The organism is Exiguobacterium sp. s36 (genome assembly GCF_018618345.1).
GTDB classification, from domain to species: Bacteria; Bacillota; Bacilli; order Exiguobacteriales; family Exiguobacteriaceae; genus Exiguobacterium; species Exiguobacterium chiriqhucha.
Window position 1 is genome coordinate 400,554 of the sequence record NZ_JACSLW010000002.1, and the last position, 56,260, is coordinate 456,813.

The window sequence follows — 56,260 nt, forward strand, 5'->3', positions numbered from 1 at the left end:
GACGACGGAACGGAAATCTGAGGCGATTCGCCAAGCGGCGCAGACGGACGAGTTCATCCCGACGTTCGCCGTTCACGGCTTGCTCGGGACCGACCGCACATTCCTCCGCTTCTCGCAGTATATGGAACAGCGTGGGCTGGCGAAAGATGGTGCCCTCTGTACCGTGACGGTGAAAGGCGCGGCCGATTGCGTCATCAATGACTACAGCTCGAACCGACCGATTGTCCGGATTGAATATGAGGATGCCGAGGCATCGCTCAACAACCAGACGAAGTGGTTGAATGCGGCGATCGAACGCTATAAACAGGAACGAAACCGTTCGTTCGACCGGATGTATTTGATCGGTCACAGCATGGGCGGTGTGGCGGCAGCGAACTATATCTTGAATCAAGACGAATACATCGTCGATAAGTTCGTGACGTATGATAGTCCGTTCGCCGGAACACGACTTGCCAACTTCGGTCTGTCCGCCAGTAATTTCGGGATCAATACCGGCAGTCCTGCCATCCGGGATTTGTCCCCGAGTTCTGACGGGTTGCAGGCGTTCCAAGAAAAACTTGAGACGTGGCCACGCTCCGTCCAAGTGTTCTCCTTCTCGGGACGCGGTGGCGAGTTCAACTTGATTGAGCCAGCGAGTTCGCTCTTGCTCGAAGAATATACGAACAACATCGAGACGGAAACCGTCCCATACGATCACTTCTCGCTCCACCGGAAGACAGACGTCCTCCGCGACACGGGCCGGTTCCTTTACGAGTTCACGAACGAATTCAATCCAGTCGAAACGAAATGATGAAAACCCGCCTTCACATATGAGGGCGGGTTTTGTTCGTCGTCATGTCGATGGTAGCCCGTCCACAACAAAGCCCACCTTCACAGGAAGGCGGGCTTGTGTCAGTAGGTCATCGTCCAAGTGAGTTTCTGGATCCAATAAATCACATACTTTCCGATTGGCAAATCGGTCTGAATCTCATCATAGGCGAGCGTATACGTTCCTTGCTCGTTGTTCCAGAGACGCTTGAAGTACCCGTCGACCTCGCGGATGAACGCTGTCTCCTCGGTCGTGACGACTTCGACATCCGCCTCCAAGTTGTAATCGTTCATGTTGCGGGTCGTATAGTTGCCCGACCCGATGACGACGACTCGACGGTCCCCTTCCACGTACAGCATCTTCGGATGGTACTGCTCTTCGCCGACTTCGTACCACCGAATCTCGATTTGCTCCGGGTTCACCGTGTTCAATTCCGCGGCGACCGGCAAGTTCGGCAATCCTGACTTGTCGCGCCCGAACGCGTTCGTATTCGGGTCAAGAATCAGTTTGACGAAGACGCCGCGCTCGGCGGCCTCATGAATGGCTTGAATGATGTTTCGGTCGGCCAAGTAGAACATGCCGATCCAAATCGTCTCACCTGATTCCGCTTCTTCCATCGCCTTGATGACGGCGTCCTGAATCTTGGATTCCGTGACGTAGCGGATTTGCATCGGGCCTTCCGACGGCTCGTCGCGCAGATTCGCGAGTTTCTCCTCGCTCGGGAAACGTTCGGCATCCCCTTTCGAGAACGTCGCGATCGCTTCCTCCCCTTCGAGGATGTCCGCTAAAATCGGGCCATCGAGCCGCACCCCGACGTTTGAATGATACCCGCTCGCATCATGCGGGTTGGCCGATAAGACGAAGCCGTCATTCTCGGTCACCATCACTTTGCGGTGGTTCGCTTTCACGTTCAACAGCCGTAAATACGACCGGATCGTGATGTCCGGTGCCGATTTGGCCATCGGGTTCGGCAACCAGCCGTTCTGGCTGTCCCCGAACCATTGGAACCCGATCCGATACAGCGTCGAGTATAAGATGTTCGGGTCGCGGAGCGCATCGAGGTTCGTGTAGACGATTTCCGCGCCCGCTTCCTTCAAGACGTCGAGATGATCGGACGCGTGTCCGTTATAGGTCGTATTGATTTCATCCGTGATTAAGACGACGTTCATGTCCGGATAGGCTTCCATCTGTTCGAGCAAAGCCGATGACAGTTTGGCCGTGATGTCCGGATATTGCCGGTCTTCATTCGAATATGGGTTGAATAAGAAAAAGTCCATGACGATATATTCCCGCGCCTCGCGGATTGACCGCTCGACGTCTTGAAAAATCTCTTGCTCGTTCACTTCCGTGTCTTCCCCTTGATACGTCAAATCAAATAAAAAATCGATTTGGTCATCCGAAATCGCGACCGGTTCCGACGCACGCGACACGCCGTCCGGCAACGGTTTGACTTGATGGTATACCATCGTGATGAGGAAGAGTAAGGCGAATGCGGCCAGGCCCCATTTCAACCAACCTTTCTTCCGTTTCTTGCGTTCCATCAGACACCATCTCCTTTATCTTTGTCCTCTAAAAAACGGGCTGTAGTCCCCTACAGCCCGCTCGTTCATACTTCCATGATGATCGGAAGAACCATTGGGTGTCTTCGTGTTTTTTGTGCCAAGTATGGCGTGAGTGTATCCGAGACGAGTTGTTTCAACTCCGACCACTTCATCTGTTTGTTCGACAACCCTTGCTCGACCGTCTTCTTGAGCAAGCGCTCGCCGTCACGAATCAAGCTGCCCGATTCGCGCATATAGACGAAGCCGCGTGAAATGATATCCGGACCTGAGACGAGTTTACGCGTCTTGCCGTCGATGCTGATGACGACGACGACGAGTCCGTCCTCTGAAAGGATGCGGCGATCGCGCAAGACGATATTGCCGATGTCCCCGATGCCGTTTCCGTCGACGTACACGGCGTTGGCCGAGATTTTCCCGGTGATGGCGGCCGAGTCGGCGTCGACGGCGAGCACTTCACCGTTATCCATGATGAAGCTGTTCTCTTTCGGGATGCCGACCGATTCGGCGAGTTCGGCGTGTTTCACCAACATGCGATACTCCCCGTGAATCGGCATGAAGAATTTCGGGTTAAGCAAGCGAATCATGAGCAATTGTTCTTGTTGCGACCCGTGACCCGACGTGTGAATGTTCGTCAATTTTCCATAAACGACGTCCGCTCCGGCTTTATACAATTGGTCGATCGTCTTCCCGACCGAGATGGCGTTACCCGGAATCGGAGACGACGAGAAGATGACCGTGTCGCCAGGAATAATCGATACTTGACGGTGTGTCCCGTTGGCGATGCGGCTGAGCGCAGCCATCGGCTCACCTTGTGAACCGGTACAAAGAATCGCCACTTCATGCGGCTCGTAGTTTCGTAACTGATTGGCTTCGACGATCATGCCTTTCGGGACGTTGATGAAGCCGAGCTCTTGCCCGATCGTCATGACCTTGTCCATCGAACGGCCGAAGATGGCCAAATGGCGACCCGTCTCGGCACAAGCGTCGACGACTTGTTGCAATCGATAAATGTTCGAGGCGAACGTCGCGAAGATGACGCGCCCTTCGGCTTTCCGGAACGTCTCACTGATCGTGCCGCCGACAACTTTTTCACTCATCGTGAAGCCTTCGACTTCTGCGTTCGTCGAATCGGACAAGAGGCAAAGCACGCCTTCTTTCCCGATGTCTGCCATCTTGGCAATGTCAGCCGGTTCGCCGACCGGTGTGAAGTCGAACTTAAAGTCACCGGTATGGACGATATTCCCTTGTGGCGTCTTCACGACGACACCGAGCGAGTTCGGAATCGAGTGAGTCGTGCGGAAGAACGAGATGCTCGTCTTTCTGAACTTGACGATGGCGTCCTCATCAATCTCATGCAGTTCCGCCTCGCGGAGCAACCCGTGCTCTTCGAGTTTCACTTTAATCAAGCCGAGCGCGAGTTTTGTCGCGTAAATCGGAAGCTTCACTTGCTTCAAGAGAAACGGGATGCCGCCGATATGGTCTTCGTGACCGTGGGTGATGAATACCCCTTTGACTTTGTCTTTGTTTTTAATCAAGTACGAGTAATCAGGGATCACGTAGTCGATTCCAAGCAAGTCATCCTCCGGGAACATGACGCCCGCATCGATGACGATGATTTCATCTTGGAATTGAACAACGTACGTGTTCTTCCCGATTTCTCCGAGTCCGCCTAGTGCGAACACAGCTGTTTGGTGGTTCTTTACAAACTTCATTTAATCTCTCCTTACTACAAGTAGTTGATGTTCATCTATGTGAAACATAAGTGATTCTCGCAATATAATTACGTTCCGTAAGATTCTTTCTTCATTATAGCTCATATTGTGACAATATTTCACTATTGACGTAAGATTGAGGGCTGTTTCTCGATTTCGTGTTATGCTTTTTAGTATACAACTGATTTAATCAAGACAGAGAAAGCATGGTGAAGAAAAATGGAAGATAAGAAAGTAGTCTTTTTTGACATCGATGGCACGTTGCTCCATGAAGGGTCGTACATTCCCCCTTCGACGATCTCGGCCATTCAGCAGCTACGCCACAACGGCGTAGAGACGTTCATCGCGACAGGGCGTGGCCCGGCGATGCTGTCCGATATCCCAGAACAGCTCGGTATCGACAGCTTTGTCTGCTACAACGGACAAATCGTCGTCCACCAAGGCGAGGTCGTCTATCGGAACACGTTGCCGACCGACGCGCTCCGTCGCTTGACCGAACATGCCGGCTCAAACGACCATACGCTCGTCTATCTCGGACAACACCGTGGCGGTGCCACGAAAGCGAACGACCATGTCGTCGAACAGTCACTCGGAGAACTTGATATGCCGATTCCGACATATGATCCGAATTTCCATATCGAACAGGCCGTCTATCAGACGCTCCTGTATTGCACGCCTGAAGAAGAACATCACTATTTGGATGCGTACGGCGAGTTTGATTTCATCCGCTGGCATCCGCACGCCATGGACGTCATCAATCGTGGCGCCAGTAAAGCCGACGGTATCCGTCACTTCATCGAGACGAACGGCTATCGGCTCGAGAACACGTACGCGTTCGGCGACGCTTTGAACGATTTGGCGATGCTTCAATACGTCGGAACGGGCATCGCAATGGGCAATGCCCGGGTCGAAGCGAAAGAAGTCGCCGACTTCGTGACGAAATCGATTCTCGAAGATGGAATCGAGTACGGCTTAAAATCAATGAAGCTCATTTAATGAAAAACGAGAGGCGCGCGCCTCTCGTTTTTTTATCTGGACCGAAGTGTGCGTTCGAGTCGATCCAAGTCCGTATCTTTCCCGATGATGATCAAGATGTCCTCTGGCAAAATCATCTCGTCGGCTTGCGGTGAGATGATGACGTCATCATTGCGGCGGACCGCGACGATGTTGACGCCGTATTTGGCGCGAAGGTCCAAATCGATGAGCGACTTGTTCGACAGTTTGTCCGACGCCTTGATTTCAACGATCGAGTGCTCGTTCGAGAGCTCGAGGTAGTCAAGGATGCTTTGGCTCATCAATCCGTTCGCAATCCGGATGCCCATGTCGCGCTCTGGGTGGACGATGTTATCGGCCCCGATGCGACGCAACACTTTCTCGTGATAATCATTCGTCGCCTTGACCGTGATGATTTGAACGCCGAGCTCTTTTAAAATGAGTGTCGTCAAAATCGAGGCTTGAATGTTTTCACCGATGGCCACGATCACGTGTTCAAAGTTGCGAATGCCGAGACTTTTCAATACGTTCTCGTCGGTCGTGTCCGCGATGACCGCATGCGTCGCCAATCCCATAAACTCGTTGACGCGTTCTTCGTCCGCATCGATCGCCAACACGTCATAACCGTTCGCCGACAATTCACGAACGATCGAGCCGCCAAACCGTCCTAATCCGATGACTGCAAATTCACCTGTCATAATTTCATACATCCCTTTCCTACGCTGTTTCTGTTCCCGATTCTTCGTACAGTGTAACCGATTCCCCTCAAAAAAACTATATAAAAAAAGACCGGAATATCCGGTCTTTACGCTTTACCACTCGAACGCTTTCCGCGTACATAGTCATTGTCGAACAAGAACAGGCGTAGCAAGAGATACAGCGCCGGTACGAGCAAGAGCAATCCGAGGATGAAGACGACGACGAGGGCGATGGCCATCGACTCGTTGACGACGCTTCCGTTGATGTCGATGTACGGATAAAGAATGTACGGCAAGTGCGTATATCCGTATCCGAACCAGGCCATAAAGAACTGACCCATGACCATCAAGAACGCGATGCCGTAGTTTCGCTTCATGTAGACGAGTGCAACGGCTACAGCGAAGAAGATGAAACTTGCAGCGAACCACCACCAGTTGCCCGCTAAGATGCTCTCATAATGCCAAGCTGCCTGCGACTTCAACCCGAAGAAGACGAGGCCCGACGCGACAATCGTCGGAACGCTCCAGAACAAGGCCCATTTTCGAACGAGTGGGACCGCCTGAGCGTCACGCGCCTTATCGGCATAGAACAAGAGGAACATGGCACTGATATAGAGCACCGACACGATTGCCAAGGTGACGACGGTCCAAGAGTAGAAGTTGGTGAACAACTTCATGCCGTCAAAGAAGACGCCCGACTCGGTCTCATTGATAAATCCACCTTGGCTGACGGTAAGAACGGTAGACATCGAGGCCGGGATTAACAGCCCAGTCGCCCCATATAAGAACATATAGAACGTGCTCTCTTTTGATCCATAGTTGGCAAACGCGTAGAAACTACCGCGAATCGCCAACAGAATCAACACGACCGAGGCCGGTACGAGAAGCGCCGTCCCGTAATAGTAAGCCGTATCTGGGAAAAACCCGACGATCCCGACGAAGAAGAAGACGAAGAACACGTTCGTCACTTCCCACGTCGGCGATAAATACCGTGCAATCAGACGGTTGATCTTTTGGTCCCGCTTCGTGTACTTACTATAGAAAGCGAAGAAGCCGGCACCGAAATCAATCGATGCGACGATGAGGTAGCCGTACAAAAACGTCCATAGTACGGCAATCCCTAATTCTTGAATCTGCATGTCATACCCTCCGATCACACTTCATCCGCGAACATCGCTTCACCGCGATGCTCCGATTGTTTTAGTTCTTTCCCTACTGGGTTGTCCTTGAACAGACGAGTCAAGACGAGTACCGTGACCACGCCAAGAACTGCATACAGGATCGCAAAGGCGATAAGCATCCATCCTACGTTTGCCGATGTCGTCGCCGCTTCACTCGTGCGCATCAAATCATAGAGCGCCCAAGGCTGGCGACCGAACTCTGCGAAGAACCAACCGAACTCGATGGCCATCATCGCGAGCGGACCGCCTGCGGCGATGGCGATGAGCATCGGTTTACTGAATTGAGGCAGTCGCTTGATATACCGTCCGAGCACGAACAAGAACGAAATCAATGCCAGCAACATCCCAATCCCGACCATCGCATCAAACAGGTAGTGGATGAATAGTGGAGGTTGATCTTCTTTCGCAAATTCATCAAGACCGGTCACCTCGTAGTTCGGCACACCGCCCGCTAGGATTGACAAGGCGTACGGAATCTTCAAGGCGCCACGTACTTCGTAACCGCCGTCTCCGTCTTCCTCGAGCCATCCGCCTAGAATCAGCTCGGCCTCCGAGGAGGTTTCAAAATGCCACTCCGCAGCCGCCAATTTGTCCGGCTGGTACTTCGCCAAGTATTTACCTGAGAAGTCTCCGACGAGTGCAGTCGCAATCGCGAAGATGAGCGCGACGGTCATCGTCAAGCGAAGACCTTTTTTATGATACTCGATTGATAACTTGTCGAGTTGGTTCCGTCGCTGACGGAGCAACTGGACAGCGGCGATAGCAGCTAAAATGAACGCCGATGTCAGAATGGCCGACGTCAAGACGTGCGCCATTTTGGTCGGCATCGCCGGGCTGAACATCGCCTCGATTGGACTCACGTTGGCGAGTCGACCGTCGACAATATCAAATCCGACCGGCTGGTTCATGAAGCTGTTGACGGTCGTAATGAAGAACCCTGAGAACAAGGCACCGACCGCGACTGGAATCCCGACTAGCATATGGTGCCACGGGTTTTTAAATCGATCCCACGTGTACAAATAAATCCCGAGGAAGATCGCTTCAAAGAAGAAGGCGAACGTTTCCATGAACAGTGGAAGTGCGATCGTTTGACCGGCGACCCGCATCAGGTTCGGCCAAAGTAAAGACAGCTGGAGCCCGATTGCCGTACCTGTCACGACACCGACCGCTACTGTGACGACATATCCCCGTGACCACCGACGGGCCATCAAGGTGTATTTCGGATCTTTCTTTTTAATACCTAGAAACTCTGCCAATAAAATGAGTAATGGAACCCCGACGCCGATTGTGGCAAATATCACGTGGAAACCCAACGTGAGTGCCGTTAACGCCCGGCTCATCAGGACAGGATCTTGAAACATCTATTGATTACCTCCTATCTCTCTCTAGCGCTTTAAACCAATGTCTATCGCGCAACATCACAGATGATTTCCCTTGGATACCCTTATCATAATGATTTTATATAGCGCTGTAATGTCTCAATGCTTGAGTTCGCAAAATGTTCACATTTGAGCATGCTTAACAATATCGACGCTTTACAACTCTTACTTTTTTCCCAAATCTTTAACGGTTCACGCACAATTCTACACATTTCATACAAAAAAGCGGACACCGTCGTGTCCGCTTACTTCATTTAATGATGGCCGTTCTAAAGAAATGATCGAACAGCTCGATGGCGACATCGATGGCCCGCTCATCCGGGTTGAGCGTCGATTGGTGAAGTCCCGACCCCATATCGTTCACGCCGAGCCAGACCATAAAGCCTGGAACTTGTTTCAGCATGTATCCGAAATCTTCACCGGTCATGGCCGGTACGCACGTCTTGTATGAGTATCCGACTTCCTCGACCGCTTCTTCGAATTGGAACAAATAACGTTCGTCGTTGACGACCTCGTGGTACCGGTTGCCGAACTCGAGGTCGATGTGGACGTTATACGTCATCTCCACCCCGGCGATGATTTGACGGATACGTCGTTCGAGCACGACCATTTCCTTGTCCGACAAGGCCCGAATCGTACCGTCGAGCTTCGCCGTGTCCGCGATGATGTTCTCTTTCGTCCCAGCCATCACTTTCCCGATCGAGATGACCGCGCTGCCCATCGGGTCGATGTTCCGCGAGACGATTGTTTGCAGCTGCATAATCAACGCGGCCTGGACGATGACGGCATCAATTCCGGCGTGTGGGAAGGCACCATGCCCGCCTTTCCCATGAATCGTCAGATGCAACTCGCGCGCACTCGCGAACAATACACCTGGACGCGACGCGATCGTGCCGACAGGATATTCTGGTGCGACGTGAAGTCCGAACATCGCATCGGGACGGAAATGATAGAACAATTCCGACATGGCCATCGGCTCAGCTCCGCCCGGACCTTCTTCGGCTGGTTGGAAGAAGATGACGAGGTGATGGTCGAGCGGCTCTTCGACGGCTCGCTTAATCAACCCGAGAGCGATTGCCATATGAACGTCATGGCCACAGGCGTGCATCATCCCTTCATGGACCGAGGCAAACTCGAGGCCCGTCTCTTCGGTGATCGGTAAGCCGTCCATGTCGGCCCGGTAACCGATCGTCTTTTCACCGACAAGCCCGTCGATGCGGACGAACAAACCGGTACGCCAATGCGAGATGTGCACGCGCGGCGAGTTCAAGGATCGAATCAGTTCCTCAAGCGTCGCCTGTGTCTTGAACTCTTCATAACCTCGTTCTGGAATCAAATGTAATTGCCGTCTTGCCTCAATTGCCCAACTCATTCCACACTCTCCTTCGTCACTTCATCAACAATCTCCCAAAACGCCTTCACTTGCGCCAACTCGAGCATCGACTCGGTCGATAACATCCACGTATCCCGGACGAGCGGAATCCCATCCGACGATGTGAGCGGAATCTTATTGATTGCCTCGACGTCGCGAATCGTCGACTCAGGTAAAATCGCGAATCCGATTCCGTGTAACGCCATCTGTTTGCACGTCTCGATTTGGTCGACGACGAGCGTCGTGAGCGGCGGGCTCGAGAAGCGCTCTTGCCACCACTCCAAAATTTCTTGATAATACGTCGAGTCGCTCTTGAATTGAATGAACGAACGCTCGTTATTCTTTAATTGTTTCAAATCGGTCATCCGCAAGTCGACCAGATGAAGCGAATCTGAGAACAATTTCATCTTCTCACCGCGCCAATCCGGATTCCCGCGAATGATGCCGATATGGAAATTTTCCTCTAGCATATAGCGCATCATCTCGCTTGACCAGCCCGTGACGAGTTTGACTCGAACCGATGGATACCGCTCGACGAATCGCTTCAAGACGCGCGGTAGCCAATACTGACCCATGATGGATGCGACGGCGATTTTTAATGTACCGTACACCTCACCTTGTTGCGCTGTCAACTCCCCACGCAGCTCCTGCTCCTCGCTATACATCTTCTTCGCGAAGTCGATGATTTTTTCACCGTCCGGCGTGAGCGCGAGGCCCCGTGTCGAACGGACAAAAATTTTCTTGCCCCACTGATGCTCGATTGTGACGAGGCGCTGACTGAGTGCGGGCTGGGAGACGAACAAGCGCTCCGCCGCTTTCCGCATATTCAACTCTTCGGCGAGGACGATTAACACTTCCACTTCTGATACTTGCATGACGTCACCTATTTCTCTATCGTTTCAAAGATTGTATACTGGATACGTTATTGCTTCACTGTATCATATCATGTTTGTCGATTAGTTTTGAATCGTCAGGAGGAAATCAGATGCAACGTCATCATTTTGCCTTTATTGTCGCCACCATCGCGACGCTCGGCAGTCTTTATTTCTCGGAAATCATGCTGTACGTGCCATGCAAGTTATGCTGGTTCCAACGCATATTTATGTATCCGCTCGCCATCTATTACTTGACGGTGCTTCTCTCGAACCGTGCTGTGAACAAATTGTTCGTCGGTCTCATGGCCGGGGCGGGTTGGGCAATCGCCCTCTATCACGTCATTCTCGAACGCATCCCGAACGGCGACGCGTTCTGCAGTAACGACTGTTTGATTCGTTGGGTGAACTACTTCGGATTCATCACGATCCCGCTGCTCAGCTTGATCGCGTTCACACTCATCTTGCTCATCCAATTCGTGCCGACACGCTCGAAGCGCTAATCTGTGATACACAAAAGAACCGGTCTACCGACCGGTTTTTTTGTTTGATTTAAGATCGCTTTGGCCGGCATCCTTCGTTTCTGGGGAGATGCGGATGCCTCCGCAGCGCGAATCGCGCTTTACGGGGTCGTCCTTGCATCGCTCTCCCCTAGGAGTTCGGTTGCCGGCTTTTGGCATCGATTGATTTGTAGCATAGGGAAGTCCCTTCGATCCGGCCCGTGGCGCCCTGACTCATGCAGGAAAGCAATCCGACGAAGACCCCGCAGTGCCGGATTCGGCGCGAGGAGGCTTCGGGATTGCCTGCTGAAAGCATGGGCGCCTAACGGGACGGTTCGAAAGTTACCACATAAAAAAGAACCAGCCGGGGGCTGGTTCTTAAGATCACTGCCACCACTCGTCATAGAGCGAGGCCGGCATATGGTGTTTATGGCGCGACCGTTTGAAGATTGTCTCAATCCGTTCAGCGATGGCTGGATCGACTGATTTCCCTTCGAGATAATCATCGAGTTGATCATACGTCATCCCGAGAGCGACCTCGTCCGGGAGTCCCGGTTTGTCATCTTCCAAATCAGCCGTCGGCACTTTATAAATCAAGCTCTCATGCGCTTCAAGTTCATGGAGCAACGCTTTCCCTTGGCGCTTGTTCAATCCTGTGAGCGGCGTCAAGTCGGCCGCCCCATCCCCGTGCTTCGTGTAAAAACCAGTGACGTATTCGGCCGCATGGTCCGTACCGACGACGAGGGCACCGTACGTGGCTGCGATGTCGTATTGCACTTTCATCCGCTCACGCGCTTTCGTGTTCCCTTTATGGAAGTCGCCAAGTTCGAGTCCCGTCGCTTCATGGAACGAGTTGGCTGAGGCATCGACGGCCGGTTTCACGTTGACCGTGAACGTTTTGTCCGGTCGAATGAAGTCGAGGGCACGTTTGGCGTCGGCCTCGTCATGTTGCTCGCCATATGGCAGACGGACGGCGTAGAATGTAAAGTCCGCACTTGTTTCCTCACGCAATTCTTCCATCGCCAGCTGGCAGAGCTTGCCGGCGAGCGTTGAGTCCTGTCCTCCCGAGATGCCGAGGACGAGCCCTTTCGCGCCTGCTCGTTTGACATAAGCCTTTAAAAAATCGATTCGGCGACGAATCTCTTCGGCTGGGTTGATGGATGGTTTGACGTGTGTCGTCTCAATAATATGTTGCTGCATTCTCAACTTCCTCCCTATCTGATATCGGTTTGCCTAATTGTCTGACAATCTATGAATGCCGTCAACTTGTTTCATTCCCGAAACAAAACGACGGAAACCTAAGTTTCCGTCGTCCGGTTATTGAATGCGGAACGATGCGACGTCGCCGCCGATCGGTGTCATCTCCAAGAATAATGCTTTTCCTGCCGGTGGTTCTTCATCCATTAAGACACCAAATGTGAAGCTGCCACTTGTCACTTCGGCCGCACCTTGGGCATATAGATTATGACCGTCCGACACGCTCCATTCGAACTCTTCGACGTCCGTGTATCCAGAAACATCAATCGCGTTACCGTTCAATTTGATGGCCACATCGCGGAACGAACCGTCCGTTTGCGCGGGTTGGTCGCTCGGCTCTTCAACGGATTCTTCTGTCGTTTCTTCCGTCGTTTCTTCGGCCGGCTCTTCCGGTGTTTCTTCAGTCGGCACCTCGGAAGCTTCAACGGTCAGCGACTGTTGATCGGTGACCGCCATCTCAGGTGCACCTTCGACTTGGGCCAGACCGACGAAGTCCACCGTGTACTCACCCGCTTCGAGCGTGAGTGGGAATACTTCATCGAACACTTTCTTCTCACCTGGTGCCCACGTCTCTTCGATAATCGATTCTGTGAACATATATTCACTGCCATAGTCGAAGATGGTCGTATCCCCGTTCATCACCGTCATCTGAAAGCGTTGCGACGAATTGAACGTCACGTTGACGGGCTCCTCGTTCGGATTCGTCATCGATACCGTCGCCGACAACTGTTTGGACTCGGCATCGTAGCTCACGTCCGTCTCGAGTGTCAATAAGGCAGGCGGTGTCGACGCGTTACCGTCCACATCGCTCGGGTTCGCTTCTTCTTTGCTGCAAGCCGCGACGACCAACATCATCGCCGTAACGATTGCCAATAACCAAGTTTTCTTCACGTATCCCACTCTCCTCCGAAAAATAAAAAAACGTCTATAGCACTAGTGTAAACGTTCGTGCAGACGTTTGTAATGGGTTTACGGATATTATTCACCTTTATTATGAAACTTGGACGTTTTCCACGTATTGCTGCCATCCTGTCATGAACAACGCGTCAGCGACGTCGATATCGGACCGAACTTGTGCAGAGATCGAGAACGTCTCGCTGTGAATCGACTCAAAGATGACCGTGATCATGCCATCGACGACTTCCTTATAGGCTACGAGTTCTGGTGTTTCTGCAAAAAGCATCATGAGTGTGGCTCCTTTTCGGTTATAAGATATGTATAGTGTATCAACGATTATATTGAGAATAACGTCCCATCGTTCGACAGGCCAAAAGACCCGTTTACCCAACTGTCGAATTGCTGGTATCGATTGTTAGTCATTTGGATGAATTATCAAATTATTCGTGCAAAAAGAGAGACGAATCGCAATCCGATTCGTCTCTCTTCCTGTAACTGTAAAAAAATTAAATTCATGATTGTCGAATGATTTGTTACTTCGTTCGGTTTGAAATTTGTTGCCACACTGTCCCGAGTGCCGTTTCCCCGCTCGTGATTCGTTCTTTGGCAAGGCGTGCCTGCAACGACACCTCGAACTCACGATCGTCTTCGGCGATTTTGAGGGCGGGTACGGCCTGTTCATCTCCGCAGTCGAACAAGAAGCGAGCGGCCCGCCACCGGACGAGCTTGCTCTTATCCTTGAGCGCCTCAATCATCGACGGTTGCGACTGCGGCAACGCCCAATCGGACACCGTGTCGCCGGCCGTACGCCGTACAATCGGTGACGAGTCGACGAGCGCCTGTTCGATATACGTGACATACTCTTCCCGATTCTCTTCGAACATGCCAATCATGACGACCGCTTGTCGACGGATGGCCATTACCTTGTCCTCGAGGGCGCGGCGGAAGTACACCATGTTGTCCGGGGTAATCTCGAGCTCGTCCAAGAACGCCAAACGTGCTTTCCAATCGTCTGATTGCAATTGGTTCGCATTGGCTTCATAGTCGGCTTCCCGGCCAAACGCCCGGGCGACGATGCGAGCGACCCGCTCTTCAGGATACGCCGCCTCGAGTTCTTCTTGCGCGACGACACTCACATCCTCGAGCTCACCGTAACGCGGGGCTTGTTCGACCCAGCGTCGGTCTTGGATGACGTTTTTCACTTGGGCCTGCACGTCAAGTGCGGCGTCGACGAACCGTTTTGACAGGCCGACCCGTTTTTCCGAGTCGCCTTTGACGAGTTTCAATTGCATCGGCACATCGAGGACGAACTGGACCGAGACGTGCACCGGTTCGTAGTCCGCCGCCATTTGGCTTGCCTCGACTTCCGGCACGTCTTCCCCGAACGCGCGGCGAATCTCGTTCATGACGTCGTGCCAGTCATGTTTCGGATGGCGTTCGACGGCGAGGAAGTCGGAGACAGCGTAGACCGACTTGACCCCGCGTAAGCCGACGATGTCTTCAATGATCGGCGGCATATCACGGCTCGCCTTGTCATACGTGACACCACGGCCCGTGAACGCCGGTTCGACGATAATCTTCAAGTTATTTGGACTTGGAGTTGGTTCGATTGCTACTAATTTCATTCTCATCACCTCACTCTCAATCGTGACGAAAACGACAAAAAAACGCAAGCGAGTCGCTTGCGTCGTGAACAATCAAAATAGGGCGATGAACTGTTGGAGCGAATACTCTTCTCCTTCGACGATGAACGTATCATCTGCTGACACAGGCTCAAGGAAGAAGCGCTTCTCCCCATCGACCTTGACGTATCCGAAGATATGGCTCGTTTGATAGAACAATTCCACAATCGTCACCCGGCCGAACGTCATCCCGTCATTGATGATCGCCCGGTCCTCCAACTCGCCGCCATTATATAGTTCAATATACGTTTGCATGTTTGTCGTCGCTCCCTTTGTGTTTGTTTTCACAATTCATTTCTATCAAACAATCAGGGCGACTTCAAGTTAATTTTTTGCGTGACGCTTCCAAAAATCAATCCAGTTATAATACTCAGATAACACTCGGTCGATTTGTTGCCGAGACTTTTCATCGTGTAATCCAGTATCATCAATCTTTTCTTTACAATGCGTGATAAAGATTTCATTTCCTGGTAAAACGTTAGCACGATTTGTGGCAAATACTTGACGGAGATGAATTTGACATCGCGCCGTCCCAAGCATACCCGGAGACGCCCCGGCAATCATGACCGGTTTCTCACGGAGCGGCGTGCCTGGTTCGAGCGACAGCCAATCGATTGCGTTCTTCAACACACCCGGGATGCTGTGGTTATATTCCGGGGTGACGACGAGCAGACCGTCCGCCTCACGCACGGCTCGTTTGAAGTCGCGTACGACTTCGGGTTCATCCGGGTCGATCAAGTCGTCGTTATAGAGCGGCATCTCAATCGAAGCGATCTCGACGTCGAACCGATCTTGCCCGAGCTCGATGATGGAATGGAGCAGCGCCGTGTTATATGACGCCTTACGAAGACTTCCTGATACGGCAACGAGTTTGAATTTAGACATCCTGTACCTCCTTGAGCCAATCATTGATGAGTTGCGCTTCTCGTTCTGGCTGTTCCATCATCCCCATATGGCTAGCCGGTACCGTCTGTTTCGTATGACGGTCCGCCCCTAGGAAAGCGCGTTCCGCATCCATGTTCGGATCATTAGATCCATATAGGAAGAGACCGGGCAAGTTCGTCGACCGGACCGTCTCCGTTTCATCGGCACGGTCGCGGATGGCCATCTGCGCGGAAATGATTCCTTCTTTTGACATCTCGTAGCCGATTTGCTTGGCGCGTTCAATCAGCGTAGTGTCGGAATCAGCGGCAAACACACTCGGAATCATCGTGTCGATGAACGGATGTACCCCTTCTTCCATCACTCGTTCGATGGCTTCATTCCGCTTCGCTTTGGCCGGCTCTGGATCAGCCGCCGCTGTCGAATGAATCAATCCGAAACCAGATAGCGCGTCCGGATGACGGCGGACGAGGTTGGTCGTGATGTAGCCCCCGAACGAATGACCGAGCACGATTGGACGCTTAAGATCGCGCAGTCTCATCTCAGAAAGCACCCAATCCGCAAACTGATCCATCGTCTCTGGTCCAGCCTCCGTCCCGGCATGTCCCGGTAATGTCAGCGCGTATACGTCCGCGTCCATCAATGGGATAAGTTCCTCAAAATAGTCAGGTGATCCACACAATCCATGTAACAGCACAACTTGTCTCAACGTCATTCCTCCCTTTCATTCCATTCGTCTTTCAAGAGACGATACATCGTCAAATCCATGAAACGTCCGTGACTATACGCATAGTCATGGAGCAGCCCTTCCTCCGTAAAGCCGAGCTTTTGCACCAACCGGTTCGACCCTTCGTTCCCTGGAGCGACGAGCGCCGAGATCCGATGAAACTTGAACTCGTCAAACCCGTATCGAATGACGGCAGACGCCGCCTCGAACGCAACACCCCGGCGCCAATGGCTCGGCGCGACCTCGAAGCCAATTTCGGCCCGAAAATACTGCGGGGTCCAGTTGTGAAAGCCGATCGTCCCAATCAGTTCGTTCGTGTCGCGGTCACAGATCGCCCAGCGAATCGCTTTTCCTTGCTGAAATTGATCTTTGAAATAAGCGATGACGTTCTTCGCCTCATAGACGGCCAGTAAAGGATCGGACCCGTAATAACGCATCACTTCCTCGGTCGAAAGAATCACATAGAGCGCCCTCGCGTCACGGGGTTCGAGTTCCCTCAAAATGAACCGGCTCGTCACGAGCTCGGGAAAGCTTTTTTTCAACCCCCACATATGGAATCCGCCTTTCTGCTTCTTTTCCTCAATTATAACCATTTTCCCAAAAAAACCATCATTTCAATCCTCTAGAACCGCTCAAACATGGCGCGCCACGAAGGGATTTGCTAAAATCAAACTATAGTGACTTCGAACTGAGGGGATAATTATGTCAAAACAGTTGTTCTATATTAAACAAGACCGAGAACTGCAACGTTTTACACTGCATGGCGTCACTTTAAACGATGTCACCGAGGCGTTATCACTCGCCCGCCCGATGATTATTTGTCGGACGGACATGAAAGGGATGAGACAGTCGTCCCGGACCCGGTTCCGCTATATCGAGGCGCACGAACTGTCGACGTTCTCGACCAAGTATTTAAATAACCAAACGAGTTTCACCGCCATCGACTTTCCTGACTATCATCTGCTTGAATCGCTATCGGATCACGAGATCGCTGAAATCTTGTTCCTCAGTCATATGGAACGTGGCTTAAAAGGGCCTTTCCTGAACTCGATTCAAAACGAGATTGCCTTCTTCAACGAATCGAATGATCGTCATAGCAGCCTGTACATAAAAGACTGGTCGACGATCTCGCACTTCTTGCAGAGCGTGCTGCAAAGCAAGCTCGACCGCGACATTCGCAACATCAGTTTCGTCCCAATCCCGCTCCCGGTCATCGATGAGATTTTGGCGTTATCACCGCAAGGGTTGATTATCGATTTCGATCATACGAAGCGGAGCCTGTTCAATCGGCAAGTCTCGATTGCCTTCTATGTCGCCGGGCGTTACGAGGACATGTCGGTGCTCGAAGAAGACTTTGATGCGAAAAAAGAATCGATCGCGTTGAAAGGACAATTGACGTATCGCCGTCGTACGTGGGAAATTGAACGATTTTGAGTTCACCCGTGCAATAATCTTTATCGAACCTGAGCCAATCAGGTTCTTTTTTGTTATCCCGCTCATACGGATTACGTTTCAAATCCCATCACCAAGCGCCTGAGACACTATTTTTATAAATTGATAACAAATTGTCTTAATTTTTCGTTAAATTAACTCTTTTCTTTTATCGCGAGGAGGGTATACTAGGAATAACCTTCTGGAGGAATGGAAGGCAATATAGAGAAAGCGAGGTGAAAATCTATTCATCACGCGGATGAATAGATACACGAGATGGAACAACTGAAAGTACAGGGAATGTCTTCGTTCACCAAGTTTGCGACGAATGGAAAAATGCTGAAACTAAAAGATGCAGTAGCCGGCGAGCAACGGATTTCGCTTCAAGAAGCGACCGATATTCAAGTCTCAATGCTCGACGAGGACCATTCGCGCTTCACTATATTCGGTCAGTCACACCCACTTGTCGAACTGACCCTTCCTCACCATTCTTGTGAAGTGTTACATGCCTGGTTATTACACAAGTTAAAACGACAAAAAATCAAATTGGCTTCTAACGCCTAAACGAACAAAGCGCGTTCCTCTTATGAGGACGCGCTTTGTTCGTTTTTCCGATAAATCGTCACGCCGCCGTGTTTTGCTTCACCGACGACTTCAAACAGCCAGCCCTTGTCGACCAAAAGTGAACGGACCGTCAAAAAGTCGTCTTTCGGGACGATGAGTTCGTCGACCGTCCCGTCGAGAAGTTCTTGAATTTTTGGTTTCCACTCGTTCATTTCACTTCATCCCTCTCCGTTTGTTGTCGGTTTGCCCAGGCGAACAATCGTTCACTCGTCTGCATCACATTTTCCGGTACGAACACATCTTCCGGCACCTGAGGATGCGACGCGACCGGCTCATCGATGGCGAGCACGATCGTTTCACCGAGTGCCCGTTCCACATAATCGGCTACAAACGCGAGCCGTTCACCGTACGTTTTTGGCGCAGCGTCGTCGAGGGCAACCGCATAGGCCGCATCCACTTCGTTGTCCTTTAATAAGACTCGGCCCGAGTCGAGGATGGCGAACGGCGGGACCGCGTCTACATGAAACACTTCATAGGCTCGATACGCCGTCTCATCGCACGATAAGAGCGGCACGAAGCGGCGTTGTCCCGTCCACTTCTTGAGTTGGAACAACGTTCGCATCGCCGTGAATGACTTGGCCCCGGACGCATCTTTTTCGACCAAAATCGTCGGTGCGTCGGCCGCGTCCGCTCGAGTTTGATCCATGAACAACCATGTTTCGACTTGTGAGACTAAAATCAATTTCGTTTCCTCCTTATTACTTCTGACCCTGCCACGATGACGAGCGCGACGAGCCACCCGCCGATGACGTCACTGAAATAGTGAACGTTCAAGATGACCCGGCTGAACGAGACGGCCAACACCATCGCGACAAGCAAGCCGAACCCGATCAAGTTTTCATTGCGGCGGTACATCAAGATTGCCAGCATACCGTACAAGGCGAGTGATCCAGAGGCGTGACCGCTCGGGAAGCTATAAGTCGTCGCGTCGAGCGCGGCATCGATTGACGGTCGGTCAACCCCGAACACGAGCTTCAACACTTGTGTCACGAGAAGCGTGGCGATGACGACAATCGGCAAACGGAACGCCTCAAAGCGGTTCCCTCGCCATAAGAAATAGAGCATGCCAATAAAGGATAGACCAATCAACACTTTCACACTGCCGAGCTCGGTCACATAAACGAACAATGGTCCAGCGAGCGGTTCAAGCGAAGCCGTGACGAAGCGGTCGACCGGTACGACCCAACCTAAAACGACGACCACCGAGAAGAGAACGAATCCAATCGTCCCGGTGATCGCCAGCTCTTGTGATCGAGAAGTCATCAATACAACCCTTTCCGTTCCCGCATCTCGTCTTCGCCGAAGTCGGTCATGTCACGCAGACGGTGCGCCAACCGACCTGAGGCGTTCGCCGCGATGGCACCGACGAGGTCATCCATGAACGTATGGACTTGGCCGTCGTCCATTTTCGTGTCGAGCTGTTTGATGATCCCGATTTTCGCTTTGTCTAAGTATCCGAACGTCGTCACGGCAATCGAACCATATGTGTTGACGGCCCCGATCGCAATCGTCTCATCGACACCGAACAACCCTTCATCCGACGCCACGATCGACAAGAGCGGCTCCGACAATTGCCCGCGCTCGGCGAGCATGTCGAGTTCCGACCCGACGAGAATCGCGTGTTGGAGCTCGCGTTTATCTAACACGGCCTCGACCGAGTCCATGCAGTCTTTCAATGATAAGTGTGGCGAATACGGTGCTTGCATTTGATAGACGATTTCGGCGATCGATTCGATCGATACGCCCCGTTCAATCAAGCGAGCCCGTGCCGCGTCGCGTACATCGCGTGAGTGTGGTACATGTTTCATCATAGATGCGGGAACATTCCCGCTACACATCCTTTCATCTCGAGAAGAGCTTCTCAAAGTACTCAATGTCTATTATACTGAAAACTCGAAAAAAAGACTAAGCCCGCTTTGACTTCATTCAATAAATCGGTCATCATAAAAAAGTAGACCACTTTATAAAGGGGGAACTGGAATGAAGATTGGGGTAGTCTTATTTCCATCAAAACAAGTTCAAGACTTCGCCAACTCGTATCGAAAGCGATACGACACGAAGTATGCGTTGATCTCACCTCACGTGACGATCAAGGAACGCACTGAAATCGACGAGGCCGATTTGCCGAAAGTGCTCGAGTATCTCCAGCAAGTCGCAGACTCGACCAAACCGGTTCAATTGAAAATCGACGGGGTCCGCTCGTTCGCACCGACGAACAACGTCCTCTACTTAAAAGTATTGCCGACGCGCGAACTGTCGGCGCTTCACGACAAACTGCACGACGGTCTGCTCAAGCAGCCTCCGAAATACGAGTTTCTGCCGCATATCACCATCGGTCAAGACTTGACCGATGCCGAACTGTTCGACGTGCTCGAACGGATGCGAATGGAACAAGTGCATTTCGAGGAGACGATCAATCGCATGGCCGTCATGTATGAGCTCGAAAACGAAACATGGAACGTCTATGAGACGTTCCGGTTCCGCGGATAAGATTACACGCTCCGGTCGACGAAACGACCGGGGCTGTTTTGTTGTTCGGCTTCTAACCATTCTTCTTGACGGGGCCGGATTCGTTGGACACGTTGAATGCGTGTGACCGGCTCGATATTCGCCCGTTCTGTTGGTTGAACTTGGCGATTTCCATATTGGACGACTGTGAAATCAATCTGATAAGGACCCATAATCCAACCTCCTTCACAAGTCCTTACCCGAAATTCTTCCCCGATAATACAAAAAAGAGCGTATCGCTACGCCCTTCCCCATCTTTATAAAATGTGATAACCGCTATCGACGTGGATGACTTCACCTGTCACGCCGCTGCCCATGCTCGACAAGAGGAACAGGCCGGTCGAGGCCACTTCTTCTACCGAGACGTTGCGGCGCAATGGCGCTTTTTGCTCGAGTTCAGACAAGATGCTGTTAAAGTCGCCGACTCCTTTAGCCGACAACGTCCGAATCGGGCCAGCCGAGATCGCATTGACGCGGACGCCGTGTGGGCCGTACTCGTTTGCCAAATATTTGACGCTCGAGTCGAGCGCCGCCTTGGCGACACCCATCAAGTTATAGTTCGGGACGACGCGTTCGCCGCCGAGATATGTGAGCGTGATGACCGATGCATCTTCTGCGAAGTACGGTTTGGCCGCTTTGACGACAGCCGTCAAGCTATATGCCGAAATATCGAGCGCTTGCGCGAACTGGCCGCGTGTCATCTCTGAGAATTCACCGCGGAGTGCTTCTTTGTCTGCGAATGCGATCGAGTGCGCAATCCCTTGAATCGGGCCTGCTTGTTCATGAATCGTCCGGAACGTCGTGTCGATGGCTTCGTCGTTCGTGACGTCACACTCTAACAGCAAGGCTTCTCCGTTCAAGTCGGTTGCAAGCGACTCGAGTCCTGACTTGAAGCGTTCGCCCGCATATGTGAGCACGAGCTTCGCGCCTGCTGCGTCGAGCGTCTTCGCGATTCCCCAAGCGATCGAGCGTTTATTGGCGATTCCCATGACGACATACGTCTTATTCGTTAACGTTGGATAGATTGACATCGTAAACTCCCCTTTTTTTAGTACCTGGTGATAATATCTGTTATCAGATTACAGAATGGTGTCTGTTTTGTCAACTAGCGCGTAACGTATTGCGATTTTTTTAACTTACGGTAAGATAAAATACGTAGAGAAAGGGTGAGACGACTTCATCATGAACCGCATTCAATCTTATTTTAAAAGTTTAGACACAACACTTTTGACAATCGTCTTTTTCTTGATGATCATCAGTTTAGGTGCCATCTATACGGCCCAACCGATGTTGCCGACGCGATTGCAACATATTAATTTCGCATTTGACCAAGGAATCCGCTACATCATTGGGTTCTTCGCCATGTTCGCCATCATGACCATCGAGTATGAACAGTTGCGAAAAATACACTGGTATTTGTATGGCTTCGGGTTATTGCTACTAGCCGGTTTGATTCCGCTCCGCGATACGACTCTCGTTCCGAACATCAACGGGGCGTACGGCTGGTATAACGTACCGGGCTTCAGTTTCCAACCAGCCGAATTCATGAAGTTGTTCTTACTTATTTCCATGGCGACGATCGTCTATGACCATAATAAACGCTACGGTTCGTCCCAACAGGACACATGGCTATTAATGAAATTAGTGCTCCTCGCCATTCCGCCTCTCGCGCTGATTGTGACGCAACCAGACTTAGGCACAGGGCTCGTGTTGATCACGATGCTCGGAGCGATTATCATCGTGTCTGGTATCGGGTGGAAGTGGTTGCTCGGATTGTTCAGCGCCGCTGCCTTAACGATCGGTGGCTTCATGTATTTGTTCTTCTCGCATTTCGAGTTGTTACAAAGTTTCGTGCCAGGCCACGCCTTGAATCGATTCCAAGCTTGGATTTACCCGTATGAGTATTCCGATGACCTGGCGTTCCAGTTAATCAAATCGCTTCAAGCGATTGGATCTGGCCAAATGTTCGGGGCCGGCTATGGACAAGGACTCGTCTATCTTCCTGAGTCGCAAACCGACTTCATCTTCGCCGTCATCGCCGAGCATTATGGCTTTATCGGGGCAGCGATCGTGATTATCGTTTTCTTCTTGTTCTTGTACCGAATGATTCATATCGCCCTCGAAGCGAGCAGTCCGTTCGGAAGCTACATCGTCACGGCCGTCATCGCCATGTTCACGTTCCAAATTTTCCAAAACATCGGGATGACGATCGGTGTCCTTCCGATCACCGGTCTGACGTTACCGTTCATCAGTTATGGTGGGACCGGGATCATCATGAACATGATCGCCATCGGGCTCGTCATGAACGTCGCCTCTAAATCAAAAACGTATATGTTCGACGACGACTAAACAATAGTCCCGCACTCATCCGAGTGCGGGACTATTGTTGTTACAGGATGAATTGGAAATCAGCCGGGTCAGGGGCTTGGATGAACAACTTCTCGCCGGTCAATGGATGATGAAACGCCGCCGAAGCGCTATGGAGCGCATGACGGTCGAGAACGGTCTTGCCACCGTACATCGTATCCCCGAGCAACGGATGGCCGATATGGCGCAGATGGACCCGGATTTGATGCGTCCGACCGGTCTCAAGGGCAATCGATAGTGCCGTATATGCGCCATGCGCCTCCGCTTCGAGAATATGTGTGACAGCATGCTGTCCGTCCGCTGTCACGATTCGCTCCATAATCGAATCGGGGGCGCGGCCGATTGGGGCATCGATCGTCTGTGGTTCAAGCTGCCCCTCGACTAACGCGAGATACGTCCGCGACAAGCCGCCAGTCTGTTGCAACTCGCTAAAGCGATGATGCACGTATGCATATTTTGCGAACAGGACGACCCCGCTTGTGTCACGGTCGAGCCGGTTGATGACGTGAATCGCCGACTGCAATCCAATCTGTTCATAATAGCCGAGCACGGCGTTGGCGAGTGTATCATCCGGATGGAGCCGGGACGGGATTGTCGCAATGCCTGCCGGTTTGTCGACCGCGAGCAAATAGTCATCCTCAAATAGGATCGTGAGCGGCCGCTTGGAACGGACCATCGTCTCTGCGGGCTGTTCGACCGGGAAGTGGACGGTCACTGCCTCCCCTGCTCGGATGTCATAGCGGACGGTGCGAGGCTTGCCATCGACGAGGATGAGGCCACCTTGTTTGATTTGGGTCAACATCTTTCGTGAGATGCCACAGTCTGTCATTAAAAAGTCGCGCAACGGGACGGTTGTCTCCGCGACGCGACGCAATGTAAATCCGTACATCGGTTACTTCCCTTCTTCAATGAACGATTCGCGGACCCGTCGCCAAAATGGGAACGGCCGGAACCGGGCAAACGTCACTTTTTCTTTCGCGACCGCACAGCGGATAGAGCGCACGTTCGACCACGACAACGCTTCTTGATGATCGAACGCGAGTTCAAACTCGGTTTTCGTGTGCGGTGCAATCTTCACTTGATGATGTTTCGGCAATAAGAGCGGTGACCCGATCGTGCGGTACACCAAGTTGTTAATCGACGCCATCTCCGTCACTTGAATTGCCTCGATGGACGGATGGACGATGGCCCCGCCGAGCGCTTTGTTATAGGCCGTCGACCCGGACGGCGTCGAAATGCACAACCCGTCGCCCCGGAACGTCTCGAAGTAATCATCTCGAATCGATAAGTCACAGACGAGTGTGCGCTTATAGTTTTTAATCGTACATTCGTTCATGGCGAGCTGTCGATCGGTCGTCCCATCCTCGTAATCGATGAGTACCTCGACGAGCGGGTATGACACCGGTTCGAACGACTCGCTTGTAATCATCTCCGTCAACTCATCGAGTTCATCCGGTTGCCAGTCGGCGTAAAATCCGAGATGGCCTGTGTGGATGCCGACGAGCAACGTCTGATCGAGCCGGTCGATATACTCGTGGAACGCCTGCAGCATCGTCCCGTCGCCTCCGACTGAGACGACAATGCGTGGCTCTTTCGAAACCGAATGCCCTGCTTCGGTCAATTTATTCGTCAACTCTTGCGCGATGTCAGCCGACCGCGCGTCTCCCCGTGCTACAATCGCAAACTGCATGCCGTGGCCCCCTAGTCTTGGTCCGTCTGGACGTTCATTTCTTTATCCCGGAACACTTGCTGTGCATCTTGAATCTCGACGCGAAGCTGGCTCATCTCGGCATCCAGCAAGAACGCCGCCTCGGCCGCTCGCCGCAGACGCTCTTGAACTTCGAGCGGCATATCCCCGTCGTATTTATAGTTGAGCGAATGCTCGATCGTTGCCCAGAAGTTCATCGCGAGCGTCCGCACTTGGACCTCGACGAGTGTCGGGAACTCGCCATGAATCGTTTGCACCGGGTATTCGAGAATCAAATGGTACGAGCGATAGCCCGATTCTTTTTGATGCGTGATATAGTTGCGTTCCTCGACGATCTTAAAGTCGGTCCGATGATGGAGCAGTTCGAGGACGTGGACGATATCGTCCACGAATTGGCACATGATGCGGAGTCCGGCGATATCTTGCATCTCCGTCGACAATTTATCATAAGGAATCTGCTTTCGCTTCGCCTTCTCGAGGATGCTGCCGACCGGTTTCACTCTTCCGGTGACAAACTCGATGGGAGAATGGTCATTTTGAGATTTATATTGCTTTCGAATCGCCTTGAATTTCACTTTCAGTTCATCGACCGCGATTTGATACGGCACTAAATATTGATCCCAATCCATGGATTGCATATGCTGTCACCACTTTCGTTCGTATCGGAAAGCCCTGCTTTTTCCGTATGTATCCGATTGTATGGTATCATAAACCAACAATTGTTCATAGAATGGAGCGATGATTTATGACCCAAGAAGTGGAAATTGAATTTAAATCGATGTTGACAAAAGACGAGTACGAAATGTTGCTCGCCGCCTACGATTTGACAGACGAAGTGAAATGGCAAGCCAACGACTACTTTGACACGCCGACGTTCGAACTGAAGAACCATGGTGCCGCCCTTCGCATCCGTGAGAAAAAGAACGGCCAAGTGCTGACACTGAAGCAGCCGCATGAAGTCGGTTTGCTCGAGACGCACGCCGCCATCAACGAAGAGGAAGCCGAGAACTTGTTCAAATACGGCATCATCCACGATGATCAAATGACGGCCGCGCTCGCCCCGTTCGACTTGTCTGGACCGCTCGAACACCTCGGCCGTCTCGAGACGAAACGGGCCGAAATCGCGACGCCGGACGGCCTGCTCGTCCTTGATGAAAGTCATTATTTGGAGATTCACGACTATGAAATAGAATTTGAAGTGACCGACGAGGCGAAAGGGAAAATCGCGTTCGAACAGCTCCTTCGCGAGCATGGCATTCCCCTTCGTCCCGCTAAAAATAAAATCGTTCGATTCATGGAAGAAAAGGTGCGTCGAAATCAAGGTTGAGCAGATACGTTGCCAACCTTTTTTTTTCGTTGCTACAATGAGCATACGATATATTTGATTTTTGTTTACGAGAGGAGGCGACACAATGGAACTAGAACAATGTAATGAGTCATCCTGTTCACTGGAAGAATCTCCTATCCAAGCAACCTATAAACCATTAGAGTTATTCTATTTCATGGACATTTCTGATCCAGATGGACTTCATGTGATGACGCTCATTAAAAAGCTCGAACTTGAATACGGGCATTTGATTCGTTTCCGTATGGTTTCGACGGTTCCTAGTTGTGTTGGCGGATGTCAAGAAGAGGTTCGCCTTCTCACGATGATTAAGGCTATGGAGTTACAAGGGAAACGTCATGCGATGCGCTTCTTACGCCATCTGCATATAAACGATATCTTTTTGAAGGATGGCTCTAGCGACAGCGACTTGTGGGAAATTGCCCGCTCGTTCGTCGATTACGGGCTCGACATCGAGGAGTTGGCGGCCGATATCCAATCCAATCAACTGCTCAGCGCTCTAGCTGTTGACCATGAGATCTTAAAAGATTGGGAAATTGAGTCACTTCCTGCTTTGACGTTCGTCACGCGTGACGAAGCACTCAAAATCGAAGGATTGTACCCGTACGACGTCTATCAGGCCGTCATGGCCGAACTGCTCGGTTACGTCCCAACCCGGGAGTCCGAGTGGAACGTCGAGAAAGTATTGGGGCGCTACGATGCCTCGACCATCACCGAGCTCGCCTTCATCTTGGAGCTCGAGAAGCCGGTCATCGAGAGAGAACTGAAAAAACTGTCACTCCAGCAACGGTGCCGACCTGTCCCAGGTTGCAGCGGACAAGCTTGGGCGACGAATAAATGACACAACAAAACCCACGGCCGGGGAGCCGTGGGTTTTTTGCGATGTTCTCCGCGGGGACGGAAAACATCACGACCCGAGTATCTATACAGATCACAGGTTGGGAGAAAGTTTACGGTCAATAAAGGGGTTTGTGATTGATTTCACACTTATAATATACCGAGACGGGCGCACCGTGACAAGCACTTTGTTCATATTGTCACATAATGTTCACGCCATACTTCTTATTGAAATAATAACGTCTCCATTTCGTCGAGGACGGCCTCGAACTGATCGAGTGCTGCGAGCACCGGCGCTTTCGTCGTCATATCGACGCCGGCCGCCTTCAATACTTCAATCGGATAGTCGCTCGAACCGGCCTTCAAGAACTTGTCGATGTAACGACGGACAGCTGGTTCGCCTTCTTCCATGATCTGTTGCGACAACGCGGCCGATGCTGAGATCCCTGTCGCGTACTGATAGACGTAGTAATTGTAATAGAAGTGCGGGATACGGGCCCATTCAAACGCAATCTCACCATCGATAACGAGTTCGTCTCCGAAGTATCGCTTGTTGAGCTCGAGATACGTCTCATTCAAATACTCAGGTGTGAGCGAGACGCCTTCTTGGGCCGCTTTATGAATCATGTGCTCGAACTCGGCGAACATCGTCTGACGGAACAGTGTGCCCCGGAACGTTTCGAGCTGATTGTTCAACAGATAGAGACGCTCCTGGCGGTCCGTGCGCGTCTTCAACAAATAATCGTTCAAGAGCGCCTCGTTCGTCGTCGAAGCCACTTCAGCCACGAAAATCGAGTAGTCCCCGTACGGATACGGCTGCGTCGCCCGCGTATAATGGCTATGGACCGAATGGCCGAACTCATGGGCGAGCGTGAACAAGTTGTTGACGTTGTCCTGCCAGTTCATCAAGATGAACGGTTGCGTGTCGTACGCGCCTGATGAATAGGCGCCACTCCGCTTGCCACGTGTCTCACGAACGTCGACCCAACGTGAAGCAAGTCCGTCTTTGACGATTTGGACGTACTCGTCTCCGAGCGGCGCGAGCCCCTCGACCATCAAGTCTTTCGCTTCGGCATACGGAATTTTCATGTCCACGTCTTTGACGAGCGGCGTATACAAGTCGTACATATGCAACTCGTCCACACCAAGTGCCCGCTTCCGGAGCGCGACATAACGGTGCAACAAGTCGAGACGTTCGTTCACCGCCTCCACGAGCCCGTCGTATACGGATTCTGGGATGGCATTATGGTGAAGCGCCGCTTGGCGGGCGCTCTCGAACTTGCGGACCGTCGCATAGAAGTTGTCTTTTTTCACGCTACCTGACAACGTCGAGGCGAACGTGTTCAAATATTGCTCGTACGTCCCGTACATCGCCTTGAATGCGCCTTCGCGGACGCTGCGGTCACTTGATTCGAGGAACGTGATATAGCGGCCATGCGTCAATTCGACGTCTTCGCCTTTCTCGTTCTTCACTTTCGGGAATTTCAAGTCGGCGTTGTTGAGCATGCCGAACGTCGAGCTCGACTGCCCGAGGACGTCACCGGCTTGGGCGAGAATCGCCTCTTCCGCTTCCGTCAACACGTGTGGACGTTCTTGTGCCAACTCGTCGAACGCGTGGCGATAGACGTTGAGTGACTCGTGCTCACTCATGAACGCCTCGATTTGGCTTTCGTCGATGGCGAGCAGCTCTGGCGTCATGAACGCGAGCTGAGCCGAGATTTGGGCGGCGAGAGAACCGGCACGGTCGTTCAGTGCCTGATAATGGCTGTTCGACGTATCCTCGTCGTAGCGCATATGGGCGTATGTATACAGCTTATGCAATTGACGCGAAATGTCGTCGCGCAGTTGCAGACCTGCGAATAAAGAAGCCGCTGATTCTCCGAGTTTCCCTTTGAACTCGACCAAGGCCGGTACGCTTGCTTTTAGCGCCTCAAAATCTTGTTCCCAAGCTTGATCGTCTGCATAAATCGTCTCTAAGTTCCACGTCTCCTCGACGGGTACTTGTTGTCGTGTAAGTACTTCTGACATATGTCCACTTCCTTTTCTTAGTTTGTATACGATTTCGCCATGAATCGCTGAAACCCTTGAAAGTATCGAAAATCGTGAAGCAACGCCGTGTCTAACGTCTTAGGCACGTGCCAATCGCGCACCGCCTCCGTCACGTCGAATACGTTCAACAGCTGTCTCCATTGTACTTCAAACGCTTGCAGAAAGTCGCTTGTCGGGGTCACGTCGAACTGGCGGCACGTCTTCTCGATGCTCCAATTGATGGAGTCTCCGGGGCAATCCCGTCGATTCAAGTAGAGCACCGTCTGGAACATGAACGGATGGACATGAACCCCCCACAGTGACGGCAACGGCAAATAACAGTAGCTCGGTAACAACGAGGGCAACATCCCGAGCGGATACAGTCGGTTCAAGATGAGGCGGCGATACTGTGGCGTCGGATAAGGTGGCGTCATCCGCCTCCGCCGAATGACTTGGGTCCAACGATGGGCATCGAAGCCATAATATGCCGCGAACGACGAGGCATCGAACGAGGTCGCGACCTGCCATTGCCCGACGCCCGCTCGGATGGAGACCGGAAAGCCGACGAAGCGGTATAACGCCTGTCCGGTCGGGACGACCAGGCTATGTCGTCGCGCCAGTTCGGCCCGCATCCACGGTTTGAACGTTGTCACACCCCCGGGCTGCAGCCCGCTCGCCAGCCAGACGACGTCAAGTCCATTGTCGCGATAATGTCTCGTCCGGTCGACGTAAGACTCGATTGAGAGCGTGGACGCCTGGATTTCGACGACGAGCCGAGTATCGTCGCGTACTGCCACTAAATCGGCACGACGTGCGCCGATGACGACTTCTTGCTCGACTTCATACCCTTGCCCTTGAAGCCATTGCCGCACTCCCCATTTGTCTTCATGGTGTCCGGTCGACTCGCCGCATCCGCAAGGATTGACGTGGGCGAAATGGAGACGCCGTTTCACACCTTGCCTGACGATGACCCGTTCCCCGCATTCTGGGCACGAAAAAGGGGCAAACGGCTCAATCCGCCCCCGACTGAGCGTAAGGGCATCCACATACCCTCCAGTTCGACCGATGGCAAATCGCATTCCGCTTCCCCCTCATAATAGTGGTGAAAACATTCGGGCCAATGATTCGACGAGTTTGATGAAGTAGGATCGTTCCGAGAACGCCCGAATCTCCAACTCGTGTGACCCTTCAAAGTCTTTATACAAATCTTGTTTGAGCTGATGGACGGAGTTCGTGTTATACAAGAGCGCGTTCACCTCGAAATTGAGGTGGAAACTTCTGAAGTCCATATTCGCCGTTCCGATTGTCGCCAACCCATCGTCGACGACGATGACTTTCGAGTGCATGAACCCTTCCTCATACAAGTAAATCTTGACCCCGGCGCTGAGTAGCTCCTCAAAATATGAGCGGCTCGCATAAAAGACGATTTTATGGTCCGGATAGCTCGGAAGCACGATACGGACATCGATGCCTGATAACGAAGCGGTCTTGAGCGCGCTCATGATGTCCTCGTCTGGAATCAAGTACGGGGACGAGATGTATACCGACTTCTTCGCCGCATTGATCAGCGCGAAATAAATCGATTTCATCGTCTCGTACGGCTCATCCGGTCCGCTCGCCACAATCTGTACGCCGCCGCTCGCACTTCGCACCGTCTCTAGCGGCTCGAGATAGAACGGCGTGAATAGACGCTCACCCGTCATGTAGTACCAGTCCTGCAAGAAGATGAGCTGGAGTTCCGACACCCCTTCCCCTCTGACGTATAGATGCGTGTCACGCCAAAAACCGAACTTCGAATGCTCGCCCAAATATTCATCTCCGACATTCAACCCGCCTGTGAACGCCTCTGTTCCATCGATGACGACGATTTTCCGATGGTTCCGATAGTTCGTCTTACTCGAAACGAGCGGCAGGACGACCGGGAAGAACGCTTTGACATGGACGCCTGCTTGGCGCATCTCGTCAAAGAACGTCCCGCTCGTATGAATCGAGCCGACCGCGTCATATAGAAAGCGCACCTCGACCCCGGCCTTCGCCTTCTGAATCAAAATCCGTTGAATTTCCCGAGAAATACGATCTTCCCGGAAAATATAATATTCGAGATGGATGTGGCGGGTCGCCCCTTTCAAAGCGGGCAACAACTTCGAGAACTTCTGTTGTCCGTTCGTCAGCACTTGCGTATACGTGTTTGACGAAACGGGTAATTGATTCAGAGACGACGTCAAATGGAGCAACTTCTCATAATCGTCATGGGAGAACATGAGCGACGGCGACAACGTCATCGCCTTCTGTCGATAAGCGAGGTACGTCTCTTCGTCCAACATGGCCTTCTCTTTGAACATGCGCTTCCGGCGATAGTTCTGTCCGAACACAAAATAGGCGAACAGCCCGACGACCGGGAAGCCGAGCATGACGATGGCCCAAATGAGCGTCCGCTGCGGATTTCGATTCTCGAGCAGGATGACGAGCAGGATGCTGAACGTCGTCAAAAAGACGAGCACCGAGAACAACCCGATCACTTGCGAGCTCCAGTAATACGATAATACGGCAATGAGACCTGCGAGCAAAATCAGGGATAAAAGTACTTGTATGCGTCGCAACATATTATAAACTGACCTCGTTTCTGTCTTGTATTATCATAATTATACAACTTAACACCATCTTTTGAGGGGAGCGAACAAAATATGGGCACATTTTTGGTTACAGGAGCGACGAGCGGGATTGGACGGGCCGTCGCCCTTCGTTTGGCTGAGGACGGACATGACGTCATCGGCATCGGCCGCGACGAGACACGAGGTGCCGCACTCGAAGACGCCTCACCACGCATCACTTTCCTTACATGTGATTTAGCCGAATCCGAGCAAGTTGAAGCATTGATGGACCGCTTGAGCGAGGACAAGGTCGTCCTCAACGGATTATTCAACAACGCCGCGACGTTCGGTCGTCCCGGGACACCGGAGCGGTTGCCGGCGACCGCGTTTGACGACGTATTCGAACTGAACGTGTTGGCTGTGAACAGGCTTATCCAACGCGCCATCCCGCTGTTGGCGACGGGAGGGAGCGTCGTCAATAACGCTGCAATCGTCGGCCACGTCAAATTTCCGCCGATGCTCGGTCCATACGCCGCCTCGAAAGCGGCCGTCATCGCCTTGACGAAGACGTTCGCCCATCGGATGAAAGGCAAAATACGTTTCAATGCGGTCTGTTTCGGTCCGGTCGATACGCCACTCAGTCATAAACTGTATGGCGGTGAGGCCAAATTCCAAGAGGCGATGACCCATCATTTCCGGGGACATGCCGCCAAACCGGAGGAAGTCGCACCGGTCGTCACGTTCCTATTGAGCGAAGCGTCAAGCTATATTAACGGTCAAGCCATCACGGTGGACGGTGGTTATACACTCTCATAAGTACCAAAAGGGAGGGGTCTCGAGTGACCCCTCCCTTTTACGTCTGTACTTTTCGGGCACGCATCATCTGATTCGTCAGAAACGCGCGTTCTCTCGGATGCAACTCTTCAAAATCGAGCGACTCCTCGAAATAGTCGATGAACCCCTCGAACGTCTCTTCGTGTGTGGCATGTGCTTCCAGTCGGGCGATTCGGATCGCCTCGAACACGGATGCCATCACAAAGATGTCATGGCTCGCATAAGTCTTGATTGGGGTGAGCGCCTCGAACAACGTCGCCTCCATCGGTTTACGTTTGGCGTGCCATTCGCTCTTGTCATTGGAAAATAAGAAATCCCCTTCAGGTAATCGGCTCAGTTCTCGCAAAATGTCGCCGATGTAATGAATGGCGTGAATCGCAGTATTCGGATCGTTAATCCCGGGCGAGATGCCTTTCAACGCGATTTCACTCAATTTCTCGATGACGAAGGCCGGGTCTTGAATCGAGGAGCGAATCTCCCCAATTTGGAACACGTCGACATCGAGCGCTTCTTCTCCGAGCCAATAGCCGAGCAAGTCTCCTTTCGCCACGAAATCCCCGACGGCCACGACCGACTCGAAATCGACATCATGGCTTTCTTGTTTCTCGCTTGCGAACAATTGGATATAGCCGGTGCGCGGCGCATAGATGGCCTGGCCCTCGAACGTGTGGACCGAACGTTCGGGAACGATGTGCATCTTTCCGTCCTCCACCGCTTGCTGTTGCGTCTCGATGACGGACAACGCCTCGCGATGCAGGGCTGACAAGAGACGTTCGGCTTGAATTGAGACGCTTATCGTTTGTATGAACTTGACGAACGCCCAGATGGAACTGACGACGAGCAACACGCTGACGCCCGAGGCGAGTACGACATCCTCATCCGACGTCCGAATTAAAAATAAGTTCGTGATCCCGTACACCGTCGTCATGATGAACAAGCCGAGCGTATGTTTCGATGCCGAGTTCGTCAAAAAGTTATTGATTGTTCGTGGTGAGAACTGTGACGAGTACGTCGTCAAGACGACGAGAATCGTTGAGAAACTAAACGTCATCATCGTCATCAGACTCGTAAAGGACGAGGACAGCACGGTTGCTGCCGAATCCTTATCTAAATAGACGATTTCGGGCAACAGTTCCCGAAAGAAGTTTCCGAAGTATTGGGTCAGGAACGTCAAGGCAATCCCCCCGACCCCATATAAAAACGGGACAAACCAGGCACTATCGGCCAACATCAACTGCAAACGCTTGAACATCACGACACCTCGTTTATGTATTAGTTAGAAAAAAATCGCCTGTCCATATGAACAGGCGATTGGGGTTTAGAAATAGTGACGGACTTTAGCGAAGACATCCCCATCGAGGATAAGCTTACCGTATTCTTCGAGCATCGCTAACGTCTGCGTGCTGAACGTCAAATACTCGGCCAAGAGACTCAATACGTTCTCTTCTTCCTCTGGTTCCATCTCTTCCGGGAAATCGATCCACAAGTAATACTTCTGATCGTAGTGGAACAGTTTGAGGTCGACGTTGCTTAACGTCTCTCCCGCCCGTTTGCTGAGCGAGATGATTGCCTCAAAGTCATCCGTTTCCATAGCGAGCGGAGCCCACGCCTCCTGCTCGGTTTCTTCATCGAGTTCACTCAACTGGTCGAGCACCGATTGTTGATCGCGTGCCTCATCGATTGCCGAGCGTAGGAGTGATCCGAGCTCAGAATCGTCTTCGGCGCCAATCACGTTTTTCGCGATCGTCACGGTCACTTCGAGTCCTTTTTCAAAAGCTTGTACTTGTATCCATAGTGGACCATCAAACGAGATATCTTCTCGTTCGTGCGCTTCGTCCATCATCTGCCAGAACAGCTGCTCACCACGTTCTCGGTTATACCAGATTTCATCACGAGCGAAACCGCGTTTTTCGATATCGACATACGTAATGAAAAATTTGACGGTATTGTCATTGATGCGCTCAATTTTCACGATTGTCCACTCCCTTCTCACCTCACTCCTACTTCAACAATTAAGGAGGAGAGGGGAAATTGTCTTGTTATCATAGTACCCTTTTTTTAACGTGTCAATCTATTGATGATGGGGTTGTTACTATTATTTTATCGGAAAAACGGAATAATAAAAAGCACACTGCTTAGACAGTATGCTTCCTCACTCGTTGACGAGTCGTTGCGCTTCTTGAAGTTGGAACGTCCGGACCTTGCGCGGCAAGAATCGACGAATCTCATCTTCGTTATACCCGACTTGAAGACGTTTTTCATCAATCAAGATTGGACGGCGAAGCAATCCAGGATACTCTTGAATCAAATCGTATAGTTGTTGAAGCGAGAGCGCATCGACCGATACGTCGATTTTAGAGAAAACTTTAGACCGGGTCGAGATGATTTCATCCGTCCCGTCCTCTGTCATACGTAGGATTTGTTTGATCTCATTAAGTGAGAGTGGTTCTGAAAATATATTTCGTTCCGTAAATGGGATATCATGCTCTTCAAGCCAAGCCCGTGCTTTTCGGCACGATGTGCAGCTCGGAGACGTGTAAAGTGTGACCATTTTCGTTCCTCCCTGATCAAATGTTCGTTCATCTTTTTCAAGTGACTCTATTTGTATACCCAAAAAATCGTTCACTTAATTATAATAATTCTTATCAATTGAAACTTCAATGATAACTTTTCTCACTCGGGTAAGAAAAGAGGACGCATTCTCGAGAATGCGACCCTTGATCGACCGTTCTAGGACGCCGGCATTCGAGAAACCGGTTGTGATACCGTCTCTTTGCCTGGCTTCACTCGCAAGTCTTTCAATTTCTTCTTGAGGACTTCTTTTAGAAGTTTCTTTTTCTGTTGCAAAACTTTATTACGTTCTTTCATGGTCTCTCACCCCCAACGCCAAAAGGACCGGACCGACCGTTACTGAATCTGAAAATCTTGAACTTGCACTAATCTACATTTAAATTATAGCACATTCTTATGAAAATAGTTGAACAATCTCCAATTTTTTCATCATTTCACACGTTCCAAATTTGCTTTTCCTATCTCATTCCCGTATAGTTAATAGAAATAACCTTTGAAATCACCAAGGAGGAGAGCGATGATGAGAATTACGTTAGAGACGATTATGCAACACCCGGTCACTCAGAAATACTTGACCCGTTCTGGCTTGAAACACGCCGTCGATGTGTGTGAACGCGCTCTCGAATTGGCGACGCGACGAGGCCTCGATACGGATTTAGCGACGAAAGCCGCCCTGCTCCATGACATCGGTCATTATGAATGGTACACCGAAGGAAAATGGAATTATGATTTGTATCGTCAAAACGATATCCATGCCATTAAAGGCGCCGAACGTGCCCATAAGCTGTTGATTCGTCTCGGCGAAGACCCGGCCCGCGCGAAAGAGATCTCGGTCATGATATTGCTTCACACCGACTCCTATTTGCCGCCCAACCGGATTCAACGGACGCCACTCCAACAGCTCGTTCACGATGCGGACACGTACGTCGAACAGCCTGGTGGATTGCACCACTATGAGACGATGGATATCGAAGACGCCCTGGCCCGCGTCCGCTTGATTGACGCGGTTGTCGACCGGCTCTCGAATTTGCCACGCATCTCAAACGCCTGACACCGTCATCATGGACGGTGTTTTTTTGTACGAAAAAAGTCCCGAATCCATCTGGATTCGGGACTTTCCTATTATACGAGTTGTACTTTGTAAGCTTCGTACTCTTCGTCTGTCATTGAGACGAAGTGGCCTGGCTCGACTTCGCGGAGTGGCGGGATACTTGAATCCTCATCCGAACGTCCGACGGCACCGAGCGACTTCGACTCATACACAATGCGTTTACGTGTCCGCTCATGCTCAGGATCCGGAAGTGGGATTGCTGAGAGAAGTGACTTCGTATAAGCGTGGAGTGGGTTCTCATACAGGCGCGCTGCAGGAGCGAGCTCGACGAGGTGACCTTGATACATAACACCGATCCGGTCCGAGATATACTTGACCATCGACAAGTCGTGGGCGATGAACAAGTACGTGAGGTCACGGTCGCGTTGCAATTCTTTCATCAAGTTGACGACCTGGGCTTGAATCGATACGTCGAGAGCCGAAATCGGCTCATCAGCGATGATGAAGTCCGGTTCGACTGCGAGAGCGCGGGCAATCCCGATCCGCTGACGCTGACCGCCCGAGAATTCGTGCGGGTAACGGCTCGCGTGCTCTTTCGTAAGACCGACTGTCTCGAGAAGGTCATAGACGCGGTTCATCCGGTCTTCTTTCGTCTTGGCAAGACCGTGGATATCGATGCCTTCGGCGATGATATCAGCGACGGTCATACGCGGGTTGAGGGATGCGTATGGATCTTGGAAAATCATTTGCATCGCTCGGTTGAACTTCAATTTTTCAGCGGTGCTCTTCTTGCCGTGAACGTTCTCACCTTTGAAGATGACATCCCCGTCAGTCGCATCGTAAAGTCCGATGATGGTACGACCTGTCGTCGATTTCCCACATCCAGACTCCCCTACGAGTCCGAGCACTTCACCTTTATAAATATCGAACGAGATGCCGTCGACCGCTTTGACGACGCGGCCTCGGCCGATTTTAAAGTGCTGCTTCAGGTCTTTTACTTCGAGTAATTTCTCGCGTTCCATTATTCAGCACCACCTTTCAAAATCGATTTCGCGAACGCGCTGTCCGGACGATACTTGAGCGCAAGATCACGGATTGCTTTCGGCGGGCTCACTTGTGGGGCTTGTGGGTGCAATAGCCAGCTCGCCGCATAGTGTGTGTCGCTAATTTGGAACATCGGTGGTTCTTTTTCAAAGTCGATTTTCATCGCATACGGGTTACGTGGTGCGAAGGCATCGCCTTTCGGTGGGTTGAGTAAGTTCGGCGGCGTACCCGGGATGGCCGGAAGCGCCTCGTTCGGGTCATCGGATGGACGCGGCATCGATCCGAGTAGTCCCCATGCATATGGGTGACGCGGCTCATAGAAGATCTCATCGACCGTTCCCTTCTCGACGATTTTACCAGCGTACATAACAGCAACGCGGTCTGCCATGTTCGCAACGACACCGAGGTCGTGCGTGATAAAAATGATCGCTGTGCCCGTCTTTTGCTGGATGTCTTTCAATAACTCTAAAATCTGAGCTTGAATTGTTACGTCGAGGGCCGTCGTCGGCTCATCGGCGATCAATACTTTTGGGTTACATGCGAGCGCGATCGCAATAACGATCCGCTGACGCATCCCACCTGAAAGTTGGTGCGGGTATTGCTTGAGGCGTGCCTCAGGGTTTGGAATCCCAACGAGTGTGAGCAATTCAAGCGTACGCTTCTTCGCATCCTCACCCGTGAGTCCTTGGTGTTGCTTCAATCCTTCGGCGATCTGTTTGTAGATCGTCATCGTCGGGTTGAGCGATGTCATCGGATCTTGGAAGATCATTGCGATATCGCGTCCACGAATTTTAAGCATTTCTTTTTCCGACAACTTCGCCAAGTCTTTACCTTCGAACAAGATTTCTCCATTCGTGATTTCACCTGGCGGGTTCGGAATGAGACGCATAATCGCTTTCGATGTGACGGATTTACCAGAACCCGATTCACCAACGATGGCGAGCGTCTCGCCTTTTTTCAAATCAAACGATACGTTGCGAACGGCTTGTACTGTTCCAGCATACGTATGGAACGAGACCGCTAAGTCTCGGACAGATAAAATCGTTTCCATGCACGAGTCCCCCTGTTTCTATAATTATTTACGCATTTTCGGGTCGAACGCATCACGCAAGCCATCGGCGAGCAAGTTGAAGCTGACCATGAGCAAGACGATGATGATTGACGGGATCACGAGCAAGTACGGGAACGTCCGTAGCTCTTTGTATCCGTCGTTAATCAACGTACCAAGTGATGCTTGTGGCGGTTGAAGTCCGATCCCGATGAAACTAAGGAATGCCTCGAAGAAGATGGCAGATGGAATCGTGAACATAAGTGTGATGATGATGGCGCCGAGCGTGTTCGGAATCAAGTGTTTGAAAATCAAACGAGTACTTGAAGCGCCGAGTGTACGGGCAGCCAAGACGAACTCTTGGTTCTTCAATTTCAAAATCTGACCGCGGACGAGTCGACTCATCCCGATCCAGCCGGTGATGGCCATCGCCAAGATGATGGTGAAGACACCTGGGTCAAAGATCAAGATGAACAAGATAATCAAAATCAAGTTTGGGACACCAGTCAAAATCTCAACAATCCGTTGCATGATGTTATCCGTACGGCCTCCGAAGTAAGCCGAGATACCACCATAGGCGACACCGATAACCGTATCGACGATTGCGGCCATTAAACCGATGAAGAGTGAGATACGTGTACCTTCCCAAACACGTGACCAAAGATCACGGCCGAGGTAGTCCGTACCGAACCAGTAGTTCTCTTCGACGTTCTTTTGTTCATAGAAGTCGATTTCACGGCCACCGAGGTTAGCCATCCCGTCTAACCCTGCCCACTCAAGTCCTGTGACTTTAGGTGGAAGTTTCGCTTGCGAGATGTTTTGCGTATAAGCGTCACGACCAGACAACATCGGGCCGAATAGAGCGAGTAAGACAAGAATGACGATAATCGATAACGACAAGATGGCCGCTTTGTTTTTCTTTAGGCGCATCCAAGCATCTTGCCAGAAGTTTAGACTTTTACCAGCGATTCGTTCAGCGAGCTGTTCGTTCATCTCGACACGTTGGAACATGTCTTGGTCGAACTGCTCGAAATTCTTTTTGTTTTCAATCATCAGTTATTCCCCCCAAGACGAATACGTGGGTCAACGACTCCGTAGAGCAAATCGACAAGTAGAATGATAATAATGAACAGGCCAGAGAAGAAGAGCGTCGTGCCCATGATGACCGAGTAATCATTCAACGTAATAGATGTGACGAACAATTCACCTAAACCAGGTACCGCAAAGATTTTTTCGATGACGAACGTACCTGTCAATAGACCGGCCGTCATTGGTCCGAGGATTGTAATTGCTGGAATCATCGCGTTACGCACCATGTGTTTCCAGACGATCGCATTCCCGGTCAACCCTTTCGCTTTCGCGAGGGTGACGTAATCTTGTCCGGTAACTTCTAACATCTCGGTCCGGACGAAACGAGCGATGGACGCCGTGACCCCGAGTGAGAGCGAGATGGTCGGTAAAATCGTATGCGCCGGGGAATCCCAAAACGCAACAGGGAGCAACTGCAACTTAACTCCAACGTAGTACTGGAGAAGTGCTGCAAAGACGAATGATGGGACAGAAATCCCGATTACCGAGATGAACATCGAACCATAGTCGATGAACGTATTATGACGAATGGCTGCCACGATCCCGAGCAACAATCCAACAAACGTCCCAAGCACAAGTGCTTGAATACCTAGTTGAGCTGAAGGACCGATTCGTTCCATGATCAAATCCGTCACTGGCCGGTTGGCCGTACGGAACGATACACCGAGGTCCCCTTGCACAAGGTTTCCTAAGTAGGTCGCATAACGAACTGGAAGCGGATCATTGAGTCCGTAGCGGTCGTTCAAGAGTTGAATTTGTGTCTCTGTCAATTTCTCCTGGTTTTGATACGGCGAACCTGGAAGCAGGTCCATCAGGAAAAACGTGAACGTCGCAATCAAGAAGAACGTGATGAGGCCGTAAGTCAGCCGCTGAAGAATATAACGTCCCATAAATAAATACCCCCTGTTTTTCTAATGTGTCTATGCTTGCACCAACAGCGTCACTATGACATATTTCCCTTTTCATGAATTCACAAAATGAAAGGAATTTTCTGAAAGAATAGGTCAAACGTCATCTCAAGGCTCTTAGCACAGCACATGAAAATCGAAGAATCCTTAGTTTGTAAAGTATTCTGAATTTTCACTGTTACTACATTATACTTTACCAACAAAACTTTTGAATAGTTTTTTCTCTAATTTCTGATTTTTTTTTAGAAAAGGGGGGACATGCGTGGTGCATGCCCCCTTCTCATTTAGTTGATATCGACGTATTTGTACTGGTAGTCAGCACCGAATAGTTGACGGTTGAAGTTTTCGACGTTCGGACGGAGCAAGTAAGCGACACCCGCTTGGTAAAGCGGCATGATGGCTTGGTCTTGTTCAATCAAGAGCGTTTCTGCTTCTTTAAACTTGTCATAACGCGCATCGATTGCTGTTTCAGCTGATGCTTCATCAATCAACTTATCGTATGCTGCCGACTTGTAGTTGATGTCGTTTTGACCGTTGTCAGATGTGAAAATACCAAGGTTCGTGAGTGGATCTTGATAGTCAGGTCCCCAAAGGGCGAATGACATCTGATACTCTCCGTTCGCTTCGAGTTCGAGCTTGTTGTTGAACGGTTGTTGTGAGATGTTCACGGTCACGTTCGGCAAGTTCGATTCGAGTTGGCCTTTCATGTACTCTGAGATTTGTTTTGCTACTTCGCTATCGAATGAGAGAAGTTCAATCGTGACAGCTTCGCCGCCAGTCGCTTCTTCCCAAAGTGATGCCGCTTCGTCAGCGTTCGTCTCAAAGTGTGTTACGCCTTCTGCATAATCCGTTCCGTCTTCATACTTGATGAATTCTTTCGGGACGAACGAAGTCGTGGCGATTGAACCGTTGTTCAACAACTGATCGATAATCCCGGCTGGGTCGACCGCACGAGCGACTGCTTTACGGGCGTTGACGTCAGCAAAGAGTTCATCTTCATGGTTGAACTTGAAGTAACCGACTGTTGAACGAAGACCTGTACTGTAGTCGTCGTTCTCTTGGAACGCTGCAACTTGTTCAGATGAGAGGCCGGCGTAGTCGACTTCTCCTGCTTCATACAAGTTAACGACTGTCGATGTGTCTTTGACGACGCGAACGTCGACTTTCTCTAGAGCTACATTCTCAGCATCCCAGTACGATTCGTTTTTCGTCAACACGTATCCTTGCTCGCGATCCCACTCCGACCATGTGAATGGACCGTTATAGATGTGGTTTTCTGGAGTCGTCGAGAAGTCTTCGCCTTTTTCAGTCGCAAAAGCTTCGTTAATCGGTGTGAACGTACCGAACGATGTGAGCGAGATGAATGATGGGTCTGGACGCTCGAGTGTAACTTCAAGTGTCTTCTCATCGATTGCCTTCACACCGAGATCTTCTTTAGGAAGTTTACCCGTGTTGATGGCTTCGGCATTTTTAACTGTGTTCATGATGTACGCGTATTGTGAACCTGTTTCAGGATCCACGGCGCGTTGCCAAGCGTAGACGAAGTCGTTCGCTGTGACAGGTTCTCCGTTTGACCATTCCGCGTCACGAAGTGTGAACGTGTAGACCGTTTCGTCTTCACTCACTTCTGGTTCTCCTTCAGCGATGGCTGGAACGGCATTTCCTTCCTGGTCAAGACGATAGAGACCTTCCATCGTGTTGGCGATCAAGTTGAACGCCACAGCGTCCGTCGCGAGCGCCGGGTCAGCTGTTGTAATGTCAGACGTGTCCGTCAAGCGGAGAATCTTTTCTCCGTTCGAAGACGAACCGCCGTCAGAGTCTCCGCCAGTCGAGCAAGCGGCGAGCACTGAACCGAGTGCCAAGATGAGTGTCATCATGAGCAGAATCGATTTTTTCTTCATTGCGATGTCCCCTTTCTGAATCGTGAAGCATGGCGTTTCGTCGGACCGTAACATCTTACTTTTTCTTTAATTTTCTGAATATTTCATTTTGTATCCGACGAAAGAACGTTAGGGCTATTGTAAAAAATTTTTAATCAAACTGTCAACTCCCCAATAAACCGCTGTCATTTTTAACACGAACTTCTCGCCATATATGTGGCACAACAGGTATCATAGAGCCATAGGGCGGATGACTCGATGGAGCGCATCCACGCTGAAAGGAGTTTGTCACATTGAAAAATTTTAGAAGTATATTAATCGTTTGGGGAATTGTCACAATTGCCTACACCGTTTGGTCGAACTTGTCATACTACCAAGACGAGACGATCGGGTTCCATTTGAGTGGCGGCTTGTTCGTGGCCGGTATACTCGTCTTCGCGGTCGGGATGTTCTCTCATATGGGTGCCACCGGATTATTTGACGGGTTCATGTACGGGTTCAAACGCAATCGTCGGGCCAAGTTGAAAGAAATCGACCCTGACTACGAAGAAGACGAAGAAGCCTCACCAGAAGATCGAGCCAATCAAAAACGTTCGGCGTGGCGTTGGGTCTATGTCGGTGTCACGAGCGTCGTTCTTTCTTACGTGATCACCCTCGTTTGACCTTCCGATTTCACTGTCGATATGCTACACTATGCCTAGAACAATAGGAAACACAATGAAGAAGACAAGTACCTCGAATCCCCTTTCCCCCAGAGAGTCTACGTTGCTGCGAGTAGATGGAAAGCGTCGAGCGAATGGACTTCGGAGTGGCTCGCCTGAACGATAGTACGGCGAGACGGTCACGCCCGTTAACGCGATCAAGTGGCATGAGTTTCATGCAAATTTGGGTGGCACCGCGGTTATTCGTCCCGATTTATCGGGCGGGGAACCGCGGTTTTTTTATATTCTCTGGAGGTGCAATCATGGCAAAAATCTTTTCTGGCATTAAACCGACCGGCGTCGTCACGCTCGGCAACTACTTAGGCGCGATGAAACAGTTCGTCGAGCTGCAGGAAGAACACGAAGCGTTTTACTGTGTCGTCGATCTCCATTCAATCACGGTTCAATTGGACCGCGTCGAGTTGATGGACAACACGCGCAAACTTGCGGCACTCTATCTCGCTTGCGGTCTCGACCCTGAGAAATCGACGATTTTCGTCCAATCGGAAGTGAAGGCGCACGCCCAACTCGGATGGATGTTGACATGCATCGCCGGCATGGGTGAACTGAGCCGCATGACGCAGTATAAAGACAAATCACAGAACAGTGAGAATATCGGCGCTGGCCTATTCGTCTATCCGACCTTGATGGCAGCCGATATCCTCTTGTACGGCACGGAACTCGTCCCGGTCGGCGATGACCAAAAACAACACGTCGAACTGACGCGTGATTTGGCCGAACGCTTCAACAAACGATACTATGAGACGTTCACGATTCCTGAGCCGCTCATTCAAAAAGAAGGCGCGCGCATCATGAGTTTGACGAACCCAGTCAAAAAGATGTCGAAATCAGACGCGAACGCGAAGGGCTTCATCTCGATGCTCGATGAGCCGAACGTCATCCGTAAGAAAATCAAGAGCGCGGTCACGGACTCGAGCGGTGTCATCAGCTTCGACCGTGAGAACAAACCGGGCATCTCGAACTTGCTTGAGATTTACTCGCTCTCGACCGATACCCCAATCGATGTTCTCGTCGAGCGCTACAAGGATTCGAATTATGGAACGTTCAAGCAAGACGTCGCCGAAGCGGTCGTCGCCATGCTTGAGCCAATCCAGAATCGCTATCACGAACTCGTCGACTCAGCTGAGCTCGATGCCATCCTCGATGCGGGCCGTGAGAAAGCGGAAGCCGTCGCCAACAAGAACCTCGCCAAAATCGAGAAAGCGATGGGACTCAACCGGAAACGGGCCAAAGTGAAGAAATAACGTTTAGCCGCCCTTTGCATGCAAGGGGCGGCTTTTTTTGTACGGTATATTAACTTCATCTGAAGGCACAAAAAAGAGACAGGCGTCCCTGTCTCTTTTTGTATGCATGTTGTTTCTTATTGCTCTTTGCCTTCGATGAATGCCCACTTGTACGAGTAGTCAGCGCCGAATGCGTGTTCAACGATTCCTTTAACGTATGGCTTCGTGAGGCGAGCCGATCCACGTTGGTAAACTGGCGAGATTGCGTTCTCTTCAAGAACGATTTTCTCTGCAGCTTGAAGGTCAGCCCAACGCTGTTCAGCATCTGTGCTTGATTTCGCAGATTCGATGAGTTTGTCAAATTCTTCGTTCGACCACTTACCACGGTTGTATGGTCCGTCAGTGACGAAGAGGTCAACGAATGTCATTGGATCCTGGTAGTCAGGGCCCCATCCAGCGAATGTCAACTCGAAATCACCTTTGTTCTCAAGGTCAAGTTTGTTGTTGAACGGTTGTTGCTTGATTGTAAGTGTGATACCTGGAAGGTTCTTCTCAAGTTCACCTTTGATGAACTCACCGATTTGCTTCGCAGATTCCGAGTCGTAGTTGAGGAGCTCGATTTCGACAGAGTCTTGACCGATTTCTTCAAGTCCTTTTTCCCAAAGTTCTTTCGCTTTGTCCACGTCGTAGCCGCCGATGTCGCCGTTAGCTTCACGGAAGTCCGCGCCGTCTGGTCCAGTTACGAAGTCTTTTGGTACGAGATAGTTGGCAGGAATTGAACCGTTCGCAAGGAGCGTTTCAGAGATCGCTGCTTTATCGTATGCCGCGTCAATCGCGTTACGGATGTTTTGGTTGTCGAGTGCTTCAACCGCAGTGTTGAACTGGAGGTAGAAGAGTGTTGGCTCAACGACAGTAGAGAAGTCTTCGTTGTCTTGGTATTGAGCAACGAGTTCAGAAGTCAAACCAGTGCGGTCAACGTCGCCGTTTTCGTACAAGTTAACGCCTGTTGAAACTTCTTTAACGACTTTAACGTTGATTTCGTCAAGTTTGACGGCTTCAGCATCCCAGTAGTCGTCGTTTTTGACCATTTTCCAGCCTTGCTCGCGCTCCCAGCTTTCGAGTTTGAACGGTCCGTTGTAGAGAGTTGTCTCTGCAGATGTACCGAAGTTCTCGCCTTGCTCTTTGTCGAACGACTCAAGTTTAGGCATGAATACGCCGAAGCTTGTGAGACCGAGGAAGTACTCAGCTGGTGCAGTCAATTTAACTTCAAGTGTCTGCTCATCAGTAGCTGTGACGCCAACAGCGTCGCGCTCGCCTTTGCCTGTGTTATAGGCTTCAGCACCTTCGATGATTGACATAACGTAAGCATATTGTGAAGCGTTGTCCGGGTTAAGGACTTCTTTCCAAGCGTATTCGAAGTCGTTTGCAGTTACAGGCTCGCCGTTAGACCAAGTTGCGCCTTCACGGATTTTGAACGTGTACGTTTTACCGTCTTCAGAAACTTCGTGTGACTCCGCGATCCCTGGTGTTGGGTTATCTTCGTCGTCCATACGATAGAGACCTTCGTTAACGTTGTTCAAGACGTTGAATGAAACTGCGTCTGTTGCAAGCGTTGGGTTAAGTGAAGGGATGTCTGAGCTATCGAGCAAGTTGAGGACTTGCGCTTCATCAGCATTTTCTGATGCGTTATTGTCAGTTGTTGCTCCCTCTTCTTCCCCTGTCGAACATGCCGCTAGGAATGCGCTAGATAGAAGTGTTACCGACGTTGCTAAAGCAAAACCTTTTTTCTTATTCATTGCGATGACCCCCTGATTTTTTTCGTTTTAACGAAATGAACGATGGTAGAAAATTCTGATAGTTCACTTTACAAAATTTGTTACCACAATCCCGTTGAAGCAATAATACAATATTCTGATAATTTTGCAAAGTGTTTATTTTGATTTTTCTAAAAAATTTTTACTATAGGCTAAAAGCCCGCCTAGGGAGACGGGCTTTTAGCTCATTTTTCATAAACTTTAGAAAATGTTAGGACGTACGAAGGACCGATGACCGGAAAACCGATTTCCGCATATTTGGAATCAACCGTGTAAGATCTTCCAGCTTGGTAGATTGGAATAACGATAGCTTGTTCCAACAATCGTTTCTCGGCTTGTCGATACGTCTCGTTCCTGTCTGTAACCGCCTCGGTCGTACGTGCCTGTTCCATCAACCGATCGAACGGTTTATCGGCAAATCCGCTCGAATTCAAATAGTTATCTGACTCGAATTGAGTCAAATAGGCGCTGAATGCCGGGTAGTCCGGTTGCCAACCGGAAAGGGACAACGCGTACTCGCCTGCGACTTCTTTCCTAACTTTGTCCCCAAGTGGGAGTTCGACGACATTCACTTGAAGACCCGGAAGTTTTTCCAGTTCCGTTTCAATCGTCTGGGCGATTTGACGCGCTTCCTCATCGACAAAACTGAGCAACTCGATTTCAATCTCGTCTTCCTCGAGCCGCTCGAGCACTTCCTCGAACAGTGCGGTTGCTTCCCCATCGAGCGAAATGTCGAGTTCCGCTTCGTCGGTGACGAGCAATCGTTCGGTCGTCACTTCAGCCCGTGCGAGCGAATCTTCCACTGTTTCCCGATTCAAGGCGAGGGCGAGCGAGCGCCGGAAATCGGCATCATCGAACGGATACTCGTCAACATTCGGTTTCAAATAGAAGACGCCACTTCGCGAGACGTCGACGAGCTTCCCTTCGAGCGAGTCGATTGTCGCCTCGTCCGTGCCGTATGGAATCGGATGGATACCATTAGGTTCTGAATCCAGGCCTTCATCCGCCAACATCATAATCTTTTCAAGCGTGACACGATCGGCGTCATAATACGCCTCGTTTTTCGTCAATGTGACTTGAGCCGCATCTAACGACTCAATCTGAAATGGGCCGTTCGCATCAAGCTCTTGCCATTCCCCCACCATCGTCTGCGGCAAAAAGGCCGGCATCGCTAAAATCTGCTCGAACCCTTCCATCGGTCGTTCGAGCGTCAGTTCAAGTGTTTGCTCGTCGATTGCCTTCACGCCGAGCGTCTCTGGTTCTTTCGTCCCGAGGCTGATCGCTTTTCCGTTCAATACGTCCTCAAGGAGGAAACTGAACGGAGAATTCGTATCATCATCGGCGAGCATCCGGAAATGATTGACGAACGTTTCGGCCGTGACCGCATTCCCGTTCACGGTTTGACTTTCTTTCAATTTGAACGTGTATGTCGCCCCGTCTTCTGATCGAGTCATCGTCTCGACGAGTCCAGGTTCGATCTCCCCGTCCGCACCGAAGCGATACAACCCTTCATAAATATGCGATAACACGGTTTGTGAACTCGGGTCGATGGCGAGCAGCGTATTCGGTTGCTCCGGTAACGGTTCCCCATGAATCGTCACGATTTGTTCTTCAGGTGATACTAATTCTCGTGCCTGCTCTCGTTGTCCATACCATATAACGAAAAAAAGGATAAGGACTGAACCCAACAAGGCGGCACCGATGAAAAATCGTTTCATCTGGCATTCTCCTCTCTGTTAGCTCAACCCTTATACCCTACCCGTTTTTGCCACTTTTTTCTACTATTAGTCGTTTACTTTCGCGAACGCGAGCGTCGCGTTATGGCCTCCGAAGCCAAGTGAGTTGCTGAGTGCGTACTGGATATCAAGTTCCCGATTTCCGTCACGGACATAATCTAAATCGCAATCGTCTGCCGGTGTCTCACAGTTGATGGTCGGATGAATCCGTCCCTCATGAATCGATAGCGCCGTGATGACGGCCTCGACTCCGCCGGCGGCACCGAGCAAGTGCCCGATCATCGATTTCGATGAGTTGACGGCCAAGTTGTGCGCGTGCTCCCCGAAGACGTTGTGGATGGCTTTCGTCTCCAACATATCGTTGAGCGGTGTGCTCGTCCCGTGAGCGTTGATGTATTGCACGTCTTCCGGACGAATTCCCGCGTCCCGAAGTGCCTCGTTCATCGCTTTCGATCCGCCTTCCGCTTCCGGTGACGGTGCCGTGATGTGGTAGGCGTCCGAACTCATGCCGTACCCGACGACTTCCGCATACATTTTGGCTCCACGCGCTTTCGCATGCTCGTATTCCTCGAGAACGAGCACGCCAGCGCCTTCACCCATGATGAATCCGTCACGGTTCGCATCGAACGGGCGACATGCCGTGTTCGGATCCGGATTCGTCGATAGCGCCTTGTTGGCACAGAATCCTGAGAACGAGAGCGGTGTGATTGGCGCCTCGGCCCCACCCGCGAACATGGCGAGCGCATCGCCGCGTTGAATGACTTTGAATGCTTCACCGATCGAGTTCGTCCCAGAGGCACAAGCCGTGACCGAACAGTTGCTTGGTCCTTTCGCCCCGAGGTAAATCGAGACTTGACCGCTCGCCATGTTCGGAATCATCATCGGGATGAAGAACGGGCTGATGCGGCGTGGTCCACGCTCATGCAAGATGCTCGCTTGTTTGTCAATCGTCTCGACACCACCGATTCCGCTTCCAATCCAAATCCCGACTTCATCCGCGATCGCCTTCACATCTAGACCGCTATCCCGATGCGCAGCTTCAGCGGCTAAAATCGAGTATTGGATGAACGAATCCATCTTGCGCGCTTCTTTCGGCTCGACCAAGTGGTCGATGTTCCATTCTTTGACTTCAGCTCCGACTTTCGCCGGATATTGGCTAATATCAATCTTCGTTAACGTATCGACTGCATTTTCCCCGTTCAACAGTCGTTCCCACATTGCCGTAACGTCGTTCCCGAGTGGGGATACGACTCCTAATCCTGTGATAACTACTCGTTTCATGCGTTGATCTCCTCCGTGATGTTAGCGTTATTCCATGTTAGACAACTCGCTCCCCAAGTGAGCCCAGCGCCGAATCCGGCGACGACGACCGTCTGACCGTTTGAAATCTTACCGTGTTTGACCGCTTCGGCCAAAGCGAGCGGAATCGAAGCGGCTGACGTGTTCGCATGGTCTTGAATCGTGACGACGACTTTTTCTTCTTGAAGCCCTAACCGTTCAATCGCAGCGTCGATGATGCGACGATTGGCTTGGTGTGGCACGAGCACGTCCAGGTCCTCAATTGACTTCCCAGCTCCTTCTAGTGCCTCTAGTACGATATCCGGCATTTTACGAACGGCGAATTTGAATACTTCACGTCCGTTCATGACGATTTTACCTTCTTCATTCTCATATAAGAACTTTCCGCCTGTACCGTCACTGCCGAGCACGATGGAATCGATGGCGGCCACTTCGTCTTCACCGAGGACGACGGCACCTGCCCCGTCACCGAACAAGACGGCGGTCGAGCGATCGTCCCAGTCGATGAGGTTGCCCATCTTCTCGGCTCCGATGACGAGCGTCCGTTTCAACCCTTTCGCCTGCATCATGCTCTTCGCCGTATCCATCGCGAAGATGAAGCCGCTACAGGCGGCACTGACGTCGAAAGCGACCGCTTGCTTGGCTCCAAGGTTGGCCTGGACGAGACAAGCAGTCGCCGGGAACGATGGCGCCGTCGCCGTCGCGCAAATAATCGCATCGATGTCTTCAATCGAGACACCTGCGCTTTGGAGCGCCCGCTCTGCAGCGTATGTGGCCATATCGGCGACACTCAAGTCGGCGTCGGCCAAATGTCGTGCCTCGATCCCGGTGCGGGTTCGAATCCATTCGTCGCTCGTATCCATTCGTTTTTCCAAATCGATGTTCGTGATCCGGTTATCCGGAAGGAACGAACCGATCCCAATGATTCCAATGTTCATATTGATGACCCCTATTCTTAGTATCTGGTACTAATATAAGGGAATAAAAAAGGGATGTCAACGCATCCCTCTCGATTATTCACTTTGACCGAGTCGTTTCGTGACGGCCATGACCATTTTCGCCGAGTTGATCGATGCCGTCTCCAAAAATTCGTCGAACGACAAGTTCGCTTCCTCGTCGGCGCTGTCCGAGATTGAACGGGTCACGACGAACGGAATTCCGAACTGATAGCACGTCTGTGCGATCGGTGCGGCTTCCATCTCGACGGCCGCGACGCCTTCGAAATGGCCAAGGATGTCGGCGACACGCTTCGAGTCGTTGATGAACGAGTCACCTGTCACGATGAGGCCCGTATGGACGTTCACATCATGGAGGCTCTCAATCACTTCTTTACAGACATCCATTAAATGAGCGTCAGCTGTGTACGCTGCCGGCATACCTGGCACTTGTCCGTACTCGTAGCCGAACGCAGTCACGTCGACGTCATGGTGCCGGACTTCGGTCGAGACGACGACATCGCCGACTTTCATCCCTTTTTTAAAGCCGCCAGCTGAACCCGTATTAATGACGACATCCGGGTTGAACTTGTCGATTAATAGTGTCGTGCCGATGGCCGCGTTCACTTTCCCGATTCCCGACTTCAAAATGACGACTTCGACGTTGCCGAGGTACCCTTCATAGAAGTGATAGTTGGCGATTTCAGTGTCCGTCCGTTCTGTCAATTCGTTGCGGAGCAAGTTCACTTCTTCTTCCATTGCTCCAATGATTCCAATTTTCATGATAAGTGCCTCCTCAGAAAGAGAGCGACATCCATGTGGAAGTCGCTCATTTGTGTTACTTGATTTCTTTGATTTCGACGACCATGTCGCCGCCTGGTGTTTGGACGTTAACGACGTCTCCGACCGTACGGCCGAGGAGCGCTTTTGCAATTGGTGATTCATTCGAGATTTTCCCTGTGAACGGGTCAGCCTCGGCGCCACCGACAATCGTGTACGTCTCGTTCTCGTTATCTTCTTGAATGAAGAACGTCACGGTCTTTCCGATTGCGACCATCGAGTTATCAGCCACATCGTCTTGGATGATGACTGCGTTACGAAGCATCTCTTCGAGTTGGGCGATCCGTCCTTCGACCATTGCCTGCTCTTCTTTCGCTGCATCGTATTCAGCGTTCTCAGACAAGTCTCCGAAATCGCGGGCAATCTTAATATTCTCAACGACTTCTTTACGGCGTACCGTCTTCAGTTCGTTCAATTCATTTTCGATTTTCGCTTTTCCGTCTAACGTCATGTAATGTTGTTTTTCAGCCATTTCTGTCACTCCTTCATTGTCTCCTAGTATATTACAGAATTTACGAACGGGAAAGCCCATATCCGACACATCCCGTTTTTAAACATGGGATAAACGTGAGTTCGGACGTTCTCCATATCCGACATTCGGTTAAATCTATCGCATAGACACATACAAGTCTCTAAAACACCTTTGTCCACCGACCTTTGAAAATCGAGTCCGGCAGCAGATCGATGATACGATGCTTGTCGTCATGCTAAAGACGCTAAAACATCAAGTAGGCACACCTGTAACGACCTGTGGTAGATGGTCACAGTCCACCAACCTGGGGACCTATAGAGTCTATCTCGGTAGAGGTGATGGCACACTCTCATTTGAAGGCTTGAACAAAACAAAAATGAACTGCGTTCGCACAAGCACTTCAGAATCCCACGGTTTCAATGGTGAGAGTGTCAAAGCTCTTTTAACTAAATTTGGCAAGAATTCTCCCACCTCTAAACGTCGAAGAGGGAAGGGCCAGCGTAGGTGGAAGATGAACCGCCTGCTTGCAAATCCTTTGGATATCCCTGTGACAGATATGACGAACAAAGGTTCGTGATTCTGTCAGATTCTCTCGCCCCCACCGCGGGTATCGGAATGGGACGAGACTCATCCTCACACCGCCCAAAGGAGGGACGGACATGCTGAAGGGCTACAAATACCGGCTCCACCCGACGCCGGCACAGGCCGAGTTCCTGATCCGGACGATCGGCTGCGCCCGGTTCATCTACAACAAGCTGCTCGAGGACCGTATCACCATCCACGAGGAGGCGAAGGCGGGCGGTGGGCCGAGACGGAAACCGCCGACACCCGCCTCCTACAAGCCACTGTTCCCGTTCCTGTGCGAGGCGGACAGCCTCGCGCTCGCGAACGCGAAGCTGCACCTCGATGCGGCGTTCGCGAAGTTCTTCGCCGGGACGGCCGGCTTCCCGGTGTTCAAGTCGAGACGGAAGGCGCGCGCGTCCTACACGACGAACAACCAGCACGGAACAATCCGCATCGAGGGAGACCGGGTACGGCTCCCGAAGATCGGGTTCATCCGGTTCACACAGCACCGCAGTTTCAACGGGAAGATCCGATCGGCGACCGTGTCGATGACGAAGACGGGCACGTTCTTCGTGTCGCTCCTCGTCGAACAGGACGACGAGCCGTGGGTCCCCGCCGAGCACAAGGTCGGGATCGACCTCGGCCTCGGGCACTTCGCCGTCACGACGAACGACGCGCTCGTCACGGAGAAGATTGCGAACCCACGCAACCTGCGAAAGGCCGAGGCGCGGCTGAAACGGGCGCAACGCGCGCTCTCCCGCAAGAAGCCGGGCAGCAAGAACCGCGAGAAGGCCCGGCTCCTCCTCGCGAGGAAGCATGAGCAGGTCAGGAACCGGCGCAACGACTTCCTCCACAAGCTGTCGCGACGCATCGTCGACGAGAACCAAGTCGTCGTGGTCGAGACGCTGAAACCGAGGGAGATGATGCAAAACCGCCGCCTGGCGAAATCGATCGGGGACGCCGGGTGGGGCGAGTTCGTCCGCCAACTCGAATATAAATGCAGGTTCTACGGCCGGACGCTGATCAAGGCCGACCCATGGTTCGCCTCAACCCAAGTCTGTTCGAACTGTGGCGAGAACGACGGCAGGAAGGGACTAGACATCCGGGAGTGGACATGCGGCACGTGCGGCGCGCATCACGACCGCGACGTCAACGCGAGCCTCAACCTGTTGCGTCTCGCTGACCGAAACCACCCAGGGCAGGGACTGCCCGACGAGCTTGGTCCATAACCGCGGCTAGTAAAAGCACGGTCTTCCCAAGAAACTCCCACTTCAAGTTGCGAAACAAGCAAGTGGTGAGTAGTTCACATTGAAAACGATTTATTTCCCTTACGCGCGGTTACGTTCTGTCAGCACCCAGCGAATCTTCGTCACGAGCAAATCGATGGCAACGAAGTTCTCGCCGCCTTCGGGCACGATAATATCCGCATAGCGTTTCGTCGGCTCACAAAATTGAAGATGCATCGGCCGGACGACGTTCGTATACTGCGCGACGACCGAGTCGATCGACCGACCCCGCTCATTCAAGTCCCGTTGCATCCGACGTAAAATCCGCACGTCCGCGTCCGTGTCGACGAATACTTTAATATCCATCAAATCACGGAGACGGTCGTCCTCGAGCGCCAAAATACCTTCGACGATGACGACATCGACCGGTTCGATCAAAATCGTCTGATCCGAACGTGTGTGTGCGGCATAATCGTATACCGGCTTCTCAACCGCCTTATGTTCTTGTAACTGTTTGATGTGTTCAATCAATAAATCGTTATCGAACGCGAACGGATGATCATAGTTCGTCTTATACCGTTCTTCCATTGTCATCTCTGACTGGTCTTTATAATACGCGTCTTGCTCGATCATGACGACCGATTGTCCTTCGAACGCATCTACGAGCGCGCGGGCCACGGTCGTCTTGCCTGATCCGGTGCCCCCGGCCACGCCGATAATGACGGGTTTATGTTGCATCAAAGTTAAGTCCTCCTCATCGTAATTTACGACTGATTGCTAGGCCATCACCAAGGGGCAAAATTGCAGTATGATAATCGGTCCGTGCCATCAATTGCTCAGTAAACTCTTTCACGAGACGAACGAGACGGCGACGACGACGGTCAAGTACCGACACGTCTTCGAGCAGGACGTCCCCTCGTAAAAATAAATTATCGCTGTAAATCGTACCACCAATTGGTACTAAAGCGCCATACCCATCAAAGAATTTTTGATACTGACCTTTGGCCGCATCGATAAAGACCGCATCGAATTCTCCTTCGATCGTCCCGATTAACTCGACCGCATCCCCATGAATAACGGTGATTCGGTCCGATACGTCCGAGCGTCCGATAAAACTGAGCGCCTCTTCGTGCCGTCGTGCATTCCGCTCGATTGTGACGATTTCAGCGTCCGGTAACAGTTCGGCCATGCGAATCGCGCTGTAGCCGATGGCCGTCCCGACCTCGAGGATGCGCTTCGGACGTTGCATCGCGAGGAGTGACAGCAGCACTTCTGAACCGGTCAAGTCCATGATTGGCACGTGATGTTCTTTCGCGAACGCCTCCATCTCTGCCAACAGCGGGGACCGTGGCGTGACCAAGTTCTCCACGTAACCTTCATAGGATGAATGTTCCACGTCGTACACCTCAACCTCTCTATTCATTCAAACGACCGGAAGCCAAGGCTTCCGGTCGCATATCCGTCAATTGTTGTTTGCTTCTTCAAACGCTTCCCACTCCGGACGGTACTTGTTCACGTTTTGTTGGTGCGCCTCATATTCCACTTCGAACAAGACTTCCCCGTTCGGGAACCCTTCGCGCGGTGGTCGAGCGTAGAAATAAACGTTATCCGTATCGTTCGGATTGAGTGTGGCGACGAATGCGTCACGACTGACCGAAGCAATCGGCCCGATCGGGATGCCCTCGTAGCGGTACGTGTTATAGAGCGAGTCGTTTTCAAGGTCGTTGAACGATGTGAAAATTGACGTCTCCCCGGTGCCGTACCAGACGGTCGGGTCAGACTGCAACTTCATGCCATCGGCCAAACGGTTTTCGAACACGCCGGCAATCTCTTGCCGGTCCTCTGTCGACACGGCCTCTTTCTCAACGACCGAGGCAAGCGCAAGCGTCTCATGGAACGTACGTCCCGACGCTTTAACCTCATCCCCATACTCGAGATAGAGCTGTTCGGTCGGCTTCAACATCTCATCAATGATCTGTGTGAGTGTGACACCTTTGTCGAACTCATACGTGGCCGGGAACAAGTAACCTTCGAGCGGATGGTAAATCCCATCAGCGAGTACTTCGTCGGTCAACATCTCATGCTCATTGACGAGCGAGCGGATATACTCTTCGTCGCTCAGTTTGGCTGAAATCTCTTCTTTCGGGATTTCTGCAACTTTAGCGAGACGTGAGATGACCTGATCGATTGTAAAGCCTTCCGGAATCACCAATTTGATATCCGGGACAACGATGACTTTCCCAGTTTTCAGCGTGGCGATCAACTCGTCAAGCGACTGTGACGGAGACAATGTATACGTCCCCGCTTGGAACGATGATTCATTTTTAAATCGTGTATAAAAACGGAAAATCGTGCTATTCCTCACGAGCCCATTCTCTTCGAGTAGTTCGCCAATGTACCCTGAACCTGCACCGAGTGGAACCTCGACCTCGACCGATTCGGTCGAAGACGGGTCGACGGGTTCGAGCGATCGTTTCACGAACGCATACGACACCGCGGCACCTGTGGCGATAACTAGAAGAAAGACAGCAAGGATGATGACCGTAATTCGCCGAACGATCCGGTTACGTGCACGCTTCTCATCAAACATCGATGGATGGTTCATGCGCATTTCTCCCCTGTTCTTCTGTTATGAAGATGGGCGACGAGGGTTTCCCCTAGTCGCCCGCCCACTTATTAGTCTAATCCAACTTCGTCATTGACGATATCGAACGCTTCCATGACTTCCTCGAAGTCAGCGTCGTCTTCGACGATCTTCAAGACGAACTCTTCATCTTCAAGTTCTTCGATTTCGAACGCGTATACTTCGATTGTATCTTCGTCTTCCGTCTCCGGGTTACCGACCGGCTCAAGAACGACAAACGTCTTGTTCGTGCGGTCACTCGTCATCCGGAAAATTTCTGCGAATAAATGCTCGTCTCCATTTTCATCTGGAATTCGGTACATTTCTTCTTCGTTACGGCTAAGTTCTGCCATACGTAATTCCTCCTTATTTGCCTGCGCGATCCAGGTAGTTTTGTAAAATCATGACGGCTGCCATCTT

60 protein-coding genes and 1 other annotated feature (2 of these 61 only partly in view) are annotated in these 56,260 nt (G+C 51.4%); of the genes, 14 read left to right on the forward strand and 46 right to left on the reverse strand.

The genetic code is table 11. The features are described 5' to 3' along the window. Positions 1-790: the 3' end of an alpha/beta hydrolase gene (locus KNP95_RS07530; protein WP_214836458.1), read on the forward strand. The gene continues 836 nt to the left of window position 1, outside the view; 790 of the gene's 1,626 nt are visible here — the last part of the coding sequence; the start codon falls outside the window, past its left edge; it ends in the stop codon at positions 788-790. Between the two features lie 101 nt (positions 791-891). Here the strand turns inward: KNP95_RS07530 and KNP95_RS07535 are convergent, their stop codons facing one another. Then, the gene (locus KNP95_RS07535) at positions 892-2,349 is read right to left on the reverse strand and encodes a phospholipase D family protein (protein ID WP_021066991.1); all 1,458 of its coding nucleotides are present in this window, start codon (positions 2,347-2,349) and stop codon (positions 892-894) included. Positions 2,350-2,414: 65 nt separating this feature from the next. Continuing rightward, the gene (rnjA, locus tag KNP95_RS07540; RefSeq protein ID WP_021066990.1) at positions 2,415-4,082 is read right to left on the reverse strand and encodes a ribonuclease J1; all 1,668 of its coding nucleotides are present in this window, start codon (positions 4,080-4,082) and stop codon (positions 2,415-2,417) included. A gap of 219 nt (positions 4,083-4,301) precedes the next feature. On the opposite strand from rnjA, the gene KNP95_RS07545 reads away from it, so the two are divergent. Further along, positions 4,302-5,078 (forward strand): Cof-type HAD-IIB family hydrolase, encoded by a 777-nt coding sequence (locus KNP95_RS07545; RefSeq protein WP_021066989.1) that lies wholly within the window; start codon positions 4,302-4,304, stop codon positions 5,076-5,078. A 32-nt stretch (positions 5,079-5,110) separates the two neighbouring features. On the opposite strand, the gene KNP95_RS07550 is transcribed toward KNP95_RS07545, so the two are convergent. The 5 genes from KNP95_RS07550 to KNP95_RS07570 form a co-directional block, all read right to left on the reverse strand. Then, complete coding sequence (locus KNP95_RS07550) at positions 5,111-5,773, reverse strand: potassium channel family protein (RefSeq protein WP_029595762.1); 663 nt, start codon at positions 5,771-5,773, stop codon at positions 5,111-5,113. 107 nt (positions 5,774-5,880) lie between these two features. Next, positions 5,881-6,912, reverse strand: a complete 1,032-nt coding sequence (locus KNP95_RS07555; RefSeq protein ID WP_021066987.1) for a cytochrome d ubiquinol oxidase subunit II — start codon at positions 6,910-6,912, stop codon at positions 5,881-5,883. 14 nt (positions 6,913-6,926) lie between these two features. Continuing rightward, on the reverse strand, positions 6,927-8,315 hold the full coding sequence (locus KNP95_RS07560; RefSeq protein ID WP_214836380.1) for a cytochrome ubiquinol oxidase subunit I: 1,389 nt from the start codon (positions 8,313-8,315) through the stop codon (positions 6,927-6,929). 268 nt (positions 8,316-8,583) lie between these two features. Next, positions 8,584-9,705 carry an N-acetyldiaminopimelate deacetylase gene (locus KNP95_RS07565; RefSeq protein ID WP_021066985.1) on the reverse strand — a complete coding sequence of 374 codons (1,122 nt, stop codon included), beginning with the start codon at positions 9,703-9,705 and terminating at the stop codon, positions 8,584-8,586. Further along, a complete protein-coding gene (locus KNP95_RS07570; RefSeq protein ID WP_021066984.1) occupies positions 9,702-10,580 on the reverse strand; it encodes a transcriptional regulator CcpC in 879 nt (292 codons plus the stop codon). Before KNP95_RS07570 ends, KNP95_RS07565 begins: the two co-directional genes overlap by 4 nt. A gap of 110 nt (positions 10,581-10,690) precedes the next feature. Between KNP95_RS07570 and KNP95_RS07575 the strand changes: the two genes are divergently transcribed. Continuing rightward, complete coding sequence (locus tag KNP95_RS07575) at positions 10,691-11,080, forward strand: disulfide bond formation protein B (protein ID WP_021066983.1); 390 nt, start codon at positions 10,691-10,693, stop codon at positions 11,078-11,080. A gap of 381 nt (positions 11,081-11,461) precedes the next feature. Here the strand turns inward: KNP95_RS07575 and nadE are convergent, their stop codons facing one another. The 8 genes from nadE to KNP95_RS07615 all read right to left on the reverse strand — a co-directional run bounded on the left by nadE (position 11,462) and on the right by KNP95_RS07615 (position 17,073). Continuing rightward, complete coding sequence (gene nadE, locus KNP95_RS07580) at positions 11,462-12,277, reverse strand: ammonia-dependent NAD(+) synthetase (protein WP_029595764.1); 816 nt, start codon at positions 12,275-12,277, stop codon at positions 11,462-11,464. A gap of 117 nt (positions 12,278-12,394) precedes the next feature. Then, positions 12,395-13,225: a BsuPI-related putative proteinase inhibitor gene (locus KNP95_RS07585; RefSeq protein ID WP_353048987.1), complete on the reverse strand. Its 831-nt coding sequence runs from the start codon at positions 13,223-13,225 to the stop codon at positions 12,395-12,397. Between the two features lie 100 nt (positions 13,226-13,325). Next, positions 13,326-13,520, reverse strand: coding sequence for a hypothetical protein (locus KNP95_RS07590; RefSeq protein ID WP_021066980.1), 195 nt, complete (start codon positions 13,518-13,520; stop codon positions 13,326-13,328). Positions 13,521-13,764: 244 nt separating this feature from the next. Beyond that, a complete protein-coding gene (locus KNP95_RS07595; RefSeq protein WP_029595766.1) occupies positions 13,765-14,856 on the reverse strand; it encodes a virulence factor in 1,092 nt (363 codons plus the stop codon). 72 nt (positions 14,857-14,928) lie between these two features. Further along, positions 14,929-15,168, reverse strand: a complete 240-nt coding sequence (locus tag KNP95_RS07600; RefSeq protein ID WP_214799090.1) for a hypothetical protein — start codon at positions 15,166-15,168, stop codon at positions 14,929-14,931. 69 nt (positions 15,169-15,237) lie between these two features. Then, complete coding sequence (locus KNP95_RS07605) at positions 15,238-15,798, reverse strand: NADPH-dependent FMN reductase (RefSeq protein WP_021066977.1); 561 nt, start codon at positions 15,796-15,798, stop codon at positions 15,238-15,240. Further along, entirely contained in the window at positions 15,791-16,504 is a 714-nt protein-coding gene (locus tag KNP95_RS07610) for an alpha/beta fold hydrolase (protein ID WP_214836383.1), read from the reverse strand. Before KNP95_RS07610 ends, KNP95_RS07605 begins: the two co-directional genes overlap by 8 nt. 2 nt (positions 16,505-16,506) lie before the next feature. Beyond that, positions 16,507-17,073, reverse strand: coding sequence for a GNAT family N-acetyltransferase (locus tag KNP95_RS07615; RefSeq protein WP_021066975.1), 567 nt, complete (start codon positions 17,071-17,073; stop codon positions 16,507-16,509). Positions 17,074-17,224: 151 nt separating this feature from the next. Here KNP95_RS07615 and KNP95_RS07620 point away from each other — a divergent pair, with 151 nt between their 5' ends. Together KNP95_RS07620 and KNP95_RS07625 are read left to right on the forward strand one after the other, a co-directional pair. Beyond that, positions 17,225-17,956 carry a hypothetical protein gene (locus KNP95_RS07620; protein ID WP_021066974.1) on the forward strand — a complete coding sequence of 244 codons (732 nt, stop codon included), beginning with the start codon at positions 17,225-17,227 and terminating at the stop codon, positions 17,954-17,956. A gap of 273 nt (positions 17,957-18,229) precedes the next feature. After that, on the forward strand, positions 18,230-18,517 hold the full coding sequence (locus tag KNP95_RS07625; RefSeq protein ID WP_029595769.1) for an FHA domain-containing protein: 288 nt from the start codon (positions 18,230-18,232) through the stop codon (positions 18,515-18,517). 20 nt (positions 18,518-18,537) lie between these two features. On the opposite strand, the gene KNP95_RS07630 is transcribed toward KNP95_RS07625, so the two are convergent. The 4 genes from KNP95_RS07630 to KNP95_RS07645 are packed head-to-tail and all read right to left on the reverse strand — an operon-like array spanning position 18,538 to position 20,385. Next, positions 18,538-18,729, reverse strand: coding sequence for a hypothetical protein (locus KNP95_RS07630; protein ID WP_214836386.1), 192 nt, complete (start codon positions 18,727-18,729; stop codon positions 18,538-18,540). Further along, positions 18,726-19,259 carry a hypothetical protein gene (locus KNP95_RS07635; protein ID WP_214836388.1) on the reverse strand — a complete coding sequence of 178 codons (534 nt, stop codon included), beginning with the start codon at positions 19,257-19,259 and terminating at the stop codon, positions 18,726-18,728. The genes KNP95_RS07630 and KNP95_RS07635 overlap by 4 nt, the downstream gene beginning before the upstream one ends. Beyond that, complete coding sequence (locus KNP95_RS07640; RefSeq protein ID WP_021066967.1) at positions 19,256-19,840, reverse strand: phosphatase PAP2 family protein; 585 nt, start codon at positions 19,838-19,840, stop codon at positions 19,256-19,258. Before KNP95_RS07640 ends, KNP95_RS07635 begins: the two co-directional genes overlap by 4 nt. Next, positions 19,840-20,385, reverse strand: coding sequence for a phosphatidylglycerophosphatase A family protein (locus KNP95_RS07645; RefSeq protein ID WP_029595773.1), 546 nt, complete (start codon positions 20,383-20,385; stop codon positions 19,840-19,842). The genes KNP95_RS07640 and KNP95_RS07645 overlap by 1 nt, the downstream gene beginning before the upstream one ends. Before the next feature lie 172 nt (positions 20,386-20,557). Between KNP95_RS07645 and KNP95_RS07650 the strand changes: the two genes are divergently transcribed. Further along, complete coding sequence (locus tag KNP95_RS07650; protein ID WP_021066965.1) at positions 20,558-21,067, forward strand: YjcG family protein; 510 nt, start codon at positions 20,558-20,560, stop codon at positions 21,065-21,067. A gap of 2 nt (positions 21,068-21,069) precedes the next feature. Here KNP95_RS07650 and KNP95_RS07655 read toward each other — a convergent pair whose 3' ends face one another. After that, positions 21,070-21,258, reverse strand: a complete 189-nt coding sequence (locus KNP95_RS07655) for a hypothetical protein (RefSeq protein WP_021066964.1) — start codon at positions 21,256-21,258, stop codon at positions 21,070-21,072. An 84-nt stretch (positions 21,259-21,342) separates the two neighbouring features. Then, a complete protein-coding gene (fabI, locus tag KNP95_RS07660) occupies positions 21,343-22,116 on the reverse strand; it encodes an enoyl-ACP reductase FabI (RefSeq protein WP_214803147.1) in 774 nt (257 codons plus the stop codon). Between the two features lie 151 nt (positions 22,117-22,267). Here fabI and KNP95_RS07665 point away from each other — a divergent pair, with 151 nt between their 5' ends. After that, positions 22,268-23,434, forward strand: coding sequence for an FtsW/RodA/SpoVE family cell cycle protein (locus KNP95_RS07665; RefSeq protein ID WP_021066962.1), 1,167 nt, complete (start codon positions 22,268-22,270; stop codon positions 23,432-23,434). A 40-nt stretch (positions 23,435-23,474) separates the two neighbouring features. Here KNP95_RS07665 and KNP95_RS07670 read toward each other — a convergent pair whose 3' ends face one another. From KNP95_RS07670 to yjbM, 3 genes are read right to left on the reverse strand one after another with little or no spacing between them, the layout of a single operon-like run. Further along, entirely contained in the window at positions 23,475-24,341 is an 867-nt protein-coding gene (locus KNP95_RS07670; RefSeq protein ID WP_214836391.1) for an RluA family pseudouridine synthase, read from the reverse strand. A gap of 3 nt (positions 24,342-24,344) precedes the next feature. Then, positions 24,345-25,142, reverse strand: a complete 798-nt coding sequence (locus KNP95_RS07675) for an NAD kinase (protein ID WP_021066960.1) — start codon at positions 25,140-25,142, stop codon at positions 24,345-24,347. 11 nt (positions 25,143-25,153) lie between these two features. After that, entirely contained in the window at positions 25,154-25,798 is a 645-nt protein-coding gene (gene yjbM / locus KNP95_RS07680; RefSeq protein WP_029595776.1) for a GTP diphosphokinase, read from the reverse strand. Between the two features lie 107 nt (positions 25,799-25,905). On the opposite strand from yjbM, the gene KNP95_RS07685 reads away from it, so the two are divergent. Next, the gene (locus tag KNP95_RS07685) at positions 25,906-26,487 is read left to right on the forward strand and encodes a CYTH domain-containing protein (RefSeq protein ID WP_214836394.1); all 582 of its coding nucleotides are present in this window, start codon (positions 25,906-25,908) and stop codon (positions 26,485-26,487) included. A gap of 322 nt (positions 26,488-26,809) precedes the next feature. Next, positions 26,810-27,346, forward strand: a complete 537-nt coding sequence (locus tag KNP95_RS07690; protein ID WP_236355671.1) for a DsbA family protein — start codon at positions 26,810-26,812, stop codon at positions 27,344-27,346. Between the two features lie 221 nt (positions 27,347-27,567). Here KNP95_RS07690 and pepF read toward each other — a convergent pair whose 3' ends face one another. From pepF to cls, 3 genes are read right to left on the reverse strand one after another with little or no spacing between them, the layout of a single operon-like run. Further along, positions 27,568-29,370, reverse strand: a complete 1,803-nt coding sequence (gene pepF, locus KNP95_RS07695; RefSeq protein WP_131471117.1) for an oligoendopeptidase F — start codon at positions 29,368-29,370, stop codon at positions 27,568-27,570. A gap of 17 nt (positions 29,371-29,387) precedes the next feature. Further along, entirely contained in the window at positions 29,388-30,449 is a 1,062-nt protein-coding gene (locus KNP95_RS07700) for a competence protein CoiA (protein ID WP_214836397.1), read from the reverse strand. 12 nt (positions 30,450-30,461) lie between these two features. After that, positions 30,462-31,973: a cardiolipin synthase gene (cls, locus tag KNP95_RS07705; protein ID WP_029595781.1), complete on the reverse strand. Its 1,512-nt coding sequence runs from the start codon at positions 31,971-31,973 to the stop codon at positions 30,462-30,464. Between the two features lie 81 nt (positions 31,974-32,054). Here cls and KNP95_RS07710 point away from each other — a divergent pair, with 81 nt between their 5' ends. Continuing rightward, complete coding sequence (locus KNP95_RS07710) at positions 32,055-32,777, forward strand: SDR family NAD(P)-dependent oxidoreductase (protein WP_214827096.1); 723 nt, start codon at positions 32,055-32,057, stop codon at positions 32,775-32,777. 37 nt (positions 32,778-32,814) lie between these two features. Here KNP95_RS07710 and KNP95_RS07715 read toward each other — a convergent pair whose 3' ends face one another. The 3 genes from KNP95_RS07715 to spxA all read right to left on the reverse strand — a co-directional run bounded on the left by KNP95_RS07715 (position 32,815) and on the right by spxA (position 35,346). Beyond that, positions 32,815-34,047: a DUF2254 domain-containing protein gene (locus KNP95_RS07715; protein WP_058763270.1), complete on the reverse strand. Its 1,233-nt coding sequence runs from the start codon at positions 34,045-34,047 to the stop codon at positions 32,815-32,817. A gap of 66 nt (positions 34,048-34,113) precedes the next feature. Then, a complete protein-coding gene (mecA, locus tag KNP95_RS07720; RefSeq protein WP_021066951.1) occupies positions 34,114-34,767 on the reverse strand; it encodes an adaptor protein MecA in 654 nt (217 codons plus the stop codon). A 180-nt stretch (positions 34,768-34,947) separates the two neighbouring features. Then, the gene (gene spxA, locus KNP95_RS07725) at positions 34,948-35,346 is read right to left on the reverse strand and encodes a transcriptional regulator SpxA (RefSeq protein WP_015881217.1); all 399 of its coding nucleotides are present in this window, start codon (positions 35,344-35,346) and stop codon (positions 34,948-34,950) included. Between the two features lie 537 nt (positions 35,347-35,883). Between spxA and KNP95_RS07730 the strand changes: the two genes are divergently transcribed. Next, complete coding sequence (locus KNP95_RS07730; protein WP_021066949.1) at positions 35,884-36,417, forward strand: HD domain-containing protein; 534 nt, start codon at positions 35,884-35,886, stop codon at positions 36,415-36,417. A 71-nt stretch (positions 36,418-36,488) separates the two neighbouring features. On the opposite strand, the gene KNP95_RS07735 is transcribed toward KNP95_RS07730, so the two are convergent. From KNP95_RS07735 to KNP95_RS07755, 5 genes are all read right to left on the reverse strand, one after another. Beyond that, complete coding sequence (locus KNP95_RS07735; RefSeq protein WP_021066948.1) at positions 36,489-37,439, reverse strand: ABC transporter ATP-binding protein; 951 nt, start codon at positions 37,437-37,439, stop codon at positions 36,489-36,491. After that, positions 37,439-38,512, reverse strand: a complete 1,074-nt coding sequence (locus KNP95_RS07740; protein WP_021066947.1) for an ABC transporter ATP-binding protein — start codon at positions 38,510-38,512, stop codon at positions 37,439-37,441. Before KNP95_RS07740 ends, KNP95_RS07735 begins: the two co-directional genes overlap by 1 nt. 24 nt (positions 38,513-38,536) lie before the next feature. Beyond that, on the reverse strand, positions 38,537-39,562 hold the full coding sequence (gene opp3C / locus KNP95_RS07745) for an oligopeptide ABC transporter permease (RefSeq protein ID WP_021066946.1): 1,026 nt from the start codon (positions 39,560-39,562) through the stop codon (positions 38,537-38,539). Then, positions 39,562-40,488, reverse strand: coding sequence for an oligopeptide ABC transporter permease (opp3b, locus tag KNP95_RS07750; protein ID WP_021066945.1), 927 nt, complete (start codon positions 40,486-40,488; stop codon positions 39,562-39,564). Before opp3b ends, opp3C begins: the two co-directional genes overlap by 1 nt. Positions 40,489-40,790: 302 nt before the next feature. Then, the gene (locus KNP95_RS07755) at positions 40,791-42,407 is read right to left on the reverse strand and encodes a peptide ABC transporter substrate-binding protein (RefSeq protein ID WP_058764496.1); all 1,617 of its coding nucleotides are present in this window, start codon (positions 42,405-42,407) and stop codon (positions 40,791-40,793) included. A 272-nt stretch (positions 42,408-42,679) separates the two neighbouring features. Between KNP95_RS07755 and KNP95_RS07760 the strand changes: the two genes are divergently transcribed. Then, positions 42,680-43,048, forward strand: coding sequence for a DUF3899 domain-containing protein (locus KNP95_RS07760; protein ID WP_021066943.1), 369 nt, complete (start codon positions 42,680-42,682; stop codon positions 43,046-43,048). 46 nt (positions 43,049-43,094) lie between these two features. Further along, positions 43,095-43,302: a binding site (T-box leader), on the forward strand. Positions 43,303-43,350: 48 nt separating this feature from the next. Further along, positions 43,351-44,352, forward strand: a complete 1,002-nt coding sequence (trpS, locus tag KNP95_RS07765) for a tryptophan--tRNA ligase (protein WP_214836400.1) — start codon at positions 43,351-43,353, stop codon at positions 44,350-44,352. Positions 44,353-44,468: 116 nt separating this feature from the next. Here trpS and KNP95_RS07770 read toward each other — a convergent pair whose 3' ends face one another. The 6 genes from KNP95_RS07770 to greA all read right to left on the reverse strand — a co-directional run bounded on the left by KNP95_RS07770 (position 44,469) and on the right by greA (position 51,427). Continuing rightward, a complete protein-coding gene (locus KNP95_RS07770) occupies positions 44,469-46,127 on the reverse strand; it encodes a peptide ABC transporter substrate-binding protein (protein ID WP_214803128.1) in 1,659 nt (552 codons plus the stop codon). 203 nt (positions 46,128-46,330) lie between these two features. Continuing rightward, on the reverse strand, positions 46,331-47,863 hold the full coding sequence (locus KNP95_RS07775) for a peptide ABC transporter substrate-binding protein (protein ID WP_214836403.1): 1,533 nt from the start codon (positions 47,861-47,863) through the stop codon (positions 46,331-46,333). 66 nt (positions 47,864-47,929) lie between these two features. Then, positions 47,930-49,162: a beta-ketoacyl-ACP synthase II gene (fabF, locus tag KNP95_RS07780; RefSeq protein ID WP_214836406.1), complete on the reverse strand. Its 1,233-nt coding sequence runs from the start codon at positions 49,160-49,162 to the stop codon at positions 47,930-47,932. Then, entirely contained in the window at positions 49,159-50,118 is a 960-nt protein-coding gene (locus KNP95_RS07785) for a beta-ketoacyl-ACP synthase III (protein ID WP_214836409.1), read from the reverse strand. The genes fabF and KNP95_RS07785 overlap by 4 nt, the downstream gene beginning before the upstream one ends. Positions 50,119-50,193: 75 nt before the next feature. Continuing rightward, a complete protein-coding gene (gene mtnN / locus KNP95_RS07790) occupies positions 50,194-50,898 on the reverse strand; it encodes a 5'-methylthioadenosine/S-adenosylhomocysteine nucleosidase (RefSeq protein WP_214836412.1) in 705 nt (234 codons plus the stop codon). A gap of 55 nt (positions 50,899-50,953) precedes the next feature. Then, positions 50,954-51,427 carry a transcription elongation factor GreA gene (greA, locus tag KNP95_RS07795; protein ID WP_138859707.1) on the reverse strand — a complete coding sequence of 158 codons (474 nt, stop codon included), beginning with the start codon at positions 51,425-51,427 and terminating at the stop codon, positions 50,954-50,956. Between the two features lie 659 nt (positions 51,428-52,086). On the opposite strand from greA, the gene KNP95_RS07800 reads away from it, so the two are divergent. Further along, positions 52,087-53,220, forward strand: a complete 1,134-nt coding sequence (locus tag KNP95_RS07800; protein ID WP_214836415.1) for an RNA-guided endonuclease TnpB family protein — start codon at positions 52,087-52,089, stop codon at positions 53,218-53,220. Between the two features lie 99 nt (positions 53,221-53,319). Here KNP95_RS07800 and udk read toward each other — a convergent pair whose 3' ends face one another. From udk to ruvX, 5 genes are all read right to left on the reverse strand, one after another. After that, complete coding sequence (gene udk / locus KNP95_RS07805) at positions 53,320-53,955, reverse strand: uridine kinase (RefSeq protein WP_214836462.1); 636 nt, start codon at positions 53,953-53,955, stop codon at positions 53,320-53,322. A 16-nt stretch (positions 53,956-53,971) separates the two neighbouring features. Further along, positions 53,972-54,613, reverse strand: coding sequence for an O-methyltransferase (locus KNP95_RS07810; RefSeq protein ID WP_201455024.1), 642 nt, complete (start codon positions 54,611-54,613; stop codon positions 53,972-53,974). A gap of 66 nt (positions 54,614-54,679) precedes the next feature. Then, entirely contained in the window at positions 54,680-55,822 is a 1,143-nt protein-coding gene (mltG, locus tag KNP95_RS07815) for an endolytic transglycosylase MltG (protein ID WP_214719532.1), read from the reverse strand. Positions 55,823-55,893: 71 nt separating this feature from the next. Continuing rightward, the gene (locus KNP95_RS07820; RefSeq protein WP_021066932.1) at positions 55,894-56,193 is read right to left on the reverse strand and encodes a DUF1292 domain-containing protein; all 300 of its coding nucleotides are present in this window, start codon (positions 56,191-56,193) and stop codon (positions 55,894-55,896) included. A gap of 13 nt (positions 56,194-56,206) precedes the next feature. Next, on the reverse strand, positions 56,207-56,260 hold the end of the coding sequence (ruvX, locus tag KNP95_RS07825) for a Holliday junction resolvase RuvX (protein ID WP_029595796.1). Its footprint extends 369 nt past the window's final position; 54 of the gene's 423 nt are visible here — the last part of the coding sequence; its start codon lies beyond the right edge, outside the window — the gene reads right to left on this strand; it ends in the stop codon at positions 56,207-56,209.

What these genes read in the sequence shown, in the direction of transcription:
- KNP95_RS07535 (WP_021066991.1), bottom strand. Translation starts at nt 2,349, where the DNA reads ATGGAACGCAAGAAACGGAAGAAAGGTTGGTTGAAATGGGGCCTGGCC.
- rnjA (WP_021066990.1), bottom strand. Translation starts at nt 4,082, where the DNA reads ATGAAGTTTGTAAAGAACCACCAAACAGCTGTGTTCGCACTAGGCGGA.
- KNP95_RS07545 (WP_021066989.1), top strand. Translation starts at nt 4,302, where the DNA reads ATGGAAGATAAGAAAGTAGTCTTTTTTGACATCGATGGCACGTTGCTC.
- KNP95_RS07550 (WP_029595762.1), bottom strand. Translation starts at nt 5,773, where the DNA reads ATGACAGGTGAATTTGCAGTCATCGGATTAGGACGGTTTGGCGGCTCG.
- KNP95_RS07555 (WP_021066987.1), bottom strand. Translation starts at nt 6,912, where the DNA reads ATGCAGATTCAAGAATTAGGGATTGCCGTACTATGGACGTTTTTGTAC.
- KNP95_RS07560 (WP_214836380.1), bottom strand. Translation starts at nt 8,315, where the DNA reads ATGTTTCAAGATCCTGTCCTGATGAGCCGGGCGTTAACGGCACTCACG.
- KNP95_RS07565 (WP_021066985.1), bottom strand. Translation starts at nt 9,705, where the DNA reads ATGAGTTGGGCAATTGAGGCAAGACGGCAATTACATTTGATTCCAGAA.
- KNP95_RS07570 (WP_021066984.1), bottom strand. Translation starts at nt 10,580, where the DNA reads ATGCAAGTATCAGAAGTGGAAGTGTTAATCGTCCTCGCCGAAGAGTTG.
- KNP95_RS07575 (WP_021066983.1), top strand. Translation starts at nt 10,691, where the DNA reads ATGCAACGTCATCATTTTGCCTTTATTGTCGCCACCATCGCGACGCTC.
- nadE (WP_029595764.1), bottom strand. Translation starts at nt 12,277, where the DNA reads ATGCAGCAACATATTATTGAGACGACACACGTCAAACCATCCATCAAC.
- KNP95_RS07590 (WP_021066980.1), bottom strand. Translation starts at nt 13,520, where the DNA reads ATGATGCTTTTTGCAGAAACACCAGAACTCGTAGCCTATAAGGAAGTC.
- KNP95_RS07595 (WP_029595766.1), bottom strand. Translation starts at nt 14,856, where the DNA reads ATGAAATTAGTAGCAATCGAACCAACTCCAAGTCCAAATAACTTGAAG.
- KNP95_RS07600 (WP_214799090.1), bottom strand. Translation starts at nt 15,168, where the DNA reads ATGCAAACGTATATTGAACTATATAATGGCGGCGAGTTGGAGGACCGG.
- KNP95_RS07605 (WP_021066977.1), bottom strand. Translation starts at nt 15,798, where the DNA reads ATGTCTAAATTCAAACTCGTTGCCGTATCAGGAAGTCTTCGTAAGGCG.
- KNP95_RS07615 (WP_021066975.1), bottom strand. Translation starts at nt 17,073, where the DNA reads ATGTGGGGGTTGAAAAAAAGCTTTCCCGAGCTCGTGACGAGCCGGTTC.
- KNP95_RS07620 (WP_021066974.1), top strand. Translation starts at nt 17,225, where the DNA reads ATGTCAAAACAGTTGTTCTATATTAAACAAGACCGAGAACTGCAACGT.
- KNP95_RS07625 (WP_029595769.1), top strand. Translation starts at nt 18,230, where the DNA reads ATGGAACAACTGAAAGTACAGGGAATGTCTTCGTTCACCAAGTTTGCG.
- KNP95_RS07630 (WP_214836386.1), bottom strand. Translation starts at nt 18,729, where the DNA reads ATGAACGAGTGGAAACCAAAAATTCAAGAACTTCTCGACGGGACGGTC.
- KNP95_RS07640 (WP_021066967.1), bottom strand. Translation starts at nt 19,840, where the DNA reads ATGACTTCTCGATCACAAGAGCTGGCGATCACCGGGACGATTGGATTC.
- KNP95_RS07645 (WP_029595773.1), bottom strand. Translation starts at nt 20,385, where the DNA reads ATGAAACATGTACCACACTCACGCGATGTACGCGACGCGGCACGGGCT.
- KNP95_RS07650 (WP_021066965.1), top strand. Translation starts at nt 20,558, where the DNA reads ATGAAGATTGGGGTAGTCTTATTTCCATCAAAACAAGTTCAAGACTTC.
- KNP95_RS07655 (WP_021066964.1), bottom strand. Translation starts at nt 21,258, where the DNA reads ATGGGTCCTTATCAGATTGATTTCACAGTCGTCCAATATGGAAATCGC.
- fabI (WP_214803147.1), bottom strand. Translation starts at nt 22,116, where the DNA reads ATGTCAATCTATCCAACGTTAACGAATAAGACGTATGTCGTCATGGGA.
- KNP95_RS07665 (WP_021066962.1), top strand. Translation starts at nt 22,268, where the DNA reads ATGAACCGCATTCAATCTTATTTTAAAAGTTTAGACACAACACTTTTG.
- KNP95_RS07670 (WP_214836391.1), bottom strand. Translation starts at nt 24,341, where the DNA reads ATGTACGGATTTACATTGCGTCGCGTCGCGGAGACAACCGTCCCGTTG.
- KNP95_RS07675 (WP_021066960.1), bottom strand. Translation starts at nt 25,142, where the DNA reads ATGCAGTTTGCGATTGTAGCACGGGGAGACGCGCGGTCGGCTGACATC.
- yjbM (WP_029595776.1), bottom strand. Translation starts at nt 25,798, where the DNA reads ATGCAATCCATGGATTGGGATCAATATTTAGTGCCGTATCAAATCGCG.
- KNP95_RS07685 (WP_214836394.1), top strand. Translation starts at nt 25,906, where the DNA reads ATGACCCAAGAAGTGGAAATTGAATTTAAATCGATGTTGACAAAAGAC.
- KNP95_RS07690 (WP_236355671.1), top strand. Translation starts at nt 26,810, where the DNA reads ATGATTAAGGCTATGGAGTTACAAGGGAAACGTCATGCGATGCGCTTC.
- pepF (WP_131471117.1), bottom strand. Translation starts at nt 29,370, where the DNA reads ATGTCAGAAGTACTTACACGACAACAAGTACCCGTCGAGGAGACGTGG.
- KNP95_RS07700 (WP_214836397.1), bottom strand. Translation starts at nt 30,449, where the DNA reads ATGCGATTTGCCATCGGTCGAACTGGAGGGTATGTGGATGCCCTTACG.
- cls (WP_029595781.1), bottom strand. Translation starts at nt 31,973, where the DNA reads ATGTTGCGACGCATACAAGTACTTTTATCCCTGATTTTGCTCGCAGGT.
- KNP95_RS07710 (WP_214827096.1), top strand. Translation starts at nt 32,055, where the DNA reads ATGGGCACATTTTTGGTTACAGGAGCGACGAGCGGGATTGGACGGGCC.
- KNP95_RS07715 (WP_058763270.1), bottom strand. Translation starts at nt 34,047, where the DNA reads ATGTTCAAGCGTTTGCAGTTGATGTTGGCCGATAGTGCCTGGTTTGTC.
- spxA (WP_015881217.1), bottom strand. Translation starts at nt 35,346, where the DNA reads ATGGTCACACTTTACACGTCTCCGAGCTGCACATCGTGCCGAAAAGCA.
- KNP95_RS07730 (WP_021066949.1), top strand. Translation starts at nt 35,884, where the DNA reads ATGATGAGAATTACGTTAGAGACGATTATGCAACACCCGGTCACTCAG.
- KNP95_RS07735 (WP_021066948.1), bottom strand. Translation starts at nt 37,439, where the DNA reads ATGGAACGCGAGAAATTACTCGAAGTAAAAGACCTGAAGCAGCACTTT.
- KNP95_RS07740 (WP_021066947.1), bottom strand. Translation starts at nt 38,512, where the DNA reads ATGGAAACGATTTTATCTGTCCGAGACTTAGCGGTCTCGTTCCATACG.
- opp3C (WP_021066946.1), bottom strand. Translation starts at nt 39,562, where the DNA reads ATGATTGAAAACAAAAAGAATTTCGAGCAGTTCGACCAAGACATGTTC.
- opp3b (WP_021066945.1), bottom strand. Translation starts at nt 40,488, where the DNA reads ATGGGACGTTATATTCTTCAGCGGCTGACTTACGGCCTCATCACGTTC.
- KNP95_RS07755 (WP_058764496.1), bottom strand. Translation starts at nt 42,407, where the DNA reads ATGAAGAAAAAATCGATTCTGCTCATGATGACACTCATCTTGGCACTC.
- trpS (WP_214836400.1), top strand. Translation starts at nt 43,351, where the DNA reads ATGGCAAAAATCTTTTCTGGCATTAAACCGACCGGCGTCGTCACGCTC.
- KNP95_RS07770 (WP_214803128.1), bottom strand. Translation starts at nt 46,127, where the DNA reads ATGAATAAGAAAAAAGGTTTTGCTTTAGCAACGTCGGTAACACTTCTA.
- KNP95_RS07775 (WP_214836403.1), bottom strand. Translation starts at nt 47,863, where the DNA reads ATGAAACGATTTTTCATCGGTGCCGCCTTGTTGGGTTCAGTCCTTATC.
- fabF (WP_214836406.1), bottom strand. Translation starts at nt 49,162, where the DNA reads ATGAAACGAGTAGTTATCACAGGATTAGGAGTCGTATCCCCACTCGGG.
- KNP95_RS07785 (WP_214836409.1), bottom strand. Translation starts at nt 50,118, where the DNA reads ATGAACATTGGAATCATTGGGATCGGTTCGTTCCTTCCGGATAACCGG.
- mtnN (WP_214836412.1), bottom strand. Translation starts at nt 50,898, where the DNA reads ATGAAAATTGGAATCATTGGAGCAATGGAAGAAGAAGTGAACTTGCTC.
- greA (WP_138859707.1), bottom strand. Translation starts at nt 51,427, where the DNA reads ATGGCTGAAAAACAACATTACATGACGTTAGACGGAAAAGCGAAAATC.
- KNP95_RS07800 (WP_214836415.1), top strand. Translation starts at nt 52,087, where the DNA reads ATGCTGAAGGGCTACAAATACCGGCTCCACCCGACGCCGGCACAGGCC.
- udk (WP_214836462.1), bottom strand. Translation starts at nt 53,955, where the DNA reads ATGCAACATAAACCCGTCATTATCGGCGTGGCCGGGGGCACCGGATCA.
- mltG (WP_214719532.1), bottom strand. Translation starts at nt 55,822, where the DNA reads ATGAACCATCCATCGATGTTTGATGAGAAGCGTGCACGTAACCGGATC.
- KNP95_RS07820 (WP_021066932.1), bottom strand. Translation starts at nt 56,193, where the DNA reads ATGGCAGAACTTAGCCGTAACGAAGAAGAAATGTACCGAATTCCAGAT.